The sequence below is a fragment of the Nocardia sp. NPDC059240 genome (assembly GCF_042753865.1).
In the GTDB taxonomy this organism is placed as follows: domain Bacteria; phylum Actinomycetota; class Actinomycetes; order Mycobacteriales; family Mycobacteriaceae; genus Nocardia.
Map to the genome: position 1 here is coordinate 56,742 of NZ_JBHZAC010000017.1, position 56,174 is coordinate 112,915.

A 56,174-nucleotide genomic window follows, 5' to 3' on the forward strand; every position below is an offset into this window, starting at 1 on the left:
CCAATACCCTGGGCGATCCGAACAACGGCCCGATGCATCGGGTGCAGGCGTTCGTGTCGGTCGGATACAAGCACGGCGGCGGCGGTTATCCGTGCCCCGCGATAGCGGATGCCGTAGTACGCGTGCTGGGCCCGGGTCTGGTGATCGGCGACACCATCGGCTGAGCATGCATTCCGGCGCTGGCGATAGGCACTCCAGCGAACAAGTCATGCTCGAGTTGGGGGTATCAGGTCACTGTTGCTGACGGTGTATGTCGTTGCGGGATAGACGAAGCCCGTTTCGTTGTTCTCGCGGCGGCGTAATTGGTAGAACTCACGTTGTTGGTCGTCGTCGGCTGAGGTGAGGGGCGTGCCGTCCGGGAGGTACGCCTGCCCCTCGCTGAACCGCAGCAATGTTTTCGAGGTCCGGAACGTCACGCCCAGCCATTCGTTCTCGGCTGAACCGGCGGGCGCGTCCAGGACGATCTTGTGTTTGAATCCCCGGTTCGACGCGACGGAGAAGGCGACGAAACCGTTGTGGCCGAGCGGAATCTCGGCTTTCTGGCCGGACTCCTTCGCTTCGACGATCAGCCTCCTCGACGAGGCGGCATCGCGGTGCCGGTAGCAGGAGAAGACGGCGATCAGTGAGTCGTCGGCCAGGTCGAGCGCCCGGTCGGAGTGAAAGCCCATGGTGGCGTAGGCATTCGTGTAGGTCTCGATGAGAGCGTTGTTGAAGACGGCCGAGGCCCCTGCTCGCTCCTGAATCCGCTGTGCCAGCCGATCGTGTACCGCGCTGAAACACTGTGTCGGGCTGCTGTATCGAGTGGTGGTGCGGACCAGGGGCACCCTGCCCGCCTCGTCGATCTTGGTGAGGGTGGCGCCTTTTCGGCCTTTTCCCAGGTCTTCCCAGACCACCGATGCGTACAGCTCAGCGAAGAGGTCTTCCTCGCCCGGCAGGTCATACGAGACGATCTCCTCCGAGAGCTCAGGCATGCGGGGCAACATAGTCTCCCGCGTTCATGCTGAACGGAAATCGGTCCCCGTAGTCGATGAAGGACGAGCTCCGGTTCTCCTCGGCGTACAGCCCGCGCAACTCGTCCATGCCCTCCTGCGTGGGCGGCCCCAGTTCCACCAATCCGCCTGCCCGCGAGAGGAACGTCCGGCCGTCCTTGTGCACGGCTTCGGTATTCGAGCAGCGCACCACGTATCCCAAACGGGTCGGCAGCAACTCGGCATCCAGCATCGAGGGCCGGATCTCGTGCGTGTACAGCCGGTTGGTGGACAACGGCATGAAGAACACCGAGCCCGGATAGAGGGTCAACTCGAACTGGGCCGGGAGACCCTCGCGGTCTGCCACCGAATCCTTCAGCCGGAAACGGAGTTTGGTCAGCCCGCTCACGTTCTTGACGCCGTAATCGAAGCAGTCGCCGTTCAGCGGCCGGAGCTTGTCGAGCCCGTCGTAGAACGTGCTGAAGGCCATGATCCCGTTGACCGGCATGTCCTTGGTTTTGTCGGCGTGTGCCGAGATCTTGGCCTTGGCCTGCTTCCGCTCGGCCGTCGCCTGCGTGTTGTGATAGATCTGCGCGAGCACGTGATTGAGCACCGCATGACCCCGAAAAACGCTGTCGGCCTCACGATTCAGCGCCTCGACGATCCCCGTATCGCTCGGCCCGAAATTCTCGGTCGGACCCGACAGATTCGTCGAACACCGCAGCAAGCGGAACCGCAGTTCGTCACCGCTGCGAGCGACGGGCGTCAAATAGATCCCGCTGCGATGAGCCGTCCCCGGCTTGGTCGACTCGGTCAGCGATTGGAACACATGCTCCGCGCGGATCCGACCGAAAAGGTCGTCCCCGAGATCGAAGAATCGCCGGTAATACACGCCCACCCCGTGCACGCGAACCGGAACCCGACCGAGATCGATGACCTGCCACGGTGCGTCTCCCCCGGAACCATGACCATGCGAGAACTCGCGGACCACGAACACCCGCTCAGCCGCCGCCACCTGCCGCTCACTGATCGCTGAAACATCACCACACAGGTAGACGGTCTTCCCCACCAGCTCCAAGGCCCCTGAGGCAAGGTCCTCCGGCGTCACAACGACCCCGAAGAACTCCCTGCCCAACTCGTTGTCCCACAAGCCCGTCGGCGCCACCAAGATATTGCTCGCACCGTCGATCCCGGCTTCCCCCATCAACTTCACACCTCCACCCTAACCGGCCCATCCCCCACCCCTCCTGCCCTCATCGCGGGCCGGTGGGCTATCCGATCCCACCTGGAGCCGTGGCGGTTCAATCAGTTGTCAGGGCGGTGAAGACGGCGGGCCAGTCGGCCGGAGTGGGGCCGTCGTAGAGTTCGAAGGTTTTGCCGTGAGATTCCGGGTGGAGCAGGGCGGCGACCGCTGTGCGGGCTACGGTTTCGCGGCTGACTCGGCCGTCGCCGCGGTCGCCCTGTTCGAGATGTACGCCGGTGGCGGGGGCATCGGTGAGCCAGCTGGGGCGGAGGATCGCGTACGGTGCGCCGCTGTCGCGCAGCGCCTGTTCACCGGCTCCACGGGCGCGGATGATGCCCGCCATGTCGGGGTGTTCGGCGGCGCGGGTGATATAGATCTGCGAGACCAGCACGATCGGAACCTTGTGTGCGGCAGCCTGTTCGGCGAGCCTGCGGAGCCCGGCGTGCATGACCGCATCGGCGGCCGCGTCATCAGCCGGGGGTTCCACCGAGACGATGACGCCGTCGATGCCGGTCAGCAAACCGGGGTCGAGGCTATCGGCCAGGTCGACCGCGAGACTCCCATCGTCGCGCGGGTGGCGGGTGCCGATGAGCACCTCGTGCCCGAGGTCGCGGAGCAGTTCGACAGCTCGGCGGCCTGTGCGGCCGGTACCACCGATGACCAGGTACTTCATGACACTCCTCGATTGCGGAAACTTGTCACCAGGGCAAAGGCCGGCCGTCGCGGAAGAATCCGCCGGTCGGGCCGGAGTCGGGGAGCATTGCGGCCCACACGATTCCGGCTGCACCCTCGGCGACCGGACGGCCGCCCGGACCGCCCATATCGGTGGCCACCCAGCCGGGGCAGATCGAGTTGACCAGGATGCGGTCGGGGCGCAATTCGGCCGCCAGCATGCGGGTCAGCGCGTTGAGAGCCACCTTGGTCGTGTTGTAGGCGGGAGTGCCGCCGCGCATACCGGTGAGGGAGGCGGCCTCGCTGGAGACATTCACGATGCGGGCGTGCGAGCTCTTGCGCAACAACGGCAAGAAGGCCTGGACCATCCGCCACGGACCGTAGAGATTGGTTTCCGCGGCCGCGCGCACCACGGCCAGGTCCGCCGTCTCCGCGCGCTGCCAGGTGTCGTATGTGATTGCCGCACTGTTGATCAGCACATCGAGCCGGCCGTGCACCTCGGCCACTTCGGCTGCCGCGGCCATGACACTCGCGTCGTCGGTGACATCCAGCAGCAGCGGGAGCGCCCCTACCTCGGCTGCCACGGTTTTCCCCGCTTCCTCCGATCGCGCCCCCAACACAACGGTGAACCCGTGTTCGACCAGTTGCCTGCATACTTCCCGGCCGATCCCGCGGTTGCCGCCGGTGACCAACGCGATGTCGCTCATGATCATCGATCTTGCCGCCGAACAGCGGAGTCGTCGAGCCCCCGCGCCCGACCGACGCCCGGAATCGACCACAGCGCCCCACCGGTTCGAGAACCGATGGGGCGCTGATGTGTTCGGGATGATCCGCCGTCAGTCGGTGTAGGCGTCCATGGGCGGGCAGGAGCAGACCAGGTTGCGGTCACCGTACGCGCCGTCGATGCGACGGACCGACGGCCACACCTTGGCGCGGGCGTGCTTGACACCCTGCGGGTAGACGGCCTTTTCGCGGGTGTACGGGTGATCCCACTCGCCGACAAGGCATTCCGCGGTGTGCGGGGCGCCGCGCAGCGGGTTGTCCTCGACGGGCCAGACGCCGGCTTCGACCTGGTCGATCTCGCCCTTGATCGCGATCATGGCTTCGATGAAAGCGTCCAGCTCTTCGAGGTTCTCGCTCTCGGTGGGCTCCACCATGAGCGTCCCCGCGACCGGGAAGCTCATGGTCGGGGCGTGGAAGCCGTAGTCGGCCAGGCGCTTTGCCACATCGTCGACGGTGACGCCGGTCTGCTTGGTGATCTCACGCAGATCGAGGATGCACTCGTGCGCGACCATGCCGTTGTCGCCGGTGTAGAGGACCGGGAAGTGCGGGTCCAGTTTGCGGGCAATGTAATTGGCCGAGGCAATGGCCGTCAGGGTGGCGCGGCGCAGGCCGTCGGCACCCATCATGCGGATGTAGGCCCAGGTGATCGGGAGGATCGACGCCGAACCGTACTTGGCGGCCGACACGGCGTGCGAACCCTTGTCGAGCGGATCGCCGGGCAGGTACTGCGCCAGGTGCTCACGCACCGCGACCGGTCCGACGCCGGGACCGCCGCCGCCGTGCGGGATGCAGAAGGTCTTGTGCAGGTTCAGGTGGCTGACGTCGCCACCGAACTTGCCCGGACGGGCCAGTCCGACAAGGGCATTGAGGTTCGCGCCGTCCACGTACACCTGGCCGCCGGCCTCGTGCACCAGCCCGCACAGCTCGGCCACCTCGTGCTCGTACACGCCGTGCGTGGACGGGTAGGTGATCATGATGCAGGCCAGCCGCTCGGCGTGATCGGCGATCTTGGCGCGCAGGTCGTCGAGGTCGATATCGCCGTTGGGACGGGTCTTCACGACCTCCACCCGCATACCGACCATGGCGGCCGAGGCCGCGTTGGTGCCGTGCGCGCTGGAGGGGATCAGGCACGTATCCCGGTGCGAGTCACCACGATCCAGGTGGTAGCGGCGGATCGCCAGCAGGCCCGCGTACTCGCCCTGGCTACCGGCATTGGGCTGCAACGAAACCCGGTCGTAGCCGGTGACCGCGCACAGCCAGCCCTCCAGATCCTCGATCAACTTGATCAGACCTGGCGCGTCCTCGACCGGCGCGTACGGGTGCACCCGGTTGAAGCCGGGCCAGGTGATGGACTCCATCTCCGCGGCCGCGTTGAGCTTCATGGTGCAGGAGCCGAGCGGAATCATGCTGCGGTCCAGCGCAATATCCTTGTCCGAGAGCGCGCGCAGGTAGCGCAGCATCGCGGTTTCGGTGCGGTACTTGGTGAACGCGGGCGCGGTCAGGTACTCCGAGGTGCGGACCTCGATGTGCGGACGCTGCTTGCCGTGGAACAGCGCACCTTCGGGCCCGACCGGGATTTCCGCGCCGAAGCAGTCCAGCACCGCGACCACGTGGGTATCGGTGGTCACCTCGTCGCACGCGATGGCGACATGATCGGCGTCGACGAGCCGCAGGTTGATCCCGTGCCCCTTCGCCTTGGTCACAATGGCTTCCGCACCGCCGGGCACGTTCACCAGCACGGTGTCGAAGAAGCTCTGATGCACCACCGCGTCACCGAGCCCGGCGGCCAGCCACTGCGCATGCCCGTGCACGCGACGCGCCAGCGACCGCAGCCCGTCGGCACCGTGGTAGGAGGCGAACATGGCGGCCAGAATGGCCAGCAGCACCTGCGCGGTACAGATGTTCGAGGTCGCCTTCTCCCGGCGAATGTGCTGTTCACGGGTCTGCAGCGCGAGCCGGTAGGCGAGGTTGCCGTCCGCGTCCACGGACACACCGACCAGTCGGCCCGGCAGCTGTCGAGCGTGCGCGGAGTGCACCGCGAGATATCCGGCGTGCGGGCCACCGAAGCCCAGCGGCACACCGAAACGCTGCGTGGTGCCGAAGCACGCGTCCGCGCCCTGCTCACCGGGCGGCGTGATCAACGTCAGCGCAAGCAGATCCGCGCCCACCGCGACCAGCGCACCGCGCGCGTGCGCGGCCTCGATGACCGGAGCCCAGTCCACGATCCGCCCGGACGCGCCCGGCTGCTGCACGATCACACCGAAGAACTCCCCCTCGGGCAGCGCCTCGTCGGCCAGATTCGCCTCGACGATCTCGATGCCCATCGGCTCGGCGCGCGTGTACAGCAGCGTCCGGGTCTGCGGGAACAGATCGGTGTCGATGAGCAGCCGCACCGACTTGCTCTTACGGTTGGCCCGCTGCAGCAGCGTCATGGCCTCCGCGGCCGCGGTCGCCTCGTCCAGCATGGACGCGTTGGCGACCTCCATCGCGGTCAGATCCGCGACCATGGTCTGGAAGTTGAGCAGCGCTTCCAGGCGTCCCTGGCTGATCTCCGGCTGGTACGGCGTGTACGCGGTGTACCAGGCCGGGTTCTCGACGAGATTGCGCAGCAGCACCGGCGGGGTGTGCGTGTCGTAGTAGCCCATCCCGATCATGGAGGTGGCCACGGTGTTCGAATTCGCCAGCGCCGCAAGCTCGGCGAGCGCCTCGTGCTCCGACAGCGCGGGCGGCAGCGCATCGAGGCCATTGCCCGCGGGCGCGTCCAGAATGCTGGCGGGCACCGCCTTGGTGGCGAGTTCGTCCAGCGACTCGACGCCGACGGTCTCCAGAATGCGGCCGGTCTCTCCGCTGTCGGGGCCGATGTGGCGGTCGGCGAAGGATCGAGTCCAGATCACGTCTGCTCCAGGGGGTGGGCGGGTATCGGCGCGGCGGCCGATGCTTCGTCTGCCCTCCCCCTCTGTCCTCGATGCCTGAGAGATTCGGGCCACGACCTTGCGGCCGTTGCCCTTTCACCATGGGCGGGCGACGCGAGGCCACCACTTTCCAGAGGCGTCGAAACTCCGCACGGTCCCTTGTGCCTGAGAGATTGACGGGGAGGTGCTGCTCCTTCGGCGTCCGAGGCTACCCCCGGAACTCTCCCGCACGGCTGCGACGCACTCGCTAGTTTAAGCGTGCGCACGTTACAGATATGTTGCCTGGGCTCCGTTTCACATCGCGGGCTCGGACCGGCAACGAAAATGCGCGCCACCCAACGGGTGACGCGCATCGTGGAAAGGCTGTCTAACCGGTCTTGCTCATCCGGGCCTTGCGGCGGAAGGAGAGCTCGTCCTCCGGACGGTCGGTCGTGCTGCCCGCCTCGGCGCGCTCGGCCGGGAAGTTGGCGATGGCCCCGGTCAATTCGCGCATCGCGCCGCTGACGGCGATGCCGAACACGCCCTGACCACCCTGCAGTAAATCGACCACCTCCTCGGCGGAGGAGCACTCGTAGACGGTCGCACCGTCGGAGAACAGCGTGATCCCGGCGAGGTCTTCGACACCGCGGCTGCGCAGGTGATCCACCGCGATGCGGATGTTCTGCAGCGAGATGCCCGCGTCGAGGAGACGCTTGACGATCTTGAGGACGAGGATGTCCTTGAACGAGTAGAGGCGCTGGCTGCCGGAGCCGGTGGCACTGCGGATGGACGGGACGACCAGTCCGGTGCGGGCCCAGTAATCGAGCTGGCGGTAGGTGATACCGGCCACCTGGCAAGCGCTGGGCACGCGGTAGCCGACGAGTTCGTCGGGAACCGTGTCGTCGGGGAACAGCCCTGGCTGCACCACATCCTGAGGTTGCGGTTGATCTCCCACTGACTACTCCCTTACTGCTTGCCTATCAGGGCTGGGCTCGTGTCTCGAGGACCTCTGGAGCGTTGGCCTAACAATCGAGGTTACTCCCCTGATTGTGGCCGGAGAATCGGCACCGTCAAAGCATGAACGGGCGCGTGTTTTTAACCCTAAACCTGAGGTAGAGACACGGATTTGTCTCGTTTGGAGATCATCGGCGAATCATCCGCCGGTCAGGAGTTGGTCAGCTGTCCGTTGCCTTGAAGTCATCCGGAGATACCGATTCGAGAAACTCCTTGAACTTCTCGACCTCGTCCTCGCGCTCGTCCGGCATGACCAGCCCGGCCTCCTCGAGCACCGGCTCCTCGGCATAGATCGGACACCCCACGCGCAGCGCGATCGCCACCGAATCCGACGGCCGCGCCGAGATCCGCAGATCGTTCTCGAAGACCAGATCGGCGTAGAAGGTGCCCTCCTGCAGATCCACGATCCGCACTTCCTTGAGGGTGTGGCCGAGCTCCTTGATCAAGATCTTGACCAGATCGTGGGTGAGCGGGCGGATGGGCGTCACGCCCTCCTGCTCCAGCACGATCGCGGTGGCCTCGGCCTGTCCGATCCAGATCGGTAGATACCGATCCCCGGAAACCTCTCGCAGCAACAGCACGGGCTGATTCTGTGGTTGTTCGACACGGATGCCGATCACTCGCATTTCGCTCATCGCACTGCCTCCCAAATCCCACACCGGCCGCCAGCCCCCGGCTGTAATACCGAGTCTAGGCGAAGATTTCAGCCTCCGAGGGAAGCGCGCACAGAGGTCTTCACCAGGCAGGTGTGCAGCGTCAGCGACAGCGCCGCCAACTCCCGGACCGTCTCCTCGGCACGCGCGCGGGCATCCGCGTCACGACTCTTGGCGATCGGGGCGGCGATCTGCGCGACCATGGCGGCCTCACGATCGGCGGCCAGCTTGAAGGCACGCAGATGCCTTGCCTCCAAACCGAATTCGCTCAGCGCCTTGGCCGTGCGCGCCAGCGTGACGGCATCGCCGTCGAAATAGCCTGCCGCGCCGGGGGTAATGAGATTGGCGCGGATCAGCTCGGTCAAAAACTTCTCGTCGATGCCGGCCTGGTCGAGCAGATCCGCCCGGGTGATCCGGATTTCGTGATCGAACCGGAGCTCCTCGGGCGACACCTCACCGGGCACGGCGTTCAGCCTGCGCAGGCGACCGCCGCCGTTGGCGAGGCTCTCTGTCGAATCGGGCATGGCCCCGACCCCTCCCACGGCGTTCGCCCGGGCCCGGGCCTCCCGGACCCCGAGCGTCGCCGCCCCACTGTCGATCGCTTCGAGCTGTTCTTTGATCACCTTCAAGGGCAGGTACTGATCCCGTTGCGCGGTCAGCACGAAGCGCAGGCGCTCGACGTCCGCCACATGAAAGCGGCGGTACCCCGAGGGCGTGCGCTCCGGGCTGATCAGACCCTCCGATTCCAGGAATCGGATCTTGGAGATGGTGATATCCGGAAAATCCGGACGCAGGAGATCCAGCACGGAGCCGATCGACATGCCTCCGCGCGTCCACTGCGCTGCGCCAGTCATTCCGCTCGGCCCTATAGCGCCGAATCGCTTGCGGCGGACTTGGGACCGGTCAGGAAGACGAGGCGGAACTTGCCGATCTGTACCTCGTCGCCGTTCTGCAGCTCCGAAGAGTCCACCGGCTCCCGATTGACGTAGGTGCCGTTGAGGCTGCCCACATCGACCACCTGGAAGGTGTCGTCGTCCTGGCGGAACTCCGCGTGGCGACGGCTGACGGTGACATCGTCCAAGAAGATGTCGCTGTCGGGGTGGCGACCCGCCGAGGTGGTCGGCTGGTCGAGCAGGAAGCGCGAACCGGCGTTCGGACCACGCTTGACCACCAGCAGGGCCGCGCCCGTTGGCAGCCCCTCCACTCCCTGTACCGGCTGCTCGCCTGTCTGCTCGGGGCGCGACGTGTCGACCTCGTTCAGGAAGTCGGCGCGGAACACCGAAGTGGTCTCTGCTGCCGTTTCCTGGTAACCCGGGTCCTTGTTCTCGCTCACCCTTGCTCTCCTCCTCGAACCGAATAATCCATGCAAGCAGTTGATGCCCTCAGCGATGCGGCACTCCGGCCGCTCCCCGCTTCGGGTAGGTCCGGAAAATCCGGGCACCGGCTGCGCGCACTTCTGTTGGCATTGACCGTACCCTGCCAGGGCGTACCCGTGCAGGTAGAACTGTGAAGGCTGCTTCAGCCTCCGATAACTCCTTGATAACCTGCGGCATCCAGGAGCTTTCCGAGTGCGGCGTCGAGCGCTTCGGCGGACTCCGCCTCGACCTCGAAGAGCCATCCGTCACCGTAGGCGTCGGAGTTGACCGTCTCGGGTGCACCATCCAGAAGATCGTTCACCGCAACGACTTTGCCCGCCAGCGGAGCGTAGATGTCGGACACGCTCTTGGTGGATTCGATCTCGGCGATGCTGTCGCCGCCCGCCACATCGGCGTCCACCGCGGGCAGCTGCACGAACACGACGTCACCCAGCTGCGACTGCGCGTAATCGGTGATACCCACCCGAACCCGGGTCGGACTCACTCGACTCACCCACTCGTGCTCTTCGGAGTAGCGCAAATCCTCGGGTACTGCGGTCACAGGCAGTGTCCTTTCAACGGGCGTTCCTCTCGGGATCGTCGTCGATCCGTCGCCGACACCCTATCGGGAGTGATCATGGTGTGGCACGGGCGGTATCGCTCGGGCCGACGGGTGGGATCGCGCGGGACACGGCGATGGCCTTGCCGAGGTAGAGGATTCCGGTCCAGACGTAGGTTGCCGTGCCCCAGATCAAGAATGCCCCACCGAAGGCCCGGCCGAAACCCGCGGCGGCCCAGTCCATCTGCCCGGCCAGCAGCCAGGGCAGCGCGGACATGAGCGCGAAGGTGGCGGCCTTGCCCAGGTAGATGACGTCGGGCGGGGGTAGCTCGCGGCGGCGGTAGACGCGCAGGGTGAGCGTCAGGATGGCGTCGCGGGCGATCAGGATGACCACCACCCACCACGGCAGGATGCCGCGAATCAGGAAGCCGCCCAGGGTCGCCAGCAGATAGAGACGGTCGACCAGCGGGTCGAGGATCGCGCCCAGTTTGGACGACTGATCCAGCAGCCTTGCCAGCTTGCCGTCGAGGAAGTCGGTGAAGCCGCTGACCACCAGCAGCGCGAAGGCCCAGCCGTCGGCCTTCTCGGCCAGCAGCAGCCACAGGAAAACCGGGACGCCGATCAAACGGATCACGCTGAGCACATTGGGCACCGTGAGGATACGGTCGCTGTAGACCGGTTCGGCGTTCTGCTCGGTTGTCACCACTCGATCCAACCCCAATCGTTCGCGCATCTCCATCCGGGCACGCCAGCTACTGCGTGAGAGAGTTCTGTGCAATCCTTCTCACAAGGTGGTTGAGCAGCGAGAGGAAACACCATGCCCGACTTCGACTATGACGTCGTCGTTATCGGTTCCGGGTTCGGGGGGAGCGTCAGTGCGCTGCGCCTGAGCGAGAAGGGTTACCGGGTGGCCGTGCTGGAGTCCGGCCGGCGCTGGAACGCCGAGGACATCCCGAATACGAACTGGAATGTGCGCAAGGCGATCTGGGCCCCGCGACTGGGACTGACCGGTACGCAGCGCATCAGCATCCTCGGCAAGTGCGCGGTGTTCTCGGCGGCGGGCGTGGGCGGCGGGTCGCTGATCTACGGCAATACCCTCTACGAGCCGCTGCCGGCCTTCTACACCGACAAGCAGTGGGCCCACATCACCGACTGGCGCGCCGAGCTCGCGCCCTACTACGACCAGGCCCAGCGCATGCTCGGGGTCGCGCCGAATCCGCGCATGACCCCGGCCGACGACGTGATCCGTTCGGTGGCAGCCGATCTGGGCGTCTCCGACACCTTCCACGCCACCAATGTGGGCGTGTTCTTCAACGAAGCGGCCCCCGGTGAGGAGGTCGACGACCCGTACTTCGGCGGCGCGGGCCCCAGGCGCAGCGGCTGCATCCATTGCGCGCGCTGCTTCACCGGCTGCCCGCACAATGCCAAGAACACCACCCCGAAGAACTATCTGTACCTGGCCGAGCAGGCGGGCGCGCACGTGTTCGCGCTGACCACCGCCGACAAGGTGCGGCCCATGACCGGCGGCGGCTATGCCATCGAGACCTCCCGTTCGGACCGCTGGGTTCGCAAGGGGCGCAAGGTGTTCACCGCCGAGCAGGTGGTGTTCGCCGCGGCCGCGCTGGGCACCCAGAAGCTGCTGCACAAGATGAAGGACGAGGGTGTGCTGCCGCAGCTCTCGCCGCGCCTGGGCGAGCTGACCCGCTCGAATTCCGAGGCGATCCTGAACGTGGTGAGCAAGGCCCGCGACGACTTCGCCGAGGGCATCGCCATCACGTCCTCGATCCATCCCGAGCCGAACACCCACGTCGAGGTGTGCCACTACGGCAAGGGACAGAACGGCCTGTTCCCGCTGTCGGTGCCGCTGGTGGACGGCGGCGCGTTCCGGTTCCTGCGGTTCCTGCTGGCGATGGTGCTGCATCCGGTGGTGTTCGCGCGCAGTCTCAATGCGCGTCGGGCGTCCGAGAAGTCGGTGATCCTGCTGGTCATGCAGTCGCTGGACAACTCGCTGACCTCGTTCCGGCGTTGGGGGCAGCTCAAGACCAAACAGGGCACGGGTAAACCGAATCCGACCTGGATCCCGCTCGCCCACGATGTCGGCCGCCGCTTCGGGGAGAAGGTCGACGGGGATGTGCAGATGCTGGCCATGGACGTGTTCAACATCCCGGCCACCGCGCACTACATCGGCGGCTGCGTGATCGGCGAGGGCCCGGAAAGCGGTGTGGTGGACCCGTATCAGCGCGTGTACGGCCATCCGGGCCTGCACATCGCCGACGGTTCGGCGGTGACGGCGAACTTGGGCGTGAACCCGTCGCTGACCATCACCGCGCAGGCCGAGCGCGCAATGGCGTTCTGGCCCAACCGAAACGAGGCCGATCCGCGTCCGGAGCTGGGCTCGCGTTATCGCCGCATCACCCCGGTCGCGCCCAAGCACGCGGCGGTGCCGGACTTCGCGCCCGGCGCGTTGCGGCTGCCCATCTTCCCGACCGACTACCCCACCGATCCGGCCCTGCCCGCCAACCACTGAGCAAAGGCGCGCCCACCGATAAGCAAAGGCCCGACAACCGATCCGGGACCCGCCGTGCCATTGCGCGCGGCGGCGTGCCCGGCGGTAGTTTGGGCCTTGTGCCCGTACCATTCCCGGTAACGATTCGACGAGGAAGGTGAGAGCCGATGCTCGTCCGAGTGCAGAACGCCGCCGGCACGCACGCCGAGAAGGTGCTCATCGATTGGCTGCGCACCTGGAAGGGCGCGACCGACCCCAAGGGCGTCGCGACGGTGAATTGCAGTCTCTTCCACGGTGATCGGCTGTATCCGTTCGACGCCGTGGTGTGGACGCCGACCAGCTGCGTGGTGATCGAGGCCGAGGCGCTCTCGGAGAAGATGAACGGCGAGCTGGAGATCCCCGTCAACGGGCCCTGGCGCGTCGGTGACCGCATCATCACCTTCGACGGCGGCGACAAGCGCAATCCGCTCGACAAGTCCCGCGATCACACCTTCGCGTTGCAGGGCTGGCTGGCCGAGCGCGGTCTGGGGCAGCGGGTCATCCACGGCATCGTGCTGGTGGTGCCGCCGCCCGGCTCGGACCTGAAGGTGACGCAGCTGTGGAGCGATCCGAGCTTCCAGGTGCTGCTGGGCGACGAGCGCGGGCTGCGCGATCACTTCACCGCGATGCTCTCGCGCGGGCGGCCGCAGTGGTCGGCCAATGATGTGGCGTGGGCGTTTCGCGGGCTGGGCATCCTGCCCTACCTGCCGGGACCGCAGGACCTGATCAACGAGGGTTTCCTGGGGCCGGTGGATGTCACGCTGTGGCACGGCGGCCCGCAGCAGGCTCAGGCGGAGGCGTTCGCCGAGGAGCAGGCCCGGCTCGAGGCCGAGCACGGGTCGGCCGGGCGCGGCCTGTCGATTCCGGCACCCTGGTTCGCGCCGTGGAAGTTGTATCCGCGGCGCAGTGACCGCCTCGAACTGCGGCGCGGATTCATGCGGGTGATGCTGGGTCTGGGCTTCCTGGTGGCGGCGCTGTGGGGCGTCTGGTTCATGGCCGCGGTCATCTTGTCGTACTGAGCGGGCGCATTGCCGTGAAGTAGCGGAACGGCAGATACAGGGCGCAAACGAGTGCGATCGCGGCCGCGGTCCCGCCCAGCACATCGGTCGGATGGTGGTATCCGAAGCCGACCATGCCGATCATGACGGCCGGAAGTACCACCGCCATCACGATCACCGACACCGTGCGCACGCGAGCGGACTCGCTCACCAAGGCGAAAGCGGTGACGACGGCGACCAATTGGACCGTGTGCCCGCTCGGGTAGGCCAGATAGTGATCCAGCTTGCGATCCCAGAACGGTTTGAGCGCATAGGTATTCACCGCTACGACCACCTCCGGGGCGAGCAGCGCGAAACCCGCCGCCCACCACTGCCGCCGGTAGGCGAACCAGGCGGCGAACACGACCAGCAGCGGCAGCACGACATAGCTGTTGCTGGGGAACACCAGCACCCGATACACCCAGGTATGCGCGTCCAGCGCGGAATGGATGTGGCGTTCCAGGGTCAGGTCCACGCTCGTGGAACCGCCGTCGCCCGGAAACGACAGCGGCACAAGCACGGTCACGATCACCCCGGCCAGGATGAGCACGGGCAGGGCGGCCCGGCGGATCCAGGGATCCGGGCGGGCCGGGGCGAGGTCGGTCGCTCTGGTCACGCCTGCACGATATCTACTCGCGCAGGCCGACCTTTTCGAGCAGGGGGCGCGACCGCGCCGGGGCCCACCAGTTGGCGGTGCCCATCAGTCGCATGAAGGCGGGTACCAGGATCATTCGAACCAGGGTGGCGTCCATCAGGACGGCCACGGCCAGGCCGACGCCGAGCATCCGGTTCATGGTGACACCGCTGGCGGCGATGCCCGCGAACACGACCGCCATGAGCAGGGCGGCGGCGGTGACGATACGGCCGGAGCGGGCGATGCCGAGTGCGACCGCGGTGTCGTTGTCGGCACGGGTGCGTCCCGAGCGTTCCCATTCCTCGGTGAAACGGGCCAGCAGGAATACCTCGTAGTCCATCGAGAGTCCGAAGGACACGCAGAACAGCAGGACCGGCAGCGTGCCGATGGTGTATCCGGTGGCGGTGGTGCCGAACCCGCCGAGGTGGCCGTCCTGGAATATCCACACCAGCGCGCCGAAGGTGGCCGAGAGCGAAAGCACGTTGAGCACCAGGGCTTTCAGCGGCAGTACCACGCTGCCGGTGAGCAACAGCAGCAGCACGAAGGTGGTGATCGCGATCCACGCCACGGTTTTCGGGAAGCCCTGTGCGATGCCGAGCTGGGCGTCGGCGGTCTGCTGGGCTTGGCCGCCGAACAGCACCGGTGCCTGGGCGTCGACGGCCCGCAGAGCGTCCAATTGCCGTTGTGCCGCCGCCGAATACGGGTCGAGGCGGGTGGCGACGGCCAGGTGGGTGCTGTCGGGTCCGGCCGCCGTGGGGTCGCCCGGACCGGCCAGGCGCCCGTCGACGAAGCTGCCGGTCGGGCCGACGACGGCGTCCACACCGGATACCTGCGACAGCGCGGCGGCGTAGTCGCTCGCGACGCTGCCCTGGGCGCGCACGATGAGGTGCACGGTCCCGGTGGCCTTGTCGTCGAAGCGATCTCGCAGCAGATCGCCGACCTGCCGTGACTCCAATCCGGCGGGCAGCACCCGATCGTCGGGCAGCCCCAGCTTCAGCTGGAGGATGGGCGAGCCCAGTACCAGCAGCAGCGCCAGCACCGGCAAGGCCCACAGCGCGGGCCGCCGCTGTACCGCGCGCGCCACCCGGTAGAGCACGCTCTGCTCGACGGGCGCGGCCTCGCGCAGCGGTTTGCGGTTGATGCGGTCGCCCAGCAGCATGAGCAGGGCGGGCACCATGGTCAGGGCCAGCAGGATCGACAGCGCCACCACGGCGAGTCCGGCCGAGGCCAGTGAGCGCAGGAATGCCATGGGGAAGAACAGCATTCCGATCAGCGCGATGCCGACGGTGAGACCGGAGAAGGCGACCGCGCGGCCGCCGCGGTGCATGGCGACGGTGAGCGCCTCGGTGCGTTCGCGGCCCGCGGCGATCTCCTCCCGATAGCGCCCGATGATGAGCAGCGAGTAGTCGATGGCCAGGGCCAGGCCGATGGCAGTGGTGATATTGAGCGCGAAGATCGACAGGTCGACGACGAAGCTGAGCAGATACAGCATCGCGCTGGCCCCCGCGATGGCGACGACACCGGTCACGAACGGGATGAGCGCGGCCACCAGGCTGCGCAGGAACCACACCAGCAGTAGGAAGGTCAGCGGCAGGGCGATGGCCTCCGCGATGGTGAGATCGCGTTGCGTCTGCCGCCCGGTCTCGTTCCAGACCATGGCCTGTCCGCCCGCGTGCACGCTGACACCGTCACGGCTGCCGGTGAATTCGCTCGCAAGCTCCTGAGCGATACCGGGCGCGGAGTTCTCGTCCCCGCGCACGCTCGCCACGATCAGCCCGATCTTGCCGTCGCGGCTGCGCAAGGCGCTGGCGAGCTGGGGGTCGGTCCACAGCGAGACGGTCTTGGACAGCCGCGGGTCGGTCTTCAGCTGCCCGGCGATGTCCTTGCCCCGGGCAGTCGCCGCGGCATCCTGTGCGCCGCCGGGTGATTCGACGGTGAGCACGAGCTGCATGCCCGAAATGCCGTAGTCGCGGTCGAGGATGTCGGCGACGCGGGCGGATTCGGAGTCGGTAGCGACGAAGCCGCCGTTGGTCAGACGCGCCGCCGCCTGGGAACCGGCCGCCCCACACAGCAGAAAGACGATGCCGACGATGACCAATAGCAGCTTGGGGGTGCGCAGCGCCGGTGCCACCAGTTTGTCGATCATCGGGTGGCCTCGCCGTCGTGCGGCCGATGCTGCGCCAGATCCATGACTCCCCCTTGCGGGCACTGCGATTCACCGCCCCTCCCGGGCGGATCTCGATCACATCTTGGGGTCCGACTGTGTGTAGTAGAGGTGAGTGTGTGCAACCTCTCAACGAGGCACGCAGGCCATCCGGTTCAGTGCGGCTATCGGATTCAGTGTGGAGGGCGCGGCGGGTCAGTCCAGCATGGCGGCGCGCAGCACGCCCTCGGGGACGCCGAGTCCCTCGATCAGGGTGAGCGCCTCGGGGCGTAGCCGGTCGACCAGTTCGTTGACGCCGCGGCGCACCGCCTTGGCGCGTTCGACGGACATGAACCGATGCATGATGTACCAGGCCTGGTTCTGTTCCAGGGTCCAGTAGACGTACAGGTCGCAGACGGTGTCGGCGAGCGCTCGCGCGTCGGGGTCCTGGATGTCGGCGATGCCGTCGATGAAGGCCTCCAGCACCATTCGCTCGATGTGGGCGGTGCCGGCGGCGAGGATGTGGTCCTGGGCATTGTTGAAGGCTTCGAACGGACCGGTTTCCTTGGCGCGGGCGCGCAACCGGTGGGCGGCGGTGCGCACCATATAGTCCTCGCGGTCGGCGAAGAGCTGCAGTTGTACCGCGCGCCGGGACAGGTCGCCCTCGTCCACGCTGTCGTCGCCGCGGTCGCGCAGGCGCTGGATCATCTGGCGCACCCCGGAGCGCTCGCGCACCACATCGCGGGCGGTGGTGGCGGCGAAACGCACCCAGCCCAGGGCGTCGAGATCGCGCACTTCTTCCGCGTAGGCGGTGAGCAAGTCCTTGGCTACCAGCTGGGTGAGGACCACGTTGTCGCCCTCGAACGTGGTGAAGACATCGGTGTCGGCTTTCAGCGTGACCAGGCGGTTCTCGGTCAGGTAGCCCGCGCCGCCGCAGGCCTCGCGGCACTCCTGGATGGCCCCCGTGGCGTGCCGGGTCTGCGCCACTTTCAGACCGGCCGCGCGATTTTCCAGCGCACGCTGGGCGCGCGGGTCGAGGTCCTGACCGGTCTGCACCAGATGCATGCGCCGCACCAGCTCGTTCTGCGCGAAAGCCAGTGCGTAGGAACGGGCTACGAGCGGCAGTAGTCGGCGCTGATGGCTGCGGTAGTCCAGCAGCAGGGTCTCCTCGCCGGTATCCGGGTCGGAGAACTGGCGGCGCTGCTCGGCGTACCGCACGGCAATGCTCAAGGCGACCCGCGCCGCGGCGGCGGCCGCGCCACCGACGCTGACCCGCCCGCGCACCAGGGTGCCGAGGGTGGTGAAGAAGCGCCGGCTCGGGTTGCTGATCTCCGAGCTGTAGGTGCCGTCGGGCGCGACGTCGGCGTAGCGGTTGAGCAGGTTCTCGCGCGGAATTCGCACCTGGTCGAACAGGATTCGGCCATTGTCGACGCCGGGCAGGCCGCCCTTGATCCCGCAGTCGGAGGTGGTGACGCCGGGCAGGTCGCTGCCCGCCTCGTCGCGGATGGGAACCAGGAAGCAGTGCACGCCCTGGCTCTCCCCGCCGGTGATCAGCTGCGCGAAAACCGCTGCCATGCGGGCATGTTCGGCCGCGCCGCCGATGTAGTCCTTGCGCGAGGACGGGGTCGGGCTGTGCACCACGAACTCTTGCGTGGCCGGGTCGTAGGTGGCGGTGGTCTCGAGGTTGGCGACATCGCTGCCGTGGCCGGTCTCGGTCATGGCGAAGCAGCCGAGCAGGCGCAGGGAAACCAGGTCGTCGATGTAGGCGCGGTGCCTGTCGGTGCCGAGGTTCTCGACCGCGCCACCGAAAAGTCCCCACTGCACACCGCTTTTCACCCACAGTGACAGATCGGTGTAGGCGAGCATCTCCAGCGCGACGACCGCGCCGCCCGGGTCGCTGGGCTTGCCGTTCACGTGCCGGAAGCCGCGCGCCACCCAGCCGTAGGACTCGACCAGGTGCATTTGTTCCAGGACCCGGGCCCGCGCGGCCTTGATGTCGAGGGCCGGATCACCGAAGAGGCGGTCGTCGTCCAGACTGCCGCGGGCCTCTTCGCGCACCTCCCGCCAGGGACCGTCGAGTGCCGCGCGTAGCTCTTCCGCAATCGAAACGCCGCTCGTCGCCATACTCCAAAACACTACTGCCCTCCCACCACTCACCCTGGTGATCCAGCCCACCCGTGTACGTTTGCCGTGTGACCGACCAGTTGGCTACCGACGAGCAAGCGGGAGCGCCCGGCGGGCTACGGGCCCGCTGGCAGCGGCTGCTGACCGGCCTGATGGACCGGGTGACCGCCGATCATCGCGCCACCGCGGACACCGTGGTGGATATGCCCGCGCCGGTGCGGCCCATCGACCTCACCGATGACGCGGCGGTCACCGAGGTGCTGGATCTGGCCGAGCGCGTCGGCGAGGTGGTGCTCGCGTCGGGGACCGCGGTCATGGACACCACCACCCAGGTCGAATTCATCGCCGCCACCTACGGATTGTCGAAATGCGATATCGACGTCACCTACAACTCGATTCGTATCTCCGCCGATCGTGGCCCGCGACTACCGCCCGCCAGCACCATGCGGGTGGTCCACTATCGCTCCCTCGATTTCACCCGGCTGGCCGCGGTCGATCGGCTGACCCGTCGCATTCGCACCGAACTGGTGCCGCCGGGCGAGGCGCTCGCGGCGCTGGACGAGATCACCTCCGCGCCACACCCGTACCCGCGCTGGTCGGCCACCGTCGGGTGGGCGCTGATGGCCGCGGGGGTGGCGCTGCTGCTCAATGGCGGCTGGCTGATCGCGCTGCTGAGTTTCGCCACCACCACGCTCATCGATCGCACCAACCGGCTGTTGAATCGGCGCGGGTTGCCGTTCTTCTTCCAGCACATGGTCGGTGGTGTCATCGCGGCCACGCCCGCGGTGCTGGTCTCGACCTATGCCGAGGGCCTGCATCTGGATCCCGCGCTGATCATCGCCGCCGGAATCGCGGTGCTGCTGGCCGGTTTACAACTGGTCGGCGCGGTCGAGGACGCGATCACGGGCGCGCCGATCACCGCGTCGGCCCGCATGCTCGAGGTGATCATGATGACCGGCGGCATCATCGCGGGCATCGCGCTCACGCTGCGGGTGGCGGAGGTGTTCGAGGCCACGGTCCCGACCGTCGATATGAACAACACCCGCGATCTGACCAATCTGCCATTGAAGCTGCTGGCCGGTGCCGTCATCTCGACGGCGTTCGCGCTGGCCTGTTATGCGGAGCGCCGCGCGCTGGCCGCGGCGGCGTTCAGCGGTGCGGCGGCGACGATCGTGTATCTGCTGATCCAGCACTTCGGGTTCGGGCCGATCGTGGCGTCGGGTGGCGCGGCGACGGTGGTGGGCCTGGCCGGTGGTCTGCTCGCGCGCCGAGCGCTGACCCCGCCGCTGGTGGTGGCGGTCGCGGGCATCACTCCCCTGCTGCCGGGTCTGCGTGTGTATCGCGGGCTGTACGCGTTGCTCAATGACGAGATGCTGATCGGGTTCAATCAGCTTTCCGGCGCGTTCGGTGTGGGTCTGGCACTGGCGGCCGGTGTCACGCTCGGCGAGTGGATCGCCCGCGACCTGCGGCGACCTCGGATCATGAAGCGGATCGGCGGTATCGCGCGGCCGCGGTTCGTCTCCAGTTGATCATCGCCGCGTTCGTCGGCTACCGTTCGGTCCGCTCGACCGAAGTTGGGGGCAGATGTACAGCGAGAACGAGGACCTCTCGAACCATCCGGATCTGATGGGGTCGGAATGGGCGGGCCGGATCGCCCGCATCGAAAAGCAGCATTCGCGGCGACAGCGCTGGTCGGGGCGGAACCGGCAGGCGCGCAAGTGGTTACCGGTCGGCGCGGTCCTGGTGGTCGTGCTCGGCGGCTGGATCGCGTTCAATCACCCGAACATCGGTGGTGCGGTGGGGGTGCAGAGTTCGGGGACACCGACGACGACCTCGACGAAGCGTGCACCCGAGACCGCGCGGGTGAATCTCAATATGCCGTTTCTGAACACCCCGGCGGCGGGGTGGGCGGATGGCGCGGACGGCTACGTGGCTCCCGTGGCCGCGCCCGTCGGCGGTTATGACGCGGCCACGGTCGCGTCGGCCTATGAGCGCACGCGGCAGTTGCTGATCGCACAGCGGGTGAATCGTGCGGCGATCACCTCGAACGACACCGGACAGGTGCTGGGACAACTGGCACCCAAGATGCGGGAATTCGCGGAAGGGGAACTCCGCGACAAACCACAGGCGACCACCGGCTTCTACGTGACCGCGATCGCGCCCGGGCAGGTGCTGCTGCCCGCGCAGCCGAAGGTCTACGGCAGCATGCAGGCTCAGCTCAACGAAGAGGGCGAGCTGGCGATCCACACCAACTATGTCGTCGCGTACGCCTTCGATCCCGGTGATCCGCAGCGGATACACCAGGCCATGGACATGATCGTGGTGCAGCGCTGGGAGGTGGACTACACGTTCGCCAATGCCACCAACGCCGCCGGGCGGCCGTGGGTCGAGGGCACGCAGGGGATCTGGTTGCGTAATGCCAAGGGCCACACCTATTCGGGCGATTGCACGTGGGGCAACAAAGGATTCCTCGCGCCTTCGTTCGCGAAGAGTCAGAGTCCGGGTGCCGCGCCGCCGGAACACAATGCCGACTACTACTTCGACCCCACCCATCCGATCCCGACCGGCGACAATTGCCACTGATCGATAAATAGCCGAATTGCATTGCAATGCAACGCTTTTCGTTCATTCCCAGTGAGACTGATACCGTGCATTATGACCAGCCGCCCGCGTGACCGCGATGTCTTCGCGCTATGGGGAAAACTCGTAGCCCACCACCGCTTTCTGGTCCTCGGTCTGGTGGCGGCCGCGCTGCTGGCGCTGGGTGGCTACGCCTGGGGATTCGAAGGCCGGCTCAGTGCGGGCGGTCTGGACGATCCGGGTTCGGAGTCCTCACAGGCGGCGAATCTGGCGGCCGCGGCGTTCGGTGCGGATCATTCCGCGGACGTGGCGGTGCTGTACACCGCACCCGAGGGGTCGACGGTCGACGATCCCGACCTGGTCGCGGCGGTGGCCGAGAATCTGAACGGTCTCACCCAACGGTTCCCGAACGAGATCACCGGCGTGAACGCGGCGTACTGGCCCGCCGTGCACACCACCAAGGGCAATTCGGCGAAGCTGGCCACCGAGGACCGCACGCATGCGCTGGCGCTGATCGCGTTGAAGGACTATGGGGCGCAGGACTATACGGCGGTGAAGGACGCGTTCGCGGTGCCCGGCGTGCAGGTGCAGGTCGGCGGGTTGCAGCCGGTGTCGGTGGCGTTGACCGACACCATTGCCGCCGATACCCATCGCATGGAGTTGCTGGCCATTCCGGCGGTCGCGATCCTGCTGTTCTTCATTTTCGGTGGCGTGGTCGCCGCGTCGCTGCCGCTGCTCATGGGTGTGCTGACGGTGTTGGGCGCGAACGGGATCGTGCGGTGGATCACCAACTTCACCGAGGTGAATTCGTTCGTGGCGCCGGTGGTTTCGATGATCGGGCTGGGGTTGGCCATCGACTACGCCTTGTTCATCGTGAGCCGGTTCCGGGAGGAGGTGGCGGCCGGGTACGACACGTCCACGGCGGTGCGCCGGACGGTGACGACCGCGGGGCGCACGGTGTTGTTCTCGGCGACCATGATCGTGGCGAGTCTCGGTGGGATGCTGTTGTTCCCGCAGGGGTTTCTGAAGTCGATCGCGTACGGCGCGATCGCGACCGTCACGCTGGCGGCGCTGACGGCCGTCACCATCCTGCCCGCGATGCTGGCGATCCTGGGGCGGCGGGTGGATGCGCTGGGTATCAAGCGATTCCGCCGCGCCGATGCGGCCCGGGATGTGGAGAACAGTTTCTGGGGCCGGTCGACCTCCTGGGTGATGCGGCATCCGCGGGCGATCACGGCGGTGCTGATTCTCGGGCTGCTGGTGTTGATCGTGCCGGTGCGCAATATCGCGTTCGGTGGGTTCAGCGAGAAGTATCTGCCGCCGGACAACGCTATTCGGGTGGCGCAGCAGCAGATCGACGCCAACTTCCCGTATCGCAAGTCGGATCCGATCGAGTTGATCATCGTCTCGAAGGACAGCACGCAGGTCGGGCCGCTCATCGCGCAGGCGAGTCAGGCGCCCGGCATTCTGCCCGCCGGGTTCGAGATCCCGACCCGGTCGCAGCTGCAGCCGGATGTGTTCCGCACGGCGGCGTATCTGGTCGATTCCACCAAGTACGACAAGACGATCGACTGGCTGCGGAAACTGCCGGTGCCCGACGGGGTGACCATGATGGTCGGCGGTGTGCCGACGGTGCAGCACGACGCCATCTCCGCGCTGCTGGATCGACTACCGCTGATGATCCTGCTGGTGCTGGCGTTCACCACCTTGCTGATGTTCCTCACCTTCGGGTCGCTGGTGCTGCCGTTGAAGGCCGCGTTCATGAGCGTGCTCGGCCTCGGCTCCACGCTCGGCATCCTCACCTGGATCTTCACCGAGGGCCATGGTTCGGGCCTGCTCGATTTCACCCCGCAGCCGATCCAGGCCAACATCCTGTTCCTGATCATCGCGATCGTCTACGGCCTCTCCACCGACTACGAGGTATTCCTGTTGTCGCGCATGGTCGAAGCCCGCGCCGCCGGCGCGACCACCGAGGAGGCCATCCGCTCCGGCACCGCTCACACCGGCCGCATCATCACCGCCGCCGCCCTGATCCTCCTCGTCGTCACCGGCGCCTTCGCCTTCTCCGACCTCGTGCTGATGCAGTACATCGCCTACGGCATGATCGCCGCCCTCCTCATCGACGCCACCGTCCTGCGCATGCTGCTGGTCCCCGCCACGATGAAACTCCTCGGCGACTACGTCTGGTGGGCGCCCCGCTGGATGAAACGCATCCAACGCCGAATCGGCCTGAGTGAACCGACATTGGTCGAAGAGCCCGAAAACCTCCGCTCCCCCGAATTAGCCGACGCCCGAAGCTGATTCGGCACCGGGGGAAATGGTGACAAGTTTCAGAGGCTGGTCGAGGTGGCACTGGGCGGCCGTCAGCGCCCTGCTGGCGGCCGTGGTTGTTCTCATCACGGTCGCCGTGCCCACCTTGTCCCGGCTGGAAGCCCGCCGGATCAACCGCTCGAATGTCGAGGCAGCCGAAAATGCCGCATGCGGTTACGCGACAACCCTGCTCCGCTACGGCATTTGGTCCGCCGACCGCTTCGACTCCTACTCCGCCGCGATAAGCCAGGGCGCCACCGGATCCTGGCTCGCGGCATGGGACAAACAGAAACAGAGCCTGCGCGACACAATGCTGACAACCCGCGCCTCCTCCCAGGTATGGGGTGCGTGGTGCACGGTCGACTCGCACACGGCCGACACCGCCCACGTCTCCACGAACGTCCCCCACACCCTGGCAAGCGACACCGCCCACGAACCCCGCCACGGCGAACTGCAGTACGTTCTGGACCTGCGAAAGGTCAACGGCCGCTGGCTGTGCGAGGGCCTCACCCCTCCGATGATCGACACATTCGCGTCGGCCGCACCGAGCTGAACGATACGTTTCGCTAGGATTGCGGCATGGAGAGTCGTGGTGGGGATCGAGTGTCCGGCGAAACCGTAAGGCGTTCGGTAGTTCTGGCCGGGGGCGGCGTTGTCGGGACGGCGTGGATGGCGGGGTTGGCCGCTGAATTGCGCCGCCGGGGAATCGATTTGGGTGCGGCGGAATCGATTGTCGGCACGTCTGCGGGTGCGATCATCGGGGCCGCGCTGGTGGTGGGGAGGGATCTGGACTCGTTCGCCGATGATCCGCGGCCGCCGGGCTATTCGGAACCGCCCGCCGTAGTGAAGCGTGAAGCAGTCGGCGCCGCCTTCGCGATAATGGCGGACCGGACGATGGATCCTGATGCCAGGCGGCGCAAGATGGGCCGGATGGCGATGGCCGAGGAGCCGGCGCAGCCGTCGGATATCGCGGAGCTGGAGTGGCTGGTCGATGGCAACGAGTGGCCGGATCACCGGCTTCGCGTGGTCGTCGTTGATGCGGAAAGTGGCGAGCGGCTGGTGTGGGACAACGGCTCCGGCGTGCCTCTCGCGAGGGCTATCGCCGCGAGCCGTGCATTCCCTGGACTCCAACGGCCGGTCGTCGTCGAAGGTCGCTACTACATCGATGGCGGGGTATGGTCGGCCACCAACGCGGACCTCGCCGTGGCCTCGAACATCCTGCTGGTCGTGGAACCGCTGGCGTTCCGGATCCCGCCCGAACAGCTGCAGGCCGAGCTCGCGACAACCAGCGCCGACAGGGTCGTGCATTTCCACCCCGACGCGGCCACCGCCGACGTATTCACCTCGTTCGCAGCCAATCCGGACCCGCTCGCGAGCTGGCCACACGCATTTCGGGGCGGCGTCCGCCAAGGGGAAGACCTGGCAAAACAATTGATCGATGCGGGCTGGTAGGGGCTCGTTGGCGCACGCTCGGGCTGGTCGCTGTGGAGTAACTGCGGTAGCTTCGGGGCATGGTCGGCAACGTGCTCGCACTCGTTCGGCGATTTCCCGGTGGCAGTGACCGATTGGGTAGCTTGTCGGTGGGGCTGGCCGTCGTCGTGACGGTTTGTCTTGCCGGACACCATGTCCGGGCCGCCGAGGAAGTCCGGTTGCGAGCTCAACTGACCGAGCTCCAGAGTAAGGCGGGCGAGCTCTCGCGCTCGGTGGTGTCGGTGCATGCGCCCGGCAATGGCGTCGGCTCGGGAATCGTCCTCGACAGCACCGGCCTGATCCTCACCAACAGCCACGTGGTCGACAAGTCCACTCGGATCACGGTCGTCGACTCGACCGGCACCCACTCCTACCCGGCCACCCGCGTGGGCTTCTCCCCCGCCGACGATGTCGCCCTACTGAAACTCGATGCCCCGGCCGATCTTCCGCCCGCCCAACTCGACGCGTCCCGGCACGTCGAACCCGGCGACCCCGTACTCGAGATCGGCTACGCCGAAGCCCGCCCGCTCCCCACCACGAGCACCGGCACCGTGAACTCGCTCAACCAGCGCACCCAAGCCAATACCAACACCGAATCCCCATCCTCGGTCCTCACCGGCATGATCGCCCTCGATGCCGTTGCCGCCCCCGGTGATTCCGGCGGCGCCGTCTACGACGCCGACCACCGGGTAATCGCCATGATCACCGGCATCAGCCCCGACAACCCCGTCACCTTCGCCATCCCCATCGACCGCGCCACCCGCATAGCCCGCACCTGGGCCACCTGGTAGCTCCCGATCTAGTGTGGCCACATGGAAACAGCCAGGATCTGGTCGGTGACATCGACAACGCCGACCATTGAGGCCGCCCAGACCATCGCCCGCACCGCAGTTGCCGAACGCCTGGCCGCCGGTGCCGAGATCACGGGCCCTGCCATCTCGGTGTTCTGGCACCTGGGTGAGCTCGGCGAAGGCCAGGAATGGCGAGTGACCTTGCGAACGGCGGCTGCGAGCCGTGACCGCTTGGCGGCCCGCATCGCCGAGTTGCATCCATGGGACAGCCCAGAAATCACCGCGACCCCGATCGACTGGTGTATCGACAGCTACGCCGACTGGGTCGAAACCACCACGGCCCCAGCGAGCTAGGCCCATCCGATGACACTGTTGGTGTACTTCAACCAGATTCACAATTCTCCGACCGTGGTGGAGTACCAGTTCGGCGAGACCAGGGACGCCCTGTCCCGAACGCTGACGATCGAGAAAGCCACTCGACGCGTCCGCACTGCCCAACCGGACGACGCAATGTCTCGAACGACGGCCGGCCATATCCTGAGACGAGCCGCCCGCGCCAACACTTGGCCCGAGAACGGAGTGATCGCCTCCTGAGCCACGAAAGCCACGGCGAGGCGACTCGAAATGGGCCACTCAGCGGACGATTTGATCAGCCGGTGGCGGGTGCCCTACATTGACTGGCGTTGTTTGCTCTCTGTGGGGGAATTCGTGTTCGGGCTGTATGTTGTGCTGCTGTTTGTCAGCGGAGTCATTGTGGTCGGCTTGGCGTTCATGCCATCGGCACTGAATATCGAGGTGCGCGCCTTCTACGGTCTGGTGGGTCTCGCATTCCTCGGCTACGGCATCTACCTAGCGGCCTTCTTCCACACTGGCGAATACCGGATCTTCTTCTGGGTATTCATCCTCCCGGTCACCATGTTCCTCAACGCCATGCGCGCAGCGGACACCAGCGACCCCACCGACCAACCCGCACGCCGCCGCACAACCACGCCCCGTCCACGCCGCGCGCCCACCCCGCACCGCAGTCCCGCCACCCGCGACCGCATCGCCGCCCGCAAGGCCGCTCAACTGGACGCGATCCGCGCCAAGCACACCAATTCAACGGACGCCCAATAGCTTTGAAATCGTCCAACAGAATTATCGAGATCTTCGACCGCGTGATCGCCGATGGGCTGAAGCCGGAGTCGATGACCGGTGCCACCGACCACCAGATCGATGCGTTTGCCAACGAGCAGGGCGTGAGAGATGTGCCTGCGGCGTTTCGCCAAGTGTTGCGGCTGATCGGTGTTCGGCGGGGACTGTGGTTCGCCGGTACCGCATTCGGCATCGGTTCGATCGATGGCGCTTCGAAGCGAGAGGCCCTCGCGACACTGTCGCGCTTCACCGACCCCTTCACCGATTCAGCCGGACTTCTGGTGCTGGCCGACCATCAGGCCTACCAGTATTACGTCATCGACGGCGCCTGCCTCACCGAGCCGGACCCCGCCGTCTGGATCATCAGCGAAACCGACGGCGTCGAACAGTGCTGGCCATCGGTGACGAGCTGGTTCGACTCAGCTGATCCCGACGTCGGACGCTACGTGAAGAGAATGCAGATGCTCCGAGACCATGGGAAACAGAGCAAACTGACCTTTTCCGAGTTCCTCAACCTCGAACCCGACGATCGAGGTACATCCCAATAGTGTGCTGGGGCAGGAGGATTCGAACCTCCACCGACCGCTTCCAAAGAGCGGTGTCCTACCGTTAGACCATGCCCCACCGTGCTTGATTAGATTTCCACGCACGGCGCATACACGGCAACGGATTAATCGGTCGGATGACTGCGAAGCCGACGGCTACTCCGACTCCGGCGGCGCGAAAACATCGGCCCGCAAGCAGTTCCCACGGGGTTCGCGCGACAGCGGTAGGGGTTCGTCCAACACAAGTTGCGCTCCCCACCCGCCCAAACTCAGACCGTCGCTTTCCCTGGCAGCAAGGCGAGTTTCGACCTGGTCGCCGAGCAGCTGGTCGAATTCGAGAATCGTGTAGATGGCATCCGCAGCACAGCCGACCTCGGCTTCCGCATCTTCCGACGTGCTGCCGGGGTTCAGTTCGAGGTAGGCACGGCGGGCAACCGCGAGCAGCCGAGCCGCGTCCGTCACCCGAAAGTCCCGCCGATACCTCAACGAAATGTTCATCCCATCGACCAAGACCTCATTGCCGACGATTTCGTCGTCTTCACGCACACGACCACGATAGGCCGCACGCGCGAACTACACGTCCCAGCCTCTCGACGCCTCACGGGTCTCGTTCGTCGAGCGGCACATTCTTCGGGACGAAACGGTCAAATCACGTCAGAAATGTGCCACTCGACAGCCGGCGAGAATGCATTGGGTGGGATGGCTTCTCGATGTTTGTCTGCCAGGATGCATGGTCGACGCTGGGTGGTCAGCCGGGGACGAGGCCGATGCCTCGGCCGATGTCGGCGAGGGTGGAGTCGAAGAGGACATCCGGGTGGGAGATTTGGATGGGGTAGTTGTTGAAGACTTCCAGGGTTACGTGGCCGTAGAGGCGGGCCCAGAATTGGATCATGACGTAGCTGACGCCTAGGTCGAGCTTTTCCGCCGGGAACTTCTGGCCTGAATCTGCCAGTACCGCAAGGAGTTCCGTTTGGAACTTGATGAGGTCGTCGCGGAGTTCGGGCGGGATGAGATCCAGTGGGGGCGTGACTACCTGGTACTCGGTGAGGAGGCGGCCTGCGGCGCCTAGGAAGATGCGGCCTACCGGTTCGCCGAATTGCTGCATGGCGCTGGTGATTCCAGCGGAGACCGGGGAGGCGAAGACGAGGGTGAATTCGCGGGAGTGGGTCAGGGCCCAGTGGCGGAAGCCGCGGCAGATGGCGAAGAAGCGCAGGCCCGCGTCGTCGGGGAGGTCGGCGATGGCGGCCTCGAGGTCTTTGGCGAGGTCGGCGCAGACATCCGTGCGGACCGCCGAGACCAGGTTGTCGCGGGAGTCGTAGTAGCGGTAGAGCGCGGGAGCGGTGATGCCCAGCTCCCGCGCGATGGCCCGCAACGTCATGGCGTCGGGGCCCTGATCGACCAGCAGTGAGCGCGCGACGCGGCGGATGTCGGCGTCGTTGACCGCGGGCATCCGGCCTCGTCGGCGAGGTTCACTCATGCTGATCGATTCACTCCGCATCCGTGTCGAATGATTGGGGCCCTAGGTGGTTAAGGCAAGTTACCGCCTTCGGGCCCGAATCGCTCACTCGTACGCGACCTGCCAGCTCTTGATGCCGTTGAGCCAGCCGGAACGCAGGCGCACCGGCTCCGAAACCTGGTGCAGGTTCGGCATCACGTCGGCGATGGCGTTGAAGATCAGATCCAGCTGCAGGCGAGCCAGATTCGCGCCCACGCAGTAGTGGGTGCCGGTGCCGCCGAAGCCGACGTGCGGGTTGGGGTTGCGCAGCACGTTGAACTTGTACGGGTCTTCGAAGTAGTTCTCGTCGAAGTTGGCGGCACTGTAGAACATGCCGACGCGCTGGCCCTTCTGGATCAGCTGGCCCGACAGCTCGACGTCTTCCGCGGCGGTGCGCTGGAAGGCGATGACCGGGGTGGCCCAGCGGACGATCTCGTCGGGCGCGGTGCGCGGACGCTGCTCCTTGAACAGTTCCCACTGGTCCGGGTTGTCGACGAACGCCTTCATGCCGTGCGTGGTGGCGTTGCGGGTGGTCTCGTTGCCGGCGACCGACAGCAGGATCACGAACCAGGCGAATTCGTCGGAAGCCAGTGCGTCGCCGTCGATGTCGGCGTGCAGCAGGGTGGAGGCGATGTCGTCCATCGGGCAGGCGCGACGCTGCTCGGCGAGGTTCCAGGAGTAGCCCATGACCTCGGCGGTGGCGACCTTGTGGTCACCGTTGAACTCCGGGTCGTCGTAGCCGATCATCTGGTTGGACCAGTCGAAGATCTTGCCGCGGTCTTCCTGCGGAATACCGATCAGCTCGGCGATGGCCTGCAGCGGCAGCTCGGCCGCGACCTGCTCGACGAAGTTGCCGCCGCCGTTCTTCTTGGCCTCGTGCACGATGCGCTCGGCGCGGTCGCGCAGGGCGTTGCGCAGCGACTCGATCGCGCGCGGCGTGAAGCCCTTGGAGATGATCCGGCGCAGCTTGGTGTGCCGCGGCGGGTCCATGTTCAGCAGCAGGTAGCGCTGTACCTCGATCTCTTCGCGGGCGATGTCGCCGTAGAAGCGAATGACGGCGGTGTTCTCCTCGGCGGAGTACTGCTCCGGGCTCTTCGAGATCTCCTTGATGTCATCCATCTTGGAGACGGCCCAGTAGCCGCCATCGTCGAAGCCGGTGAGGCCGTTGGCCTGCGGCACCCAGAAGGGCTTGGCCTGCTTGCGAAGTGCTGCGAATTCCTCGACGGGCAGACGCTGGGCCAGCAGGTCGGGATCGGTGAAGTCGAAACCGGTGGGGATGGACGGCGCGGACACGGAACCTCCTTTGGAACACGTTCCGGTTGAGTGTGCCACGCCACACCCCGTTTGTGAACACCTATTACTAAATAGCGTTCATTTGACCCGCCGAGACCTCCGCCGAGTCCAGCCGCAGCGCCTCGTCCGCGATCTCGGCGAGCAGTCCCGGGTCGAAGCGGGCGACTACGTCGAGGCCGGAATACCAGGGGCCGACGCTCCACATTTCCGCGAGCAAGCGGCGAATCCCGAGGCGGGCGGCGGCGTGCTTGTCGGCGTGTGGGGCGTTGCCGTTCTCATCGAGGCCGGAATCGTGGTTTGCGGCGGACGCGTCGTAGGCGCGTTCTCGGGCGGCGGCGATCCGGGCGAGGGAGTTCGCGCGGCGCTCGCCCGCGATGGTGCGGGCCAAGTCGAGCGCGTAGTCGGCCTCGCCGATCACGAGCGCCACCTCGACCAGTCCGGCCGTGGCGCGGTCGCGGGCATCGGCGCTCGGGATCGCATCCAGCAACGCGGTAGCGACCCGCAGCGTCGTGCGGGCGGTGTCGGCCCCGTGGCCGACCGCCACCGCCGGAACCGTCAGCGCCAGCGCGCGAATTCGTTCCTCGGCCAAGGGAATTCGATCGCTGAAGGAAAGGGCCCGCGACTGTTGCCCCGCGCGCACGAGCGCGGCGACCACTTCACGATAGGCAACCGATCGTTCGTGCTCGTCGGATACGGCCCCTGCGATCATGGCCGCCTCGCCGAGCGGTCCGGAGCGGGCGCGCGCGGTGGCGAGCACCGAGTACACGTGCTGCGGATCGAGTTCGAGGGGTGAGAGGCCGTCTACGAGCCTGCCGATGCGGTCGGCGTCGCCCAGTGTCGCAGCCAGCAGGACGAGGTCGACTCGATCCTGCAGTGTGTCGCGGTAGTTCGCCGCGACGATGGACTGCTCGATGTCGTCGAGCAAGGGTTGCACGATCGGTGCGGTGAGGGCGATGCCCGCTTCCTCGACCATGCGTCGCATGACCGTCAGGCGGTGTCCGCGACCGGCGACCGCCTCGAAAACGCCGAGGACACAGTCGGTTCGGCCCAGTTCGGTGAATGCGGCTGCCAGGCGGCCCAATTCGTGGTCGAGCAGGTCGAGGGGCTGCGACCAGCCCGCGTAAAGGAAGGTGAGGCGACCGGCCAGCCCCGCGGCGCTGTCGATCGCGCCCGTCGCGACCAGGCCGCGGGCCAGCTTCGCCAGTGGTGCGGGTGCCGCGCCGTCGTACTCCGGACGGGCTGCGGGGAACAGTGCCCTGGTGAACTCCCAGGACGCCTTGTCATCGCCGCTGCGTACCCGGTCGAGCAGGGCCGCGAGCGTGCTCACCGCACGCGCCAGGAAACCCGAGGCGTACTCGGAGGTTTCGACATTCCGGGTGCCGAGGTGGGTGTAGGCGAGGAACCGGCAACCGCTGTCGTCGATGCGTTCGGCCAGCGCGCGGGCCCTCGGCAGATCCCCGGCGATGACCAGCGCGCGCAGCACCGTGTAGAGCGCGAAGCCGCGTTCGTAGGGATCGGTCGTCTGGTAGGAGGTGCGCTCGATCTCGGCGGCGAGGCGTCGCCCCTCATTGATCCGCGCCGCCCGCACCAGGGCAACCAGCACACCGGTGTGGATGTCGAGACCGGCTGTGCCGAGAGCGAATCGGCGGCCGAGGCCGAGCGCGCGATCGGCGTCCCCGAGTTCGAGCAAGCCGTCGACCACCCGCTCGACCGCCTGTAGTCGCGCGGGCCGCGGGTATCCGGCAAGCCGGGCCTCGACGGCATCGAGGGCTTCCCACAGTTCGGCGCGGAACCCACCGGCCACCAGGTCCGGTGCGACGCGAGCCAGCAGCCCGGCCCACTCGACCAGGTCGCTTTGCCGCTGCGCGATCGCCAGGGTCGATCCGACGCACATGGCGGCGGGCTCCGGCTCGCCCTGCGACGCCATGGCGCGGGCGATGCGGGCCAACGCCACGGCCTGGCCGTAACGGCTGTCGAGCATGCGGCCCAGCGCGAACGCTTCCTCGAAATCGCCGACGTCCGCGAAGGCCCCGATCGCGCAGCACACCATCTCGTCGCGGTGCGCGGACCCTTTGACCAGGAGCGCGTGCCGATTGATCTCGGTGATCGCGTCGTCGACCGCCGTATGCCGACCGGCTTCGCACCAGGCCGAAACCAGCCGCGCGAGAACACGAACCCGTTCCCGGGGCAGCGTGATCTCCTTCGCGAGTTCCGCCGCGCCGTCGCTGTCGCCGACATCGACGAGGGCGATGGCCAGTCGGCACCGGTCGTCGTCGGTCAGCGGGCGCTGGCTCGATTCACGAAGTCCGTCGATGAGCGCGCGATTGTGCCGCTGATCGTCGGCACTGAATTGCACGGCGACCAAGGCGATCTGCGCGCGCAGACGCCGTCCCGAACGCAGGATGCCGTCGGCCAGGCTGCGCGCCCGCGGCAGATCGCCCAGCAGCGCGACCGCGGCGGGCAACCGCACCGGAATGTTCGTGCCGCGCTGGGTCAGTCGCCGACGCCGCATGGCGAGTTTGCAGACGGCGAGCAGGTCCGGATCCGGCTCGGCGAGCCAGAGTTCGGATACGGTGGCGATCTCGGTTCGTGCGATCCCGTCACCGCCGGTCAGATCGAGCAGCCGATCGTGCCGGGCGGTGTCGAGGGCGAGATCGGTCATGCGCGCGATGTCGCCGAGTCGGCGCAGCATCGAGAAGTACCGGGTCAGCAGGTAGGTCGGGGTCCAGTTCGGCCAGCCCTGCTCGCGATAGTGCAGCGCCCAGGCGTGGATCCGATTGCGGTACTCGCCCAGCAGGACCCGCCCCAGGGCGGCTTCCGCCTCCTGCTGCAGCGTCTCGTGGGCCAGCAGGTTGATCTGATCGGCGGCGTACCGGCTGGTGTAGGTGCGGAAGGTGCGTCCGGTGACGCCCGACAGGATGGCCTCGATCCGGAAGGGCGGCTGCCCGGTGAGATCCTCGATCTCGCTGCCGGTGAGACCGTGCGCGGCCGTCACCAGGCCGAGCACTTCCTGGTCGACGACGGAGCGGTCGAGCAGTCCCAGCAGCTCCAGCCGTGCCGCCCGGCGGATATCGAACGCGGTGGCGGCGGGGTCGAGTTCGCGACGACTGCAGTCGTGCAGTGGGTGGACCGGCACGACATCCAGTGGCAGCCCGGGGTTCTCGCGCCCGGCGACGATGACGCGCAATCCCGGTCCGGGCCGCTTGGGCAGCAGCGAGGCGATGCTGGGGCGGCCGCGGTCCTCGTCGAGCCCGTCGACCAGCAGCACGATCCGGCCGCCGTCCTCGGCCGCGCGCTGCGCGGCCAGTTCGAGCAGGTGCATGCGGACCGAATCGCGGTTGCCGGTGGCATGAGTCACCGCGTCGGCCTGATCGGGCAGCAGGGCCGAGAGTTGTTCCAGCACAGCGTCGGTGAACGCGTGGTGGTCGTCCTGCGCGGCCAGCCGCGAGGTGATGAAGAACGACACCACGCGCACGCCGGCCGGCGGGTGCAGAGCGAACCAGGACATGAGCGCGGTCTTGCCCGCCCAGGGTCCGGCCTGCCACCAGACATACGATTCCTCACCGGCACAGAATTCGGCGAGTTCGGCCAGTTCGGCGGCGCGGTCGATCAGCCCGTATTCGGGGGCGAGGTCGCGGATCTGCGCCGTGTACGCGGTGGCGACGGTGTCCGGCAGACCGGCGGACCGGGCATCGCCCGCGCGTCCGGCATTCACCGCCAGCGCAACCCGGCCCGCCGTACCGCGTTCCAGGGCTTTGGGTTTGGGCAGGGCGGCCGCGGGCAGTCGCTCGCGGAGTTCGCGGTAGAGCATCGACATCGTGAGATACCGATCCTCGCTCGGCACTCCGGCACGCAGGATGTCCAGCATCATTCCGGTGAACGCGGTGCGCCCGCTATCACCTTGGGCGACAGCGAATTTCGTCTTCTCGTCGGTGGCCGTCAGCACGAACGCGCCGTCGATATCGGCGGCCTCGCGCAGCAGCTCGCCGTCGGGCGCGAGCACACCGCTGCCGAAGGCTTTGCCGCTGTGGCAGCAGTCCAGGATCACCACGACCGCCCCGCGCGCGTCCCGTTTGATGCGTGAGCGGATGACCGAGTACGGCAGGGCCGTCACATCCGCGTCGTCGGCCCGGGACCCGCTGTGCGTCAGGTGCAGCTGGTTGTCGACGACGGTCCCGTGTCCCACGTAGTAGACCAGGAGCAGCCCGCGCGCCGCGCGCGCGGCCGCGGTGATGGTGGCGGCCACCCTGGTGCCGTCCGACGGATCGATCACCACGTCGATATGCCGATCCGGGATTCCCGTCGTACTGCGCAGGAATTCGGCGAAATCTCGCAGACTGCGCTCGATTTCGGGAAACGAATCGAACCCGGAATCCTCGGCGTAGTGGGCGGCGCCGATGAGTACGGCGCGGGTGGCTTCCGGATCAGGAAGCGTCACTCTTGGTCCCACGCACCCGATCGATAATGTCGAGAATCTGCACCTGTTCGACGGCTTGCGTTCCGGTGGCGTCGATTTCGGCGCTGGCGCCGTCGGGTCCGGTGAATGTCATGCGGAGTTTGGGCCGTCGCATGCGCAGCCAGGCGACCACGCAGGTGGACAGGGCGGTGCAGAGCGCGGCGGAGTCGACGACGATGCGAATGACTTCCTCCGCGCCGAGGGTTCCGCTTCGCTCACTCCCGGCGGCAAGGGTTTTCGGGGCAGCGCGCAGCTCGTCGTCCTCGATCAACGCCTCGAACAGCGAATGCAGTTCTTCGACATCATCCTCGGATGCCTCGACGGCGAGCAGCAGTTCCACAGTCGTCCTTCCCCCGTACGTCGGTTCGCAGAAAGTCTGCCACGCAACAGGAAACGACGAGACCCAACCGGCACGGTCCGAGCCGGACCTACAGCCAGAGACGCAGGGACGGGGCACGCAGCAGGTAGCGGAGATACCGGCGTCGATACTGCCGCATCATCTTTCGGGATTCACCGCCGTGCAGAGCCGCGATCTGTTCCCAGCCCCACCCGGTGGTGCCCAGGGCGTCCACCAACGTCATCTCGACGAGGTCGACCGCCATCCGATGCTCGTGCAGCAGCTGCAACGCGGCGGCCACATCCAACCGCGGCACGTCGCCGCCGGTGGGCATCCCGTCCCGCAACCAGGAATCCGCCGAATTCGTCTCCACCGCGGAGGCCACGGCGGCGACGTGATCCCAATCGCTCATGTCGGCGTCATCGAGCAGGTACTGAACGAGCTGATCACGTATCGAAGTGCGAGAGGAGTTCTCCTGCATGAATCTGAAACGTAGACGCTTTACGCGCCCGAGTCTCGCCGCCACGCCGTTCCACAATCTCGTGGATCAGCCACCCCGTTCCCCCGGCGGATGGCGGCGGGGAAGCCGAGGAGCGAGTGTTCGTAATGGGCACGGTCGCGCGGCGATACGCAACCAGGGAACGTCACAACCAGGGAACTTCACAGCGATGGAGGTCCGACATGGCCGCCGAAGCCGCAGCACTGAAGCGTCAGCACTGGCGCGAGTATGGGAAGGACTTCGGAAGCGCAGTCCTGCTCGCCTTCCTGTTGTCCTTGGTGTTGTGGGAGTTCTGGCTCGTCGCAATGATGCTGACCCCCACCGAACCGCCCAGTACGCCGCTGCACAGAATCGTGCAGGCACCCATCATCCTTCCCCTGCCACCGACAATGCAGCCAGTCTCACCCTCCCCCAACGCGATCCCGTCGCTCCCGCCGCGACCTCGCTGAGGTAGCCGTCGCCGACAAGATCAGGGAGCTGTCACCGAGGGAAACCGGACAGAATTCCGCAGTGAGAGCTCCCTGATCTTGAATGGCGCCGCTAGTCTCGGCCGATGTCCTGCGAATTCGAGAGTGAGATGGTCGATCGAGGTGAGGCGATCGAAGTCATGGACCGTTCCGCCGGGACGCGGGTGCGGTTGTGGCACCGCACCGTTCCATACAGCGACGACTTCGTCGCGGTCTGCGCGGAGTTGTCGGCCGATGGGATGGTCGCGTCGCTGCGCGGACTCATCCTCGATTACGTCAACGGTCGCTCGCTGCCCGCTTTCCTCAGCACATTGGAGCAGGATTTCGCCGGCTGGCAAGGGGTCCGGACGTGGGAAAGCATGGACCACGAGTTGCGAATCGACGCGCGACACCTGACCTTGGGCCACGTTCGGCTGGACTGGAGCCTCAACCGTCAGCCGACGGAATCCCTTTCCTGGGCCGCCACGGTCGTGACTCACCTGGAGGCCGGCGAGCAGTTGCGACAGTTCGCAGCGGCTATCCATCGATTCGTTCTGCCCGACGGCGCCGGATACCAGCCGTAGCCGGAACGGAAAGGGTTGTAGCGGGTTGTGCTTCGACTCAAGCGCTGGATGTCATGAGTAGCGGCCGAAATCGCCGAAGCGAAGCAGCGGAGGACTGGCCATACCTCGCACAAACTGCTCCGCGGAGGCAACTTTTGACCAATTCCGGTGGCTTTGTGCGGGTTCCAGCCAGTTCCAGGATGCGCTGAGCCTCCGCAGATTGTCAGGCCGGACCCGAGAACACACCGGCGGTCGCACCAGCGGTGAAGACGTCCCACTCCCCCGGCGTGAAGACGAGGGCGGGGCCGGTCGGGTTCTTGGAGTCGCGGACGGCGACCTTGCCTGCGGCGAGGAACGCGACCTCGACGCATTCGGAGTTGCCTGAGCTGTGAGTGCTTTTGAACCATTCAGCGCCGGATAGGCCGTGATCGATCACTGTTCGGAGTCCCTTCGTGCTACCTGCCGCAGCAGGTTCCGGCTGGTAACCGCGTCCAGGGCGGCGTGTTGGATCGTCGCGAAGGCGCGGCGGTACTTGCCGACGTCGCTATCGTCTTCAAGGTACATATCGCCGGTGTAGCTCTCGACATAGATGACCGTCGGTTCGGCGACACCCTTTGCGTCCGGCTTGAAGTCGAGCCCGACGAATGGACCGGCAGGCGTGCCGAGCGGGAATCCCGCCCGGAAGGGCAGGATGCGAACGCTCAAGTTGGGGCGGGTGCCGAGGTCGGCGAGGTGCCTCAGTTGCGTTGCCATGATCAGATCGCTGCCGACCGTCGTATACAAGGCCGACTCGTGCAGCACCAAGTCGACAGTGACCGGCGTCTTCTTGCGTGTCACGATCGCCTGACGCCTGACCTTCAACTCGATACGCCGATCCTGTTCTTCCGCAGAGTCTTTGGGGAAATAGATCCGGTTCAGCGAGCGGGCGTAGTCGGCGGTCTGGAAGAGTCCCGGGACAAGATCCGGGCGGTAAATCTCCATTGCAGCGGCTTCGGTCTCCATCCGCATGTAGACGTCGAAGTTGGCCCGGATCAGGTCGTTGAAGCTGTTGTACCAAGTCTTTTCGGCGACCTGGCGGGCGAGTTCGATCATGGCGTCGGTCTTGTCGTCGGGGATCTCGAGGATGTTGCCGAGTTCGCGGAGGTCGCGGTCCAGGATCCTGCCCGGTTCCCCGCGCTCCAACCGTGAGTACTTGCTGTGGCTCCACTGCATCGCGGCTGCCACCTCGGCCTGCGTGAGTGCGGTGTTCTCTTCGCGCTGACGGCGGATATAGCGTCCGAGCTGACGACGTGGCAGCGAGGCGCGCGGGTTCTCCTCGGACATGGATGCTCCTCGACTTGGTCGAACTGGCACTCTCCGCATCCCAGAATGGCAGCGCTCCAGGCGATTCACTGCGGTTTTCCAGGAATCCCGGAATGACAATGTCAGACCGGGAGGGCGGTGATGTGCTGGGGCAACAGCGAATTCACGGAGGCAGGTGAGTATGTCCAGCAGCAACCAGTGGTCGGTGCAGGCGATCATCGACCGAGTCGAACGGGAGAAGAAGCAGGCCGGGGGCGGGGAGCTGTGGTGGTGTTGCACTGATCCCCACAGAGAGCCGACCCGGCCGACACGGAGACCGAGACGGTCGCTGTTCACGGCGGTTGGGATGGCCGTGTTCGGTTGGGGTGCAGGGTTGTTCGGGGGTCGTCATGCCTGGCGATGATGCTGATTCGATCGAGGTTCAGGTCATTCAGGACATTCTCGGGACGGTTGAGGCTCGGCTGCGCGAGTGGGAGGGTCGGGGGTGGCGGGTGGCCGGGGCTCGGTGGCGGGTTTTCGCTGTCGTGCTGCAGGCGGTCGTTGTCAGTGCGCGCGAATCTCATGGGTGCCGGGGCACACTCGATCGTGCCGCTCTGTTGGACGCGATCTTCGAGGGGGTTGAGTCCCCGAATCCGGCCAATACGGCGCATCCGGTCGACTGCGCGATTCGGCGCCACAGCGTGAATGCGAATTGAACCGGGGGCCGGCCGTTGCCGTGGTCAGGGGGTCAGCGGGTGGGTTCGCCTCTGGTGACGGTGCCGATGGTTTTGGCGATCAGGAGGAGATCCAGGACCATGGACCAGTTTTCGACGTAGGAGAGGTCGAGGCGGGTGGCGTCATCGGGGGTGGGGGTGGTGCGGCCGCGGATTTGGCGGAGGCCGGTGATGCCGGGTTTGACGAGGAGGCGGCGGCGGGTGACGCCGTCGTAGGTGTCGACCTCGCGTTGGATGCGCGGGCGGGGGCCGACGATGCTCATGTCGCCGCGCAGCACGTTGAGGAATTGGGGCAGTTCGTCGAGGGAGTATTTGCGGATCAGCTTGCCCACCGGGGTGATTCGGGGGTCGGCGGGGCTGTCGCCTTCGACGAGGGCGGTGAGGTGCGTGTCGGTGTCGGCATACATGCTGCGGAACTTGAGCATGCGGAACGGGTGGCCGTCGCGGCCGATGCGTTCGGAGGAGTAGAGGACCGGGCCGGGGCTGGTGAGCTTGACCGTGAGGGCGAGCAGCGCCAGGGCCGGGGCGATGGCCAGCAGGGCGATCAGGGCGAAGCAGACGTCGAAGACGTCCTTGCGGATGGATTTCGCGCTGTCGTATTGCGGCTTTTCGACGTGCAGCATGGGCATGTCGGCGACCACGCGGTGGGTGAGGCGGGTGCCGGCGATGTCGACGAGGCCGGGGGTGACGATGAGTTCGGCGCCGAGTTCGTCGAGTTCCCAGGCCATGCGCCGGAAGTCGGCGGGGCCGAGGTTGTCGGTGGCGGTGACGGCGACGGTGTCGGCTCCGGTGCGCCGGACGGCGTCGATCACGCCGTGATCGCTTGCCACGACCGGGATTTCGCGGCCGCCGACCTCCAGGAAGCGGTCGGCGAGCGAACCCTCGTCGCGGGTGCACACCCCGATCACCTGATAGCCGGAGTCGCGGTCGTGCGAGAACGCGGCCACCATGGCGCGCGCCGCCGCGGGGCTGCCGACCACGAGCAGGGCGGTGCGGTAGCCGCCGTGGGCGCGACGCGTGGCGACCCATCGCCGCCACAGCCGGCGCTCGGCCATGAGCCCGATCATCCCCAGCGGCAACGCGATTGCCAGATATCCGCGGGCGATATCGATCCGCAGCAGCAGCGACACGATGGCGATGCCGCCGAACAGCCGCAGCGAGGCGACCACAACGCGCCGGTATTCCTCTGCGCCGCTGCCGATTACCCGTGGTGAACGGGTGCCGCTGAGGGTGAGCGTGGCCGACCAGGCCAGCGCCAGCACGGTGGACACCATGGTGTAGCGGACCTCGAGCGGTAGCTGGGCGGCCAGCGGTGAGGCCGTCCCGGTGCTGCCGAACCGAATAAACTGGGCAATTGCGATACACAACCCCAGCACCAACAGGTCGCTGATAAATAACCGTCGTGCGTAATCCGCTTGCCAGCGTTCACGATCGGAACGTGGCTCCGGCTTCGGCATCCGGTTCCCGCGCAGGGTACGACCGGTGGAAATGTGGTAACTCATGAAACGAACGCACCTCCCCCACGGGAGAACTTGGTTCCGATCCCCGCTGATCAGTTCCACGAACGGGCTGACGCCGGCTTCCCAAGGGCTTTCATGGCCATGACAACCGATCTGACCGTCGTGTTTTTCGGCGGACAGATGCCGAATGTTACACACCCGGGGTGGCGTGCAGGCCCTATCCCGCAGGGAGACAACGTTTCCAGGAAGTAACGGATTAAGAAGCGACCGGTATCTTTGCGTCGTCCCCTAATTTTCCCCTATTCGCAAACTCGCAGGTTGCACTACGCAAGACACACCGTGTGAGCTGTGCGAAATCCTTGAGCTGCAAGGCTCGAGCGGTTGCCGACCGGACGCCCGGTTCTGCGAGTCGCAGAAATCCAGTTGTTTTGGCACTATCCGTCACACGAGCGACCCCGTGGCGGCGCGCAAACCTGTTGTAACGTAAGGCCGGATCGAGCCGACCTCAGGTCATCCGATGCTGCGTGGGGCAGCCGGGCTCGGTGAAAGGTGGGGAATTCTGTTGCAGTGTCGTCTATGTGACTCCCGGAGTTTGATCTCCGTTCTTGATCTCGGTGCCACACCGCCGTGCGAAAAGTTTCTCACCGCCGAGGAACTGGACCTGCCGGAACCGACATATCCCCTGAATCTGCGCCTGTGCGAGAACTGCCTGCTGCTGCAGATTCCCGCCCTGATCACTCCGGAAGAAACTTTCACGGAATACGCCTATTTTTCGTCATTTTCCGATAGCTGGGTTCAGCATGCAAAACTCTTTCTGGATGATGCGGTAACCCGACTTGGTTTGAACGACAACAGTTTCATAATCGAGGTGGCGAGCAACGACGGCTACCTGCTGCAGCACGCGGTGGCCGCGGGCGTGCCCTGCCTGGGCATCGAGCCTTCGGTGAATGTCGGTGCGGCAGCACGGGACAAGGGCGTTCCCACCGAGACCGCCTTCCTCGACGAGGAGCTCGCAGCGCGCGTGCGGGCCGAACACGGCCCAGCAAATCTGTTGGTGGCCAACAATGTCTACGCCCACATACCCGATCTGCGCGGCTTCACCCGCTCGCTGCGGGCCCTGCTGGCCGACGACGGCTGGCTGTCCATCGAGGTGCATCACGCGCTGAACCTGGTGGCGCTGGCCCAGTTCGACACCATCTACCACGAACATTTCCAGTACTACACGCTGCTGTCCGCGCAGCGCGCCCTCGCCAGCGCGGGCCTCGAGGTCGTCGATTGCGAAATGATCGGCACCCACGGCGGTTCACTCCGCGTCTGGGCGCGCCCCGAGGGCGTGGGCACACCCACCGCCCGCGTGGCCGAGGTCCTGCGATTGGAGGCCGACGCCGGCCTGCACGAGGTCGCGGGCTACCTGGAACTGCGCCCCGACACCGAACGCGTCCGCCAGGATCTGCTGCGATTCCTGTTGGAGGCCAAGGCCTCCGGCAAGCGCGTGGTCGGCTACGGCGCGCCCGGCAAGGGCAATACCCTGCTCAACTACTGCGGTATCCGCACCGACCTGCTCGAGTACACCGTCGACCGCAATCCCTACAAGCACGGCCGGTTCACACCCGGCACCCGGATTCCGATACACGAACCGGAGCGGATCGACGCCGATCGCCCCGACGTGGTGCTGGTGCTGCCCTGGAATCTGGAGCGCGAGATCACCGCGCAGCTGCGACATCTCATCGACCAGGGGACCGAGCTCGTCTATCCCCTCCCCCATCTTCATCATGCGACGTTCGACGATGCCGCCGCACCCGATCATGCGGAAAGGCAAGCGAAGTGAAGGTAGTACTGTTCTGCGGCGGTTACGGCATGCGGATGCGCAACGGCACCGACGACGCCATCCCCAAGCCCATGCAGATGGTGGGCCCGCGCCCGCTGATCTGGCATGTCATGCGCTACTACGCGCACTACGGGCACAAGGATTTCGTGCTGTGCCTGGGCTACGGCGCGACCCACATCAAGAACTTCTTCCTGACGTATCAGGAGTCGGTGTCCAACGACTTCGTCATCCATGACGGCAAGGTCGAACTGCTGCAGTCCGATATCAGCGACTGGACCATCACCTTCGTCGACACCGGCGTGGAATCCCCCATCGGTGAGCGGCTGCGCCGGGTGCGCAGCCACCTCGAGGGCGAGCCCTACTTCCTGGCCAACTACGCCGACGTGCTCACCGACGCCCCGCTCGACGAGATGATCGGCAAGTTCCAGACTTCCGGTGCCGCGGCGTCGATGATGATCGTGCCGCCCGCGTCGACTTTCCACTGCGTGAATGTGAACTCGGCCGGCGAGGTCAAGACCATCACCCCCGTCACCGAACTGCCGCTGTGGATGAACGGCGGCTACTTCGTGCTCACCCCGGAGATCTTCGACCATATTCCGCCCGGCGGCGATCTGGTCGCGGACGGTTGTGGCGCGCTGGCCGAGCAGGGCCGCCTGTTCGGCTATCAGCATCACGGTTTCTGGAAGCCCGCCGACACCTTCAAGGAGCGCGCGGAACTCGATTCCGGCTATCAGCAGGGTGATCGCCCGTGGATGGTCTGGGAGCGCCCCGTCCAGGACGTGCGCGGCGCATGATCCGACTCGACACGGCGGCGGTCACCGAGATCGCCATGCTGGCCGCCCATTGCGATGACCTCGCCATCGGACTGGGCGGCACCCTGCTCGCGCTCGCGGAGGCCGTGCCGGGACTGCGGGTCCGGGCGCTGGTGCTCTCGGGCGCGGGCACCGAGCGGGCCGAGGAGGAGCAGGCGGCGCTCGAATCCTTCTGTCCGGGAGCGGATCTGGATCTGCGGATCCTGGATGTGCCGGACGGTCGCACACCCGCGCACTGGGAGCGGGTCAAGGACGCGGTGGCCGCGCTGCGCCGCGACGGCGACCCGCAACTGGTGTTCTCCCCACAACGCGGGGACGCCCACCAGGATCACCGGCTGCTGGCGGAGCTAGCCCCCACCGAGTTTCGCGACCACCTGATCCTCGGCTACGAGATCCTCAAGTGGGAGACCGACACCCCGCAGCCGACGGTGTTCCACCCGTTGCCGGTCGGTTGCGCGGAGCGCAAGGCCGCGCTGCTGATGAAACACTATCCCTCGCAGCGTGATCGGGACTGGTTCGACGAAGAGTCCTTCCTCGCCCTGGCCCGGCTGCGCGGGGTGCAGTGCCGCGCCCGGCACGCCGAGGCGTTCCTGCTCGACAAGGCCACCATCACCTTCGGAGGTGCATAGTCATGCGCGTGCTCGTCACGGGGCATCAGGGGTATCTGGGTACCGTCATGGTGCCGTGGCTGCAACAGGCCGGTCATGAGGTAACCGGCTTGGACAGCGGCTATTTCGCGGAATGCATCCTCGGGGACGCGCCGCCCGCGCCGCCGACCATCAGCGTGGATCTGCGCGATGTGACCGCCGAACAGCTCGAGGGCTTCGACGCCGTCGTGCATCTCGCGGCGCTGTCGAACGATCCGCTCGGCGCGCTGGCCCCGCAGATCACCTACGACATCAACCATCACGCCTCGGTCCGGCTGGCCCGGCTGGCCAAGCAGGCCGGGGTGCACCGATTCCTGTACGCCTCCACATGTTCGGTGTACGGGGCGGCCGGCGACGGGCTGGTGGCCGAGGACGCGCCGCTGCGTCCGCTCACCCCGTACGCCGAATCCAAGGTGCGGGTCGAGGACGATATCGTCGCCCTCGCCGACTCCGGCTTCTCCCCGGTCTCGCTGCGCAATGCCACCGCGTTCGGCTTCTCGCCGCGGCTGCGCGCCGATATCGTGCTCAACAATCTGGTCGGGTACGCGGTGCTCACCGGCGAGGTGAAGGTGCTCTCCGACGGCACGCCGTGGCGGCCGCTGGTGCACGCCCAGGACATCGCGGCGGCCTTCGCCACCTGTCTGGAAGCCCCGATCGACGCGATTCACTGCCGGGCCTACAACATCGGCACCGAAGCCAACAATCTGACCGTGGCGCAGATCGCGCAGGCGGTGGTCGACGCGGTCCCGGAATCCACGTTGCTCATCACCGGCGAGAGCGGCGCGGATCCGCGCTCCTATCGGGTCGATTTCTCGTACGCCCGCAAGGAACTCGGTTTCGAGGCGCAGTGGAGCATTCCCGACGGCGCGACCGAGCTGTACAAGGAGTACATCGCGCGCGGGCTCACCGCCGACGCCTTCTTCCAGCGCTTCACCCGCCTGGCCCATTTGAACTCGCTGAAGGCGGCGGGGGTGCTCGACGACGAGCTGCGCCGCCTCGGGACCGGGGCGTGACCTCGGTGCGTATCGAGACGACCGACCTCGCGGACGTCCTGCTGCTGACCCCGCAGCCCTACCGCGACGACCGCGGCCTGTTCACCAGGACCTTCGACGCCGAGGAGTTCGACACCTATCTCGGCACACCCGGGACGGCCGCGAGCTTCGTGCAGGATTCGCAGTCGCGTTCCGGCCGCGGAGTGGTGCGCGGCATGCACGGGCGCTCCGGGCGCGGGGAGGCGAAACTGGTGCGCTGCGCCCACGGCGCGGTGCACGATGTGCTCGTCGACATCCGCCCAGAGTCGCCGACCTTCGGGGTGCGACAGTCATTCCTGTTGGACGACAACGACTTCCGGCATCTCTACGTCCCGCCCGGCTTCCTGCACGGATTCCAGGCGCTGACCGAGGTCGCCGATGTCTGCTACCGCATCGACCGCCCGCACGACCCGGCCGAGGATCTGGGTGTGGCCTACGACGATCCGGAGCTGGCCATCGCCTGGCCGCAGCCGGTGACCGTGGTGTCGCCACGGGACGCGGGCGCGGGGTCGTGGCGCGAGCTGCTCGCCGCCCTGCAGGCCACCGCCTCATGAGCGGCGAGCCGTTGTACGGGTGCCGCGGCTGCGGGCTCGGGCCGCTGGTGCGGGTGCTGGATCTCGGGAAAATGCCTGCGGCGGACGATTTTCCGCCGCTGCACGGGGTCGCGGCGGGCACCGAGTCGACGCATCCGCTGGCCATGGACCTGTGCGCCATGTGCGGGCTGGCGCAGCTCGCCCAGGACGACACCGTGACCGCCGAACCGCGCGGGGTGGAGCCGCAGGCGCTGCGGGACCAGGCCGAGGACGCGGTGACAAGGGTGGCCGCGGCGGGCTGGCTGCCCGGCGAGGGCACGGTGCGCGAATTCGGCAGCCCACACGGCGGCAGCTGGCTGCCGCTGCTGACCGAGCGCGGCTACACCGCCACCGACCGGCCCGCCGACGTGGTGATCGACTGCTTCGGCATCATGCACGAACCCCATCAACGGGTGGCCTTCGCGCAGCGGGCGGCGGCCACCGCGCCCGGCGGGGTGCTGCTGCTGCAGTTCCACTCCCTGCACGCCATCGTGCGACACGGGCAGTGGAATGCCTTGCGGCACGGTCATTTCGCCTACTACTCGCTCGACGCGCTGCAGGCCCTGCTGCGTTCGGCCGGGATGGTGGCGGTGACCGCGTGGGAGTTCGGGCTCTACGGTGGCACCGTGTTGGTGGCTGCCGTGCACGCACCGGCCGAAGCCGATCCGGCGATCGCGCGGATCCGCGCCACCGAGGCCGCGGTCGCCGATCCGGCCGTGGTGCGCGGCCTGCAGGACGCCGCCGACCGGCAGGCGCGGGCACTGCGCAACTGGCTCGAGTCCGAAACCGCGGCGGGCCACCGGGTTTACGCTTACGGCGCGGCCTCGCGGGCGGTGGCACTGCTACATCTGGCGGGTGCGCACCGAGGGCTGCTGGCCGCGGTGGCCGACGCCTCCCCCGGTAAACAGGGCCGTCGCATGCCGGGCACCGATATCCCGATCGTAGCTCCGGCCGAACTCGTTGCGGCGCAACCGGATCGAGTGCTGCTGACGCTTCCCGACCTGTTACCCGAGGTGGCCACCCGGTGGCCGGAGCTGGAAGGGAGGTGGGTGACCGAAGTGCCCGAATCACTATGAAAGCCAGCAGAGTTGACCTGGCACGCGCATGATCACGCCGGGCATCCGACCGATCGGCTTGTGATCGCGATCATGCGATTGCGCTCACACCCAAGACAATTGAGTGGGATAGTCTCAGCAGGGGGCCGATCTTCGGCCGAGGGGGACGTATACCCACGTTCCAGCACCAACTGGGGAATCATCAAACACGCGTATGCAATACGCAGCAACACCTGATGAGGGAATGGGATTCATCATGCGCAACACCAAGACCGCGCTTTCGCGTACCGCGGCGGTCGCCGCGGCCGGCACCGTCGGACTCGTTCTGAGCGGCGGCACCGGTGCCGCCGCCGTCGACGCCACCAATCAGATCGTCGATCAGCAGGGCCGCACCGTCGAGGCCATCTCCGCGGACACCCGGATCGATTGGGTGCCGCCGCTGGACGGCAATCCGCTCACCCGCGAGTGGTTCCACAACGGCAAGGCGTGCTTCCACGTCGACGGCCCGGACGGCGCCCCGTGGAACGGCCACATCACCATCGGTTACCAGGTCGGCTATCCGGCCACGCTCTCGGGCAAGATCTCCTTCCAGTACCAGACTCCGGGCCTGGAACTCGAGCTCGGCGCCAACCACGCCCAGGCCGACGTTTTCAATCTCATTCCGACCCTGGGCATTCAGCTCGATGTGGGCTTCGGTCCCGGCATCCAGTCCGTGGACGCCGCCGGTGGCGATGTCTCCGGTACCGACGGCTGCATCACCATGTCCGGCTTCCACGGCACCGTCACCGGTGTCCTGGGTACCACCACCATCCGCCCGTTCGTGCGGCTGGTGAGCGGCAGCGGCGATACCGTCGTGGCCTACGGTCCGCTCGCGAGTATCTGAGCGCCCGGGTCCGCGCGGACGCCGCCCCTCGGCGCCCGCTCGGACCCGCTCAGGCCGGTTCCGCGAGAACCGTCGGGGCACTGCGACCCCGCAATGTGACCGTGTCCGCGTCCCGCCACCGCCGGGCTTCCTGCGGATCGGCCGCGAGTACCGCCTCGGTGGCCGCGACCACCCGCCCGGCCCGCGTCTTGGCCAGATCCGACAGCCGCGCGGACTGATTCACCGCATCACCGATGACCGTGTATTCATAACGGGCCTCCGCGCCGATGTTGCCCGCGAACACCGGGCCGTGGGCGACGCCGATTCCGAAGTCCAGCATGCCGGGTACTGCCACGAGTGCGGTGTGCAACTCGCGTGCCGCCCTCAGGGCCGCTCCCGCCGGATCGTCGTGCACCAGCGGAGCGCCGAAGATGGCCAGTGCCGCGTCGCCTTCGAATTTGTTGATGAATCCGCCGCGCTCGTCCACGGCGGTGACCACGAGCCGGAAGAAGTCATTGAGCATGCCCGCCACCAGCTCCGGATCGTGGGTGGCCGCGAAGCTCGTCGAACCGGCCAAATCGATGAACAGCACTGCGACCGTGCGCAGTTCACCCGTCAGCCCGTCACCGTTGCGCAGCGCACGACTCGCCACCTCGCGCCCGACGTGCCTGCCGAACAGGTCGTGCAGCCGCTCCCGCTCCTCGACCGCCGCCGCCATCGCATTGAATCCGGCCTGTAGGACTCCGGTTTCGGTGGTGTCGTAAACCTCCACCCGGGTGGACAATCGCCCCGCCGCGATGGCGGCCATCGCCTTGGTGACCTCGCGCAGCGGGTCCGAGACGGACCGCGCCGCCAAGGTGGTGCCGAATGCGCCCGCGTAGAGCCCCAGCACCGCCGCGGCGAGCACCGGACCGCGGACATCGCGCACGACGATCAGATGCGATCCCGAATATTGATCGATCACCAGCACCGCGATCAGGAAGTACGAGGAAGCGCCGAACAGCAACCAGCTGATGAGCATGCGGTTCGCGACCCCGTGCCGGGGTACCGGCAGCGGCGGCTGCCCGGCCAGTGCCACCGCCCGGATCGGCCGCATGATCCGCTCACCCACGAGGTAGCTCGCCAGACTCGACACCGCCCCACCGCTCACCGCGGCGACCACGATCAGAAACTGCATGCGCCACGACGAATCGAGTTGCAGGACCACCAGAATCAGACCGAGCACCGCCCACGCGAGCGCCTGCAGCATCGCGACGTGCGCGGGCAGCCGCAGCGCCTGGACCCGCTGCCGCCCATCGGGCTCGATCGCGGCCGTGAACCATTGCCACGTCGGCCGGATCACGAGCACCGTCAGCACCACCTCCGCGACGGCCGCCACCGCAACCACCACAGAGGCCGCAGCCACCCGGAATTCCGGACCCCCGAGCAACCTGATCACCACCACGGCCGCGGGCATCCGCAGCAGCGCGGTGCTTCCCACGTACCCGGGCCAGAGCACCGCGCTCCCAGGGCGGGGCACCGCCCGGCGAAGTCGGGTGGGTACCCCAGCCTCCAGCTCACCTGGCATACCGACCTGCGACTCGTTCGTCATCTGGCCACACACCTGGCCGGAATCCCGTTTCGCACAGGCAGTTCCACGTGCACGCGCACCGGCCGAGTCATGGGCTTCAATGTCGGTTGCATAGGCCGTGGCAGCCCAGAAATCCTTGTCTCCATGGGCCCGCCGCTGTTCAGTGTGGTAATTCGGGGCGGCGCAGGGCGGAGGCGAGAGTGCGGGGGCGGACGCGTCGGGCGGCGGCGCGGACGAGGCGGAGGTCGCCGCCCAGGACTGCGCCGCGGCCTACGTACTGCGGGTATTCCGCGGCCAGGCGGTGGTGCAGGCGCAGCATTTCGGTGAGTTTGGTGACCGGGGAGGTGTCGTCGATCGGGTCGGATCCGGAATCCGGTCGGGCGGCGAGGGTTTCGGGCATGCCGTAGAACGCGCCGAGCAGGCAGAGGCGGGCGATGAGGTCGACGTCCATCGGGTAACCGGGGTCGCCGCGGAAGCCGCCCACGCGGTCGAAGTCCTGGCGGCGGAAGACGGTGGTGGCGGTGGGGCCGAAGTCGGCGGGGCCGCGCGGCACGAGGGCGCGCAGCACGGCGCGGGCATCGCGGCGGCCCAGGAGGTGGGGCAGGCCCCGATCGGTCTGCCGGACCCGACCGGCCGCATCGACGATCTGGTATTTGGCCGAGCACAGGGCAATGCTGTTGTCGCCCATCACTTCCAGCTGCTTGTCCAGCGCACCCGGCAACAGGCTGTCACCGGCGCGGACCACCTTCACGAAGCGGCCCGTGCTCAGCGAGACCGCTTTGTTCCAATGTTCACCCAGCGGCAGGGCTTCCGCATTGCGGTGCAGGTGCACGCGTGGGTCGTCGAAAGAGTAGGCGAGGGCGGCGGTGTCGTCGGTGCTCGCATTGTCGAGGAGTATCACCTCGACATCGGTGTCCTGCTCGAGAATCGAGCGCAATGTCGTGGCCAGGGCCGACCCGGAATTGTCGGCCGGGACGCACACCGAGATGTTCTTCATTCATGCCCCCTGAACTGGTTCGGCGATCTTGCCGGGCAGGCGCTCACCTCCCGCCACGAGCCCATACACCCGATCCAGACCCGCGCGGCCGACATCGATCTGCTCAACTGCCCTCTGCTGCAGCGTATCCCGCAATTCCGGTGCGGATTCCCACAACAGCCGAATCGCACGTGTCAATTCGGCGTCGAGGTTGTCCGCATCCAGGTGCACGATCCGCAGACCGGCTGCGCCGGCATCGGCGATGCCTGCGTCGAACATGTCAGCCAATCCATAGAATTTGTCGTCGTAATACTCCGAGGCCGTTACAGCCACCGCCGGAATACCCTGGGAGAGCGCGAAAACCGCGAGGTGGTAGGAGCTGGTCACCAGGACTCGGCAGCGCGAGACCTGACGCACCACCTGCTGCGCGGTGCCGGTGCGGCCGATGGCAGGCCGGGTGCGGACCGCGCCGTCCAGCAGCGGCAGGGTGTGGCGGCGGTCCTCATCGTCGTTTTCGGAGACGATCAGCGGCGCCAGCGCGCTGTCGAGCGCGGCGGCTTCGCGGCGCAGCACCGTGCCGAGGGTGTCGCGGGCCGAGTCGCTCACCTTGGTGCTTTCCGAGATGCGCAGGGACACACCGAGATCGGTGCCGATGCCCGGACGCCGCAGCCGGTAGGCGAATTCGATCGCGTCGTCGCCGGTGATCAGGATCCGGTCGGCGGGCACGCCGAGCCCGGCCAGCAGTCGCGGCCCGCGCAGGCGCTCACGCACGGCGATCAGGTCCGCGCCCGGCAGCACCTCCGCGGCACGGCGCAACAGACCGGGATCACCCATGGGGCCCAAGCCCTGGCCGATCAGGACATTCGGAATGCCCCGGCGCTGGGCGGCTTCCAGCAGTGCGAGGGTGCGGTGCGCCTGGTGGCGGTTGCCGTCGGTGAGGTAGCCGCCGCCCAGGGCGATGACCAGATCCGCTTCGGCGAGCGCGCCGGGGACCGGCGGCAGCACGATCGGCGCGGGGTCCTCGGTGGCGAAGCGGCGCATCTCCTTGCGCGCCCAGTCCGTGACGCCACGCAGATGACGTTTCGGGACCTCGGTCGCGGCCCGCCATTGCGTGGCGGCGGGGCCGAGCAGGTGGATGCCGGCCTGTTCATCCAGCAGACCCGCGAATCCGCCTCTGCCCCAGTACCCGCCGCTGTGCGCGGCCACGGGTTCGGCGTGCGGCACCACGCCGCGCAGCAGATGTGGTGCGTCGGTGAGCATGCCGATGCGGGCCTGCGGCCAGCGGGCGCGCAGCCGTTCGACCGTCATCACCATCATCGCGATGTCTCCGCGATTGCGGAGCCCGTACTCACCGTTGTCGACGAGCACTCGCACTGTCCCGGCACCGTCCCCCGCGCCAGAGTTCCCCACGCTCGATTCCTTCCGATGGCGGCCCGAGCAATTCGCAGCGAATCTATCGCACGACCAGTCCGGTGCGCTACACGAGGGAAGACCGTCCGCACACGCGAAAACGGTTTGTTCGCATACTCATCGGGCGGCAGTGCTCAGCCCGACAGCCCCGGAATGGCAATCTTGCTGCACAGCCAACGGCCGTCCACGTAATCCATGGCCAGCGGGATGGTCTGGGTGCGCTGGTTGGCGTCCTTACCGTTCACGGTGTCGATCAGATCGAAGACGCCGCTCAGTTCGTAATGGGTGCCGCTGCCACCGGTGACGGTGCACTTGCCGCTGGGTGAGCGGGTGGGCGTGCCCGCTTCCAACAGCACCCGAAGGATCGGTAGGTAGGACTGCGCCTGACTCTTCCAGGCTCCGGTCGCGCCGTCCTCGACCTTGGTCTGCCACGTGTCGCCGTTGCTGTAGTCGTAGGTATTCACCAACTCGCCGTAGGCGCAGGCGGCCTGGGTTGCGGCTGCCTGAGTCGCGGCGGCCCGAGTTGCGCCCGTGGGTACCGGCGCTTGAGTACCAGCCGGGGCGGTGCCACCCGGGGCCGCAGCGCCCGGCTGCGCGGTCGAGCCGAAGCGCAGATGGATTGCACCGGTGCCGAATCCGACGCCGAGCCCACCGGCGACCACGAGGACGGCGGCGACGGCCGCGATCAGCAGGGTCCGCCGACGCCGGGGCGGCAGATCGGCGGGCACGGGGGTCTGCGGCGCGAACTGGGGCGGCGGGGCATCCACCGGATGCGGTCCGCTGCCCGCCGGGCCGGGATACTGCGTGGGCGGCACAGCAGGCAGACCCGGCTGCGAGAAGTACTGCCACGGCGGGCCGATCTGTCCCGGCTGAGTGGTGAACGTCCCTGGCGACGCATCGGATTGCCCGGTGCGATTCGGCGAATTCGTTTGGGTGGGGATGCTGGGTTTGGTGATCGCACCGGTGAATTGGCTCGGGTCGAACACCGGATGCGACGGGGGCGCACCGAGATTCAGCGGTCCGCTGATCGGCTGGGCGGGTCCGGTGATCGGCCGGCCGGGACCCTCGCCCCGATTCCAGGGTCCGGCGGTGCCCGCGGGGACGGTGAGCGCCTGGGCGGCCGCGGCCGCCAATTCGCCGCAGCCGGCGAAGCGTTCGTCGCGGTTCTTGGCGAGCGCGCGCTGGATGACGGCGTCGAAGGATGGCGGGACGGCCGGATTGACCTGGCTCGGGCGGGGGATTTCCGCGCCGAGGTGGGCGGCCACCAGTTGCGCCGTGGTCTCCCCCGGGTACGGGAGCCGCGCGGTGAGCATGTGAAAAAGGGTGCAGCCCAAGGCGTAGACGTCCGCGCGGTGATCGGTGTCGGTGCGTAGCTCGAATTGTTCGGGTGCCGCGTATTGGAAGCTCGCGTACATTTCGCCGGTGCGGGTGAGCGCGCTGGTGTGGTCGACCGCCTTGGCGATCCCGAAGTCGGCCAGGTACACCCGTTGGTCCGGCCCCCATTCCAGCAGGATGTTCGCCGGTTTCACATCGCGGTGCAGTACGCCCGCGCGGTGCGCGTGATCGAGGGCCCGGGCGGTCTCGCCGATGATGCGCACCGCGTGATCCGGCCGGATCGGACCGTCGCGCAGCACCGCGGACACATCGGTGCCCTCGACGTACTGCATGGACATCCACAGCCGATGTTCGTCGGTGCCCCGGGCATACACCGCAACGATATTCGGATGCGACAGCCGGGCGGCGGTATCGGCCTCGCGCAGGAACCGGGCCCGCACCTCCGGATCGTCGGCCTTTCCGGCGGCCAGCAGCTTCAACGCGACCGATCGCGGCAGGTCCCGGTCCTGGGCGAGATACACCTCGCCCATCCCGCCCACGCCCAGCAGCCGCTCCACGGTGTACCCCGCGAATACCTGCCCCTGCGCGAGTGTCCGCCCCACAGCCTGCCTACCCTCCGACCACGTCCCGATGTCGCTCACCGTAACGCAGATCCCCGGAGACGGTAGCTCCGTTAACCGGCCCCCTCCACCGCGAACCGCAGATCGGTGATCTGCCCCGGATCATCACACCGAATCTTGCGCAGCCGCACCCGCATATCGCTCTCGAACAGCCGCACCCCACCCCCGAGCAATATCGGCACCAGATGGACCGCGATCTCGTCGACCAGCCCCTTCTCCAAACACTGCCCCGCCAGATTCGCCCCGAACACCCCCACTTCCTTCTCGCCCGCCGCCTCCCCCGCGATCTCGACCGCCTCGGCGACCCCGCACGACAGAAACGTAACCGCCGGATCCGCCGGCACCTCATCGATCCGATGCGTCAACACGAACACCGGCCCCGCCCACATCCCCCCGTACAACTTCCGCTCCCCATCCCGAGCCCGGTTCCCGAGGTCATACCCCCGCCTCCCGGAAAGCACGGCTCCGGTCCGCTCCATCGTCTCCACCCCGAGCGCCCCCGCCGCCCCATGCCCGAACATCCACCCCACCGAGTCATCCTCCGGCGCAATGAACCCATCCAACGACATCGTGATATGCCACAGAACTTTCGTCATACCAATCCAGACGCCCCACCCCACCCAAACTAATCGCCCCATCCCACCCGCCGAGTGGCACATTTTTGCGGACATTTCGGGCGAATCCCCTCCGAAATGTGCCACTCGACGATGCGGCCGGGGCCGGGCGGGGGTTGCCGGTGGGTGGCGGGCTCGGGGAGGTGGATTGGGATAGACTTGCGCGGCAAGGGAATTCGGATCGTCGAGGCGGTTCGGGTGTGGCTGACAGATCCGGGGGTGCCGGTTTCGATGCGGCCCGTGACACCGATGAAGGCCGTGCTCATCCTGGCGTTCGGCTGGGTGGTAGTGCGCGGCGTCATCGCCGCGCTGGCCTCGAGGGGGCCGCGGCTTTCCTCACCATCGCCGATATCGTCCGTGCCGCGGGCGCACGAATATGGCATGGGGAGTGTCGAATTCGGTGTGGGCGGTGGTGCGACGCGGGTCGACGATGTCGATGCGACTCCGCATGAGCAGCGGGCGGCGGGGGAGACCGTTATCGCCGTGGTGGGGAGGCTTGCGCGGTGGGAGGGGCAGGATCTGTTTCTGCGGGCGTTGGCCGATGTGCGGGTGCTGCCCCGGGAGGTGTTCCTGGTGGGCGGCACCGCGCGTGGCGAGGAGGGCTATCGGGGTGAGCTCGAGGTGCATGCGACCGCGCTCGGGTTGCCGGTGACCTTCACCGGGGAGGTGCTGGATGCGGAATCGTATCTGCGGCACGCCGATATCCTGGTTTACTGCCCGATTCGGGCCGAGGGGTTCGCGCGGGTGATGATCGAGGGGATGCGGGCGGGGTGCGCGGTGATCGCGACGCGGTCGGGTGGGGCGGAGCAGATCATCGAGTCCGGGGTGAACGGGGTGCTGGTGAGCGCGGGGCAGCGGGGGGAACTCACCGGGGCGCTCGACAGGCTGATCGGCGATCAGGAATTGCGGACCAAGCTCGGTGATGCGGCGCGGGTGCGGGCTCGCGATTTCGATGCGCTCGAATCCGGACCGACCAGGACGTTCCATCGGCGAATCGCGGACATTGTGTCGCGTAATTCACGCTGACCGACTATGCATGGAATCCGAAGGGATTCGAGGACAGTGGAACAGGGTGAGGCAGTGGGTGGTGGCGGGGCGGGCGGTGCCGAGGCGCCGGGGGCATTGGTGACGGGCGGGGCCGGGGATGTCGGGCGGGCGGTGGCGCGCCGGCTGGTGGCGGCACGGCAGCCGGTGTGGGTCGCCGATGTCGACGCCGACGCCGCGCGGGAATGCGCGGCGGAGCTGAACACGTATGCCGCGGAGCTCGGGGTGCACGCTGCGGAGCTCGGGGTGCACACTGCCGCACTGGAACTCGATCTCACCCGCGAGGACAGCATCGAGGCGGCCGCGAGGGCCGTCGGCGGACGGGTCTCGACCGTCGTGCACTGCGCCGGGGTCGCGGTGGTGGAACCGTTCCTGGACAGCGGAACCCTGGCTTGGGATCTCATGTTCCAAGTGAATCTGCGCGGCCCCATGCGGCTGACCCAGCTGCTGCTGCCGGGCATGCTCGACACCGAGTCCGCGCGCATTGTTTTCGTCGCCTCCGACGGTGCTCGTGCGGGCGCGTCCGGCGAAACCGTCTACGCCGCCTCAAAATCCGGACTGTTCGGTTTCGCCAAGTCCCTGGCCCGCGAAGTCGCCCGCCATCACATCACCGTCAACGTCGTGTGCCCCGGTCCACTGGAGGGTCGAATGGTCGCCCACGCCATGGCCGATCACCGCGACACCCTCGCCGCACTCGAGAAAGCCATCCCCCTCAAACGCCTCGGCCGACCGGACGAAGTAGCCTCCCTCATCGCATGGCTCGCAAGCCCGGAAGCCAGCTACGTCACCGGCCAGCTGATCAGCGTCAGCGGCGGCATCACCATGCAATAGGAGTTGCAGACATGCCCACCGTGCCCATCGTCGACGCCCACATGCACCTGTGGGACACCGGCTCTCACGCCTGGTATCCGGGCCTGGCCCGGTTCGTCGACGCCGGAAAACCCGAGATCGCACGCAATTTCCTGCTGCCGGACTTCGATCGGGGGCGCGGCGAGGTCGAGGTGAACGGACTGGTCCACGTGTCGGCGACCACCGCGCCGCAGGCGTACCTCGAGGAAACCCGTTGGGTGGACGGCATTGCCGAGACCGACCCGCGACCGTTCGCGATCGTCGGGGCGGTCGACGCGCGGCTGCCGAAGGCGGAGATCATCGAACATCTCGAGCAGCAGGCGCGGACCGAACGGTTCCGGGGCGTGCGGGTTTTCGAGGGGCTGGCACCGAATACGCCTGCCGCCGAGACCATCGCGAGCTGGCTGCAGGAACGCGACTGTGTCTTCGATCTGGTGGCCAAGCCGGAGGAGATCCTGGACTGGATCGATTTTCTCGCCGGATATCCGCAATTGCGGGTGGTGCTCGAGCATCTCGGGTTCCCGCAGGGGCGGTCGGAGGCGAAGCGGGCGGCCTGGCACAACGCGGTCTCGTTGGCGGCCAAGGAGACCCAGTGGCTGTGCAAGCTGTCCGGATTCGGGCTGATCTGCCCGGATCTGGCGTGGCCGACACTGGAGTACTGGCTGGAATCCAGTGTGTCGCTGTGGGGATGGCGGCGGCTGATGTTCGCCTCGAACATGCCGGTGGATTCGATGGCCGGGACCTACATCGAACTGGTCACCGCCATCGATCACATTGTCGGCACCGATGCCACCGATCAGGAAGCGGAGTTCTTCTACCGCACCAACGCGATAGACACCTACCGAGTGGGTTAGCCGCGTCGGGGGGGGGGGGGGGGGGCGCGGGCGCCGCGGGGGGGGGGCGGTGAGGGGCGCGGACCAGCAATGGGGCCCGC

Annotated in this window: 52 protein-coding genes, 1 tRNA gene and 1 riboswitch (1 of these 54 only partly in view); of the genes, 24 read left to right on the forward strand and 29 right to left on the reverse strand. The window is 67.0% G+C overall.

The genetic code is table 11. The features are described 5' to 3' along the window. Positions 1-164 carry the 3' portion of a hypothetical protein gene (locus tag ACFXHA_RS41100; protein WP_379366113.1) on the forward strand. Its footprint begins 499 nt before the window's first position, so the window shows 164 of its 663 coding nt (coding positions 500-663); the start codon falls outside the window, past its left edge; the stop codon is at positions 162-164. A 42-nt stretch (positions 165-206) separates the two neighbouring features. On the opposite strand, the gene ACFXHA_RS41105 is transcribed toward ACFXHA_RS41100, so the two are convergent. The 11 genes from ACFXHA_RS41105 to ACFXHA_RS41155 all read right to left on the reverse strand — a co-directional run bounded on the left by ACFXHA_RS41105 (position 207) and on the right by ACFXHA_RS41155 (position 10,871). Then, complete coding sequence (locus tag ACFXHA_RS41105) at positions 207-971, reverse strand: alpha-ketoglutarate-dependent dioxygenase AlkB (protein ID WP_379366115.1); 765 nt, start codon at positions 969-971, stop codon at positions 207-209. Further along, the gene (locus tag ACFXHA_RS41110) at positions 964-2,172 is read right to left on the reverse strand and encodes a hypothetical protein (protein WP_379366302.1); all 1,209 of its coding nucleotides are present in this window, start codon (positions 2,170-2,172) and stop codon (positions 964-966) included. Before ACFXHA_RS41110 ends, ACFXHA_RS41105 begins: the two co-directional genes overlap by 8 nt. A 97-nt stretch (positions 2,173-2,269) precedes the next feature. Next, positions 2,270-2,884, reverse strand: coding sequence for an SDR family oxidoreductase (locus ACFXHA_RS41115; protein ID WP_379366117.1), 615 nt, complete (start codon positions 2,882-2,884; stop codon positions 2,270-2,272). A gap of 25 nt (positions 2,885-2,909) precedes the next feature. Beyond that, a complete protein-coding gene (locus ACFXHA_RS41120; RefSeq protein WP_379366119.1) occupies positions 2,910-3,590 on the reverse strand; it encodes an SDR family oxidoreductase in 681 nt (226 codons plus the stop codon). A gap of 129 nt (positions 3,591-3,719) precedes the next feature. Next, positions 3,720-6,560, reverse strand: coding sequence for an aminomethyl-transferring glycine dehydrogenase (gene gcvP / locus ACFXHA_RS41125; protein ID WP_379366121.1), 2,841 nt, complete (start codon positions 6,558-6,560; stop codon positions 3,720-3,722). A 160-nt stretch (positions 6,561-6,720) separates the two neighbouring features. After that, positions 6,721-6,816: riboswitch (glycine riboswitch) on the reverse strand. Between the two features lie 129 nt (positions 6,817-6,945). Further along, positions 6,946-7,512 (reverse strand): MerR family transcriptional regulator, encoded by a 567-nt coding sequence (locus tag ACFXHA_RS41130; RefSeq protein ID WP_379366123.1) that lies wholly within the window; start codon positions 7,510-7,512, stop codon positions 6,946-6,948. 220 nt (positions 7,513-7,732) lie between these two features. Next, complete coding sequence (locus ACFXHA_RS41135) at positions 7,733-8,206, reverse strand: bifunctional nuclease family protein (RefSeq protein WP_120735710.1); 474 nt, start codon at positions 8,204-8,206, stop codon at positions 7,733-7,735. A 68-nt stretch (positions 8,207-8,274) separates the two neighbouring features. Next, positions 8,275-9,045: a MerR family transcriptional regulator gene (locus ACFXHA_RS41140; RefSeq protein ID WP_379366125.1), complete on the reverse strand. Its 771-nt coding sequence runs from the start codon at positions 9,043-9,045 to the stop codon at positions 8,275-8,277. A 44-nt stretch (positions 9,046-9,089) separates the two neighbouring features. Further along, positions 9,090-9,557, reverse strand: coding sequence for a glycogen accumulation regulator GarA (gene garA / locus ACFXHA_RS41145; protein WP_379366127.1), 468 nt, complete (start codon positions 9,555-9,557; stop codon positions 9,090-9,092). A 185-nt stretch (positions 9,558-9,742) separates the two neighbouring features. Beyond that, positions 9,743-10,141 (reverse strand): glycine cleavage system protein GcvH, encoded by a 399-nt coding sequence (gene gcvH, locus ACFXHA_RS41150; RefSeq protein WP_379366129.1) that lies wholly within the window; start codon positions 10,139-10,141, stop codon positions 9,743-9,745. A gap of 73 nt (positions 10,142-10,214) precedes the next feature. After that, the gene (locus ACFXHA_RS41155; RefSeq protein WP_379366131.1) at positions 10,215-10,871 is read right to left on the reverse strand and encodes a CDP-alcohol phosphatidyltransferase family protein; all 657 of its coding nucleotides are present in this window, start codon (positions 10,869-10,871) and stop codon (positions 10,215-10,217) included. A gap of 84 nt (positions 10,872-10,955) precedes the next feature. Here ACFXHA_RS41155 and ACFXHA_RS41160 point away from each other — a divergent pair, with 84 nt between their 5' ends. Next, a complete protein-coding gene (locus tag ACFXHA_RS41160; RefSeq protein ID WP_379366133.1) occupies positions 10,956-12,665 on the forward strand; it encodes a GMC oxidoreductase in 1,710 nt (569 codons plus the stop codon). Positions 12,666-12,811: 146 nt separating this feature from the next. Further along, positions 12,812-13,702 (forward strand): nuclease-related domain-containing protein, encoded by an 891-nt coding sequence (locus ACFXHA_RS41165; RefSeq protein ID WP_379366135.1) that lies wholly within the window; start codon positions 12,812-12,814, stop codon positions 13,700-13,702. On the opposite strand, the gene ACFXHA_RS41170 is transcribed toward ACFXHA_RS41165, so the two are convergent. From ACFXHA_RS41170 to ACFXHA_RS41180, 3 genes are all read right to left on the reverse strand, one after another. Beyond that, entirely contained in the window at positions 13,686-14,336 is a 651-nt protein-coding gene (locus ACFXHA_RS41170) for a phosphatase PAP2 family protein (protein ID WP_379366137.1), read from the reverse strand. The two genes, ACFXHA_RS41165 and ACFXHA_RS41170, sit on opposite strands and share 17 nt — an antisense overlap. A 13-nt stretch (positions 14,337-14,349) precedes the next feature. Further along, positions 14,350-16,500, reverse strand: coding sequence for an MMPL family transporter (locus ACFXHA_RS41175; protein WP_379366139.1), 2,151 nt, complete (start codon positions 16,498-16,500; stop codon positions 14,350-14,352). Positions 16,501-16,713: 213 nt separating this feature from the next. After that, positions 16,714-18,621, reverse strand: a complete 1,908-nt coding sequence (locus tag ACFXHA_RS41180) for an acyl-CoA dehydrogenase (protein ID WP_379366141.1) — start codon at positions 18,619-18,621, stop codon at positions 16,714-16,716. 152 nt (positions 18,622-18,773) lie between these two features. On the opposite strand from ACFXHA_RS41180, the gene ACFXHA_RS41185 reads away from it, so the two are divergent. The 9 genes from ACFXHA_RS41185 to ACFXHA_RS41225 all read left to right on the forward strand — a co-directional run bounded on the left by ACFXHA_RS41185 (position 18,774) and on the right by ACFXHA_RS41225 (position 27,454). Next, the gene (locus ACFXHA_RS41185) at positions 18,774-20,150 is read left to right on the forward strand and encodes a threonine/serine exporter ThrE family protein (protein WP_379366304.1); all 1,377 of its coding nucleotides are present in this window, start codon (positions 18,774-18,776) and stop codon (positions 20,148-20,150) included. A gap of 55 nt (positions 20,151-20,205) precedes the next feature. Continuing rightward, entirely contained in the window at positions 20,206-21,204 is a 999-nt protein-coding gene (locus ACFXHA_RS41190) for a hypothetical protein (RefSeq protein WP_379366142.1), read from the forward strand. Positions 21,205-21,276: 72 nt separating this feature from the next. Then, complete coding sequence (locus ACFXHA_RS41195) at positions 21,277-23,502, forward strand: MMPL family transporter (RefSeq protein WP_379366144.1); 2,226 nt, start codon at positions 21,277-21,279, stop codon at positions 23,500-23,502. Positions 23,503-23,521: 19 nt separating this feature from the next. After that, positions 23,522-24,064 carry a hypothetical protein gene (locus ACFXHA_RS41200; RefSeq protein ID WP_379366146.1) on the forward strand — a complete coding sequence of 181 codons (543 nt, stop codon included), beginning with the start codon at positions 23,522-23,524 and terminating at the stop codon, positions 24,062-24,064. Between the two features lie 26 nt (positions 24,065-24,090). Next, complete coding sequence (locus ACFXHA_RS41205; RefSeq protein WP_379366148.1) at positions 24,091-24,963, forward strand: patatin-like phospholipase family protein; 873 nt, start codon at positions 24,091-24,093, stop codon at positions 24,961-24,963. Between the two features lie 59 nt (positions 24,964-25,022). After that, positions 25,023-25,772, forward strand: coding sequence for a S1C family serine protease (locus ACFXHA_RS41210; protein WP_379366150.1), 750 nt, complete (start codon positions 25,023-25,025; stop codon positions 25,770-25,772). 21 nt (positions 25,773-25,793) lie between these two features. Then, positions 25,794-26,126: a divalent-cation tolerance protein CutA gene (gene cutA / locus ACFXHA_RS41215; protein WP_379366152.1), complete on the forward strand. Its 333-nt coding sequence runs from the start codon at positions 25,794-25,796 to the stop codon at positions 26,124-26,126. Between the two features lie 417 nt (positions 26,127-26,543). Continuing rightward, positions 26,544-26,888: a hypothetical protein gene (locus ACFXHA_RS41220; RefSeq protein WP_379366154.1), complete on the forward strand. Its 345-nt coding sequence runs from the start codon at positions 26,544-26,546 to the stop codon at positions 26,886-26,888. 41 nt (positions 26,889-26,929) lie between these two features. Further along, positions 26,930-27,454, forward strand: a complete 525-nt coding sequence (locus ACFXHA_RS41225; protein ID WP_379366155.1) for an SMI1/KNR4 family protein — start codon at positions 26,930-26,932, stop codon at positions 27,452-27,454. A gap of 4 nt (positions 27,455-27,458) precedes the next feature. On the opposite strand, the gene ACFXHA_RS41230 is transcribed toward ACFXHA_RS41225, so the two are convergent. The 7 genes from ACFXHA_RS41230 to ACFXHA_RS41260 all read right to left on the reverse strand — a co-directional run bounded on the left by ACFXHA_RS41230 (position 27,459) and on the right by ACFXHA_RS41260 (position 35,513). After that, positions 27,459-27,530, reverse strand: a tRNA-Gln gene (locus ACFXHA_RS41230). Positions 27,531-27,607: 77 nt separating this feature from the next. Then, the gene (locus tag ACFXHA_RS41235) at positions 27,608-27,997 is read right to left on the reverse strand and encodes a hypothetical protein (protein WP_379366157.1); all 390 of its coding nucleotides are present in this window, start codon (positions 27,995-27,997) and stop codon (positions 27,608-27,610) included. Between the two features lie 202 nt (positions 27,998-28,199). Next, entirely contained in the window at positions 28,200-28,901 is a 702-nt protein-coding gene (locus ACFXHA_RS41240; RefSeq protein ID WP_379366158.1) for a TetR/AcrR family transcriptional regulator, read from the reverse strand. 111 nt (positions 28,902-29,012) lie between these two features. Further along, a complete protein-coding gene (locus tag ACFXHA_RS41245; RefSeq protein WP_379366159.1) occupies positions 29,013-30,239 on the reverse strand; it encodes a cytochrome P450 in 1,227 nt (408 codons plus the stop codon). A 67-nt stretch (positions 30,240-30,306) separates the two neighbouring features. Then, entirely contained in the window at positions 30,307-34,677 is a 4,371-nt protein-coding gene (locus ACFXHA_RS41250) for a hypothetical protein (RefSeq protein ID WP_379366161.1), read from the reverse strand. Continuing rightward, a complete protein-coding gene (locus ACFXHA_RS41255) occupies positions 34,664-35,035 on the reverse strand; it encodes a hypothetical protein (RefSeq protein ID WP_379366163.1) in 372 nt (123 codons plus the stop codon). The genes ACFXHA_RS41250 and ACFXHA_RS41255 overlap by 14 nt, the downstream gene beginning before the upstream one ends. An 88-nt stretch (positions 35,036-35,123) precedes the next feature. Next, positions 35,124-35,513 (reverse strand): hypothetical protein, encoded by a 390-nt coding sequence (locus tag ACFXHA_RS41260; RefSeq protein WP_379366164.1) that lies wholly within the window; start codon positions 35,511-35,513, stop codon positions 35,124-35,126. 200 nt (positions 35,514-35,713) lie between these two features. On the opposite strand from ACFXHA_RS41260, the gene ACFXHA_RS41265 reads away from it, so the two are divergent. Beyond that, positions 35,714-35,980 carry a hypothetical protein gene (locus ACFXHA_RS41265; RefSeq protein ID WP_379366166.1) on the forward strand — a complete coding sequence of 89 codons (267 nt, stop codon included), beginning with the start codon at positions 35,714-35,716 and terminating at the stop codon, positions 35,978-35,980. A 158-nt stretch (positions 35,981-36,138) separates the two neighbouring features. Next, positions 36,139-36,561 (forward strand): DUF6228 family protein, encoded by a 423-nt coding sequence (locus ACFXHA_RS41270; protein ID WP_379366168.1) that lies wholly within the window; start codon positions 36,139-36,141, stop codon positions 36,559-36,561. Between the two features lie 202 nt (positions 36,562-36,763). Here ACFXHA_RS41270 and ACFXHA_RS41275 read toward each other — a convergent pair whose 3' ends face one another. The 3 genes from ACFXHA_RS41275 to ACFXHA_RS41285 all read right to left on the reverse strand — a co-directional run bounded on the left by ACFXHA_RS41275 (position 36,764) and on the right by ACFXHA_RS41285 (position 40,057). Then, a complete protein-coding gene (locus ACFXHA_RS41275) occupies positions 36,764-36,973 on the reverse strand; it encodes a DUF397 domain-containing protein (RefSeq protein WP_379366306.1) in 210 nt (69 codons plus the stop codon). Next, complete coding sequence (locus tag ACFXHA_RS41280) at positions 36,973-37,863, reverse strand: helix-turn-helix domain-containing protein (protein WP_379366169.1); 891 nt, start codon at positions 37,861-37,863, stop codon at positions 36,973-36,975. The genes ACFXHA_RS41275 and ACFXHA_RS41280 overlap by 1 nt, the downstream gene beginning before the upstream one ends. 706 nt (positions 37,864-38,569) lie before the next feature. After that, positions 38,570-40,057, reverse strand: a complete 1,488-nt coding sequence (locus ACFXHA_RS41285) for a sugar transferase (protein ID WP_379366171.1) — start codon at positions 40,055-40,057, stop codon at positions 38,570-38,572. Positions 40,058-40,577: 520 nt separating this feature from the next. On the opposite strand from ACFXHA_RS41285, the gene ACFXHA_RS41290 reads away from it, so the two are divergent. The 7 genes from ACFXHA_RS41290 (at position 40,578) to ACFXHA_RS41320 (ending at position 46,843) form a co-directional block, all read left to right on the forward strand. Next, positions 40,578-41,843 (forward strand): methyltransferase domain-containing protein, encoded by a 1,266-nt coding sequence (locus tag ACFXHA_RS41290; RefSeq protein WP_379366173.1) that lies wholly within the window; start codon positions 40,578-40,580, stop codon positions 41,841-41,843. Beyond that, positions 41,840-42,637 (forward strand): sugar phosphate nucleotidyltransferase, encoded by a 798-nt coding sequence (locus ACFXHA_RS41295; RefSeq protein ID WP_379366174.1) that lies wholly within the window; start codon positions 41,840-41,842, stop codon positions 42,635-42,637. Before ACFXHA_RS41290 ends, ACFXHA_RS41295 begins: the two co-directional genes overlap by 4 nt. Then, complete coding sequence (locus ACFXHA_RS41300) at positions 42,634-43,284, forward strand: PIG-L deacetylase family protein (RefSeq protein ID WP_379366175.1); 651 nt, start codon at positions 42,634-42,636, stop codon at positions 43,282-43,284. The genes ACFXHA_RS41295 and ACFXHA_RS41300 overlap by 4 nt, the downstream gene beginning before the upstream one ends. 2 nt (positions 43,285-43,286) lie before the next feature. Then, the gene (locus tag ACFXHA_RS41305; protein ID WP_379366176.1) at positions 43,287-44,315 is read left to right on the forward strand and encodes an NAD-dependent epimerase/dehydratase family protein; all 1,029 of its coding nucleotides are present in this window, start codon (positions 43,287-43,289) and stop codon (positions 44,313-44,315) included. 5 nt (positions 44,316-44,320) lie between these two features. Further along, positions 44,321-44,887: a dTDP-4-dehydrorhamnose 3,5-epimerase gene (gene rfbC / locus ACFXHA_RS41310; RefSeq protein WP_379366308.1), complete on the forward strand. Its 567-nt coding sequence runs from the start codon at positions 44,321-44,323 to the stop codon at positions 44,885-44,887. Continuing rightward, entirely contained in the window at positions 44,884-45,981 is a 1,098-nt protein-coding gene (locus tag ACFXHA_RS41315; protein WP_379366178.1) for a transferase, read from the forward strand. The genes rfbC and ACFXHA_RS41315 overlap by 4 nt, the downstream gene beginning before the upstream one ends. A gap of 235 nt (positions 45,982-46,216) precedes the next feature. Further along, a complete protein-coding gene (locus ACFXHA_RS41320; protein WP_379366179.1) occupies positions 46,217-46,843 on the forward strand; it encodes an MspA family porin in 627 nt (208 codons plus the stop codon). Positions 46,844-46,892: 49 nt separating this feature from the next. On the opposite strand, the gene ACFXHA_RS41325 is transcribed toward ACFXHA_RS41320, so the two are convergent. The 5 genes from ACFXHA_RS41325 to ACFXHA_RS41345 form a co-directional block, all read right to left on the reverse strand. Continuing rightward, the gene (locus tag ACFXHA_RS41325) at positions 46,893-48,413 is read right to left on the reverse strand and encodes an adenylate/guanylate cyclase domain-containing protein (RefSeq protein WP_379366181.1); all 1,521 of its coding nucleotides are present in this window, start codon (positions 48,411-48,413) and stop codon (positions 46,893-46,895) included. Positions 48,414-48,552: 139 nt separating this feature from the next. Then, positions 48,553-49,389, reverse strand: coding sequence for a glycosyltransferase family 2 protein (locus ACFXHA_RS41330; protein ID WP_379366182.1), 837 nt, complete (start codon positions 49,387-49,389; stop codon positions 48,553-48,555). Then, positions 49,390-50,778, reverse strand: coding sequence for a polysaccharide pyruvyl transferase family protein (locus tag ACFXHA_RS41335; RefSeq protein ID WP_379366184.1), 1,389 nt, complete (start codon positions 50,776-50,778; stop codon positions 49,390-49,392). A 134-nt stretch (positions 50,779-50,912) separates the two neighbouring features. Beyond that, positions 50,913-52,715 (reverse strand): protein kinase, encoded by a 1,803-nt coding sequence (locus ACFXHA_RS41340; protein WP_379366186.1) that lies wholly within the window; start codon positions 52,713-52,715, stop codon positions 50,913-50,915. A gap of 71 nt (positions 52,716-52,786) precedes the next feature. Next, positions 52,787-53,404: a dihydrofolate reductase family protein gene (locus tag ACFXHA_RS41345; RefSeq protein ID WP_379366188.1), complete on the reverse strand. Its 618-nt coding sequence runs from the start codon at positions 53,402-53,404 to the stop codon at positions 52,787-52,789. Positions 53,405-53,596: 192 nt separating this feature from the next. On the opposite strand from ACFXHA_RS41345, the gene ACFXHA_RS41350 reads away from it, so the two are divergent. The 3 genes from ACFXHA_RS41350 to ACFXHA_RS41360 are packed head-to-tail and all read left to right on the forward strand — an operon-like array spanning position 53,597 to position 56,094. Then, positions 53,597-54,373, forward strand: coding sequence for a glycosyltransferase family 4 protein (locus tag ACFXHA_RS41350; RefSeq protein ID WP_379366310.1), 777 nt, complete (start codon positions 53,597-53,599; stop codon positions 54,371-54,373). A gap of 36 nt (positions 54,374-54,409) precedes the next feature. After that, entirely contained in the window at positions 54,410-55,222 is an 813-nt protein-coding gene (locus tag ACFXHA_RS41355; RefSeq protein ID WP_379366190.1) for an SDR family NAD(P)-dependent oxidoreductase, read from the forward strand. An 11-nt stretch (positions 55,223-55,233) separates the two neighbouring features. Then, positions 55,234-56,094 carry an amidohydrolase family protein gene (locus tag ACFXHA_RS41360; protein WP_379366192.1) on the forward strand — a complete coding sequence of 287 codons (861 nt, stop codon included), beginning with the start codon at positions 55,234-55,236 and terminating at the stop codon, positions 56,092-56,094. Positions 56,095-56,174: the final 80 nt, after the last annotated feature.

Excerpts from the sequence above, each read along its gene's own strand:
- ACFXHA_RS41265 (WP_379366166.1), top strand. The coding sequence starts at position 35,714 with ATGGCCGCCGAAGCCGCAGCACTGAAGCGTCAGCACTGGCGCGAGTAT.
- ACFXHA_RS41165 (WP_379366135.1), top strand. The coding sequence starts at position 12,812 with ATGCTCGTCCGAGTGCAGAACGCCGCCGGCACGCACGCCGAGAAGGTG.
- ACFXHA_RS41360 (WP_379366192.1), top strand. The coding sequence starts at position 55,234 with ATGCCCACCGTGCCCATCGTCGACGCCCACATGCACCTGTGGGACACC.
- ACFXHA_RS41330 (WP_379366182.1), bottom strand. The coding sequence starts at position 49,389 with ATGAAGAACATCTCGGTGTGCGTCCCGGCCGACAATTCCGGGTCGGCC.
- ACFXHA_RS41180 (WP_379366141.1), bottom strand. The coding sequence starts at position 18,621 with ATGGCGACGAGCGGCGTTTCGATTGCGGAAGAGCTACGCGCGGCACTC.
- ACFXHA_RS41195 (WP_379366144.1), top strand. The coding sequence starts at position 21,277 with ATGACCAGCCGCCCGCGTGACCGCGATGTCTTCGCGCTATGGGGAAAA.
- ACFXHA_RS41350 (WP_379366310.1), top strand. The coding sequence starts at position 53,597 with ATGAAGGCCGTGCTCATCCTGGCGTTCGGCTGGGTGGTAGTGCGCGGC.
- ACFXHA_RS41260 (WP_379366164.1), bottom strand. The coding sequence starts at position 35,513 with ATGCAGGAGAACTCCTCTCGCACTTCGATACGTGATCAGCTCGTTCAG.
- ACFXHA_RS41160 (WP_379366133.1), top strand. The coding sequence starts at position 10,956 with ATGCCCGACTTCGACTATGACGTCGTCGTTATCGGTTCCGGGTTCGGG.
- ACFXHA_RS41315 (WP_379366178.1), top strand. The coding sequence starts at position 44,884 with ATGAGCGGCGAGCCGTTGTACGGGTGCCGCGGCTGCGGGCTCGGGCCG.
- ACFXHA_RS41220 (WP_379366154.1), top strand. The coding sequence starts at position 26,544 with ATGCCATCGGCACTGAATATCGAGGTGCGCGCCTTCTACGGTCTGGTG.
- ACFXHA_RS41140 (WP_379366125.1), bottom strand. The coding sequence starts at position 9,045 with ATGTCGATCGGCTCCGTGCTGGATCTCCTGCGTCCGGATTTTCCGGAT.
- ACFXHA_RS41115 (WP_379366117.1), bottom strand. The coding sequence starts at position 2,884 with ATGAAGTACCTGGTCATCGGTGGTACCGGCCGCACAGGCCGCCGAGCT.
- ACFXHA_RS41325 (WP_379366181.1), bottom strand. The coding sequence starts at position 48,413 with ATGACGAACGAGTCGCAGGTCGGTATGCCAGGTGAGCTGGAGGCTGGG.
- ACFXHA_RS41210 (WP_379366150.1), top strand. The coding sequence starts at position 25,023 with ATGGTCGGCAACGTGCTCGCACTCGTTCGGCGATTTCCCGGTGGCAGT.
- ACFXHA_RS41135 (WP_120735710.1), bottom strand. The coding sequence starts at position 8,206 with ATGAGCGAAATGCGAGTGATCGGCATCCGTGTCGAACAACCACAGAAT.
- ACFXHA_RS41190 (WP_379366142.1), top strand. The coding sequence starts at position 20,206 with ATGTACAGCGAGAACGAGGACCTCTCGAACCATCCGGATCTGATGGGG.
- ACFXHA_RS41105 (WP_379366115.1), bottom strand. The coding sequence starts at position 971 with ATGCCTGAGCTCTCGGAGGAGATCGTCTCGTATGACCTGCCGGGCGAG.
- ACFXHA_RS41305 (WP_379366176.1), top strand. The coding sequence starts at position 43,287 with ATGCGCGTGCTCGTCACGGGGCATCAGGGGTATCTGGGTACCGTCATG.
- ACFXHA_RS41110 (WP_379366302.1), bottom strand. The coding sequence starts at position 2,172 with ATGGGGGAAGCCGGGATCGACGGTGCGAGCAATATCTTGGTGGCGCCG.
- ACFXHA_RS41205 (WP_379366148.1), top strand. The coding sequence starts at position 24,091 with ATGGAGAGTCGTGGTGGGGATCGAGTGTCCGGCGAAACCGTAAGGCGT.
- ACFXHA_RS41285 (WP_379366171.1), bottom strand. The coding sequence starts at position 40,057 with ATGAGTTACCACATTTCCACCGGTCGTACCCTGCGCGGGAACCGGATG.
- ACFXHA_RS41300 (WP_379366175.1), top strand. The coding sequence starts at position 42,634 with ATGATCCGACTCGACACGGCGGCGGTCACCGAGATCGCCATGCTGGCC.
- ACFXHA_RS41320 (WP_379366179.1), top strand. The coding sequence starts at position 46,217 with ATGCGCAACACCAAGACCGCGCTTTCGCGTACCGCGGCGGTCGCCGCG.
- ACFXHA_RS41120 (WP_379366119.1), bottom strand. The coding sequence starts at position 3,590 with ATGAGCGACATCGCGTTGGTCACCGGCGGCAACCGCGGGATCGGCCGG.
- ACFXHA_RS41175 (WP_379366139.1), bottom strand. The coding sequence starts at position 16,500 with ATGATCGACAAACTGGTGGCACCGGCGCTGCGCACCCCCAAGCTGCTA.
- ACFXHA_RS41240 (WP_379366158.1), bottom strand. The coding sequence starts at position 28,901 with ATGCCCGCGGTCAACGACGCCGACATCCGCCGCGTCGCGCGCTCACTG.
- cutA (WP_379366152.1), top strand. The coding sequence starts at position 25,794 with ATGGAAACAGCCAGGATCTGGTCGGTGACATCGACAACGCCGACCATT.
- ACFXHA_RS41345 (WP_379366188.1), bottom strand. The coding sequence starts at position 53,404 with ATGTCCGCAAAAATGTGCCACTCGGCGGGTGGGATGGGGCGATTAGTT.
- ACFXHA_RS41185 (WP_379366304.1), top strand. The coding sequence starts at position 18,774 with ATGGACCGGGTGACCGCCGATCATCGCGCCACCGCGGACACCGTGGTG.
- ACFXHA_RS41270 (WP_379366168.1), top strand. The coding sequence starts at position 36,139 with ATGGACCGTTCCGCCGGGACGCGGGTGCGGTTGTGGCACCGCACCGTT.
- ACFXHA_RS41280 (WP_379366169.1), bottom strand. The coding sequence starts at position 37,863 with ATGTCCGAGGAGAACCCGCGCGCCTCGCTGCCACGTCGTCAGCTCGGA.
- ACFXHA_RS41155 (WP_379366131.1), bottom strand. The coding sequence starts at position 10,871 with ATGCGCGAACGATTGGGGTTGGATCGAGTGGTGACAACCGAGCAGAAC.